The sequence below is a fragment of the Caballeronia sp. NCF2 genome (assembly GCF_023631205.1).
GTDB classification, from domain to species: Bacteria; Pseudomonadota; Gammaproteobacteria; order Burkholderiales; family Burkholderiaceae; genus Caballeronia; species Caballeronia zhejiangensis.
Genome location: NZ_JALQDN010000028.1, coordinates 112,158 through 168,894 on the forward strand (window position 1 = coordinate 112,158; position 56,737 = coordinate 168,894).

The window sequence follows — 56,737 nt, forward strand, 5'->3', positions numbered from 1 at the left end:
TCGAAGCAGACGCAAAAGACGCTGGAAACCGATGGAGTCCAGGCGCGGCGGATAGAGGAAGAATCCGGTTTCGCGGAACGGACAGCCACCAGCAACGCAGCGACGGCGTGCGGATCTCAGCTGCCCAGGCGAACGGCAAAACGACGCTCCGCGCTTCCTGGTGGGTCGCTCCACCTTGAATCCGAAGATTCTATCGCCAGTCACGCGGGGTTTGAGCGTTGTAGTGTAATGGCCGGCCATGCTTTAGGCAACCGGCTTACAGGGCAATCGGACGGGCGCGCAGCCACGCTTAAAGCACGATCGTTCGCGCCCACGGTTGCTTGCCGCGCCGCATCAATGGAAGTACGCTTTGCGCCGTTGCCGGACGCGTCGCCCTGCGCGCGTCGGCTTTGCTCGTCTCAGTCCATTCGGAGTCCGCTCATGATCGTTTTTGTCACCGGCGCGTCGGCCGGATTCGGCGCCGCCATCGCCCGCACGTTCGTCAAAGGCGGCCATCGTGTGATCGCCGCCGCGCGTCGCAAGGAGCGCCTGGTCGCGCTGTCGAACGAACTCGGCGACGCGCTTCTGCCAGTCGAACTCGACGTACGGGACGAAAACGCCGTCCGCGACGCCGTCGCGGCCCTGCCCGACGCGTTCGCGCAGATCGACGTGCTGGTGAACAACGCCGGACTCGCGCTCGGCCTCGAACCCGCGCAACGCGCGAATCTCGACGACTGGAAGAACATGATCGACACGAACTGCACGGGTCTCGTGACGGTCACGCACGCGATCTTGCCGGGCATGATCGAGCGCAATCGCGGACATGTGTTCAACATGGGATCGGTGGCGGGCACGTATCCGTACGCCGGAGGCAACGTGTACGGCGCGACGAAGGCGTTCGTGCGGCAGTTCAGCCTGAACCTGCGCGCGGACGTTGCCGGCACCGCCCTTCGCGTGACGGACATCGAGCCGGGGCTCGTCGGCGGCACCGAGTTTTCGAACGTGCGCTTCAAGGGCGACGACAGCAAAGCCGCGACTGTATATAAGGATGTGCAGGCGCTCACGCCCGAGGACATCGCCGACGCGATCTACTGGATCGCCACGCGCCCGGCACACGTGAACATCAACGCGATCGAGATGATGCCGGTCGCCCAGACGTTCGCACCGTTGCAAATTCACCGCGGCTGATTCCGATATCTGCCTAAGGATTTGGCGGGGGTGCTTCCGGTTCCGGTAAAATGCCGCCGATGAATATTTGTCAAAATGCGAGCCAGATCGTGTTTATGAGCCTCTGCGCGAGCGGAGCGGCGCAAAGGTGAGTGATCCGTTGACTTTCGAGTGGCCGATTCGGGTGTATTACGAGGACACCGACGCCGGCGGCATCGTCTTCTACGCGAACTACCTGAAGTTCTTCGAACGGGCGCGCACCGAATGGCTGCGCGCGTGCGGAATCGATCAGCAGCGTCTCGCCGATTCGAGCGACATCCTGTTCGTCGTGAGACGCACGGCCGTCGAATATTCGTCGCCGGCGCGCCTGGATGACGTCATTCGCGTTGTAAGTCGCATCGAGCGCCTCGGCCGTGCATCGGTGGATTTTCATCAGGAAGCGTGGCGCGACGGCATGCTGCTCGCGAGCGGCGACATTCGCGTTGCCTCGGTGGATCGCGCGTCGATTCGTCCGGCCGCCATTCCGGATGCGGTGATCGAAGGATTGAAGCGCGGCCCGCACGCGACGCTCGCCGCGGCATCGCGCGGCGCAGATCAAGACCGAGCCTGAACGATGAACTCATCGCACACCGAAGCGAAACAGGGCATCGGGAACAGAGGAAGCATTAACGAGCATGAGCCGGCCACGGCACGGCTTTCGTTTGATTCACATCCATTTCACGAAAGCATGACGCTTTGACCGGACGCCCCTTTCGGGACGTAACAGCAGACCTTTATGAACAATACACAAGACCTGTCGATCATTTCCCTCGTCGTTCACGCGAGCCTGCTCGCGCAGGCCGTGATGGCGCTGCTGTTGCTGCTGTCGCTCCTGTCGTGGACCTTCATTTTCCGCAAGTGGTTTGCCATTCGCCGCGCGCGCGCGCAGACCGAGCGCTTCGAGCGCGATTTCTGGTCGGGCGGCGACCTGCAGGCGCTGTATCAAAGCGCGGCGAACAACCGTCACACGATCGGCGCGCTCGAGCGTATCTTCGAATCCGGCATGCGTGAATTCCTGAAGGGCAAGGAGCGCCGGATCACCGATCCGGGCGCGATTCTCGACGGTTCCCGCCGCGCGATGCGCGCCGCCTTCCAGCGCGAAATGGACGTGCTCGAAGCGAACCTCGCGTTCCTCGCGTCGGTCGGTTCCGTGAGTCCTTATATCGGTCTCTTCGGCACGGTGTGGGGGATCATGAATTCGTTCCGCGGTCTCGCCAATGTGCAGCAGGCGACGCTCGCGAACGTGGCGCCCGGCATCGCCGAAGCGCTCGTCGCGACCGCGATCGGCCTCTTCGCCGCGATTCCCGCAGTGGTCGCGTACAACCGCTACGCGCACGACATCGACCGTCTGGCGATCCGCTTCGAGACCTTCATCGAAGAGTTCTCGAACATCCTGCAGCGTCAGGCGCACTAACAGAAGGAGTCCGCGATGGCAGGCCCCATTCGTTCCAGCATGCGCGGCGGCTCGCGCCGCGCGATGGCCGACATCAACGTCGTGCCATACATCGACGTGATGCTCGTGCTGCTCGTCATCTTCATGGTGACGGCGCCGCTCGTTTCGCCCTCGATCATCAATCTGCCGACCGTCGGCAATGCGCAGCCGCAGGAGCAGCAGCCGCCGCTCGTCATCAACATCAAGGCGGACGGCAGCATGAACGTGCGCTACAAGGAAGAAGGCGGCGCGACGCAAGAGCAGAAGATGACGATGAACGATCTCAACAGCTTCGTGCTCAACCGTCAGGAATCACATCCGGATCAGCCCGTCGTGATCGCGGCGGACAAGACCGTGAAGTACGAAGTCGTGATGAACGTGATGTCCGATATGAAGGCGCGCGGCGTGAAGCGCGTCGGATTGCTCGTCAAATCGCAATGACCCTTTCGCACAGGCCGACACGCGCATCGTCCGCGCGACCGAATCGCCCGCCGCGTGAACGCGGCACGGGTAAGGCGTTCGCGCTCGCGGCGTTGATGCATCTGCTGCTCGGCTGGTTCCTGTATCACGGCATCAACTGGCAGAACAACACGCCGGCGGGCGCGGAAGCGGAAATCTGGACCGAGATTCCGGACACGCCCGCGCCGACGCCGCGCCCTGCCCCGCCGCCGCCCGCGCCGGTGAAGCTGCAGCCCGCGCCGCCGCCGGCGAAGGACGAAGACGCGGACATCGCGTTGCAGGAGAAGAAGCGCAAGCAGCAGGAAGCCGCCGCGCGCGAAGCGCAACTCGCCGAGCAGCGCCGTCAGCAGGAAGAGGCGAAGCAGGAAGCGGAAGCGAAGCGTCAGCAGCAGCTTGCCGCGCAAGCCGCCCAGCAGAAGGCGATGCAGGACAAGCAGAAGCAGATCGAGCAGCAGCGTCAGGCCGACCTGCAGAAGCAGCAACAGAAGGCGCAGCAGGACAAGCAGCGTCAGCAGCAGCAAGCCGAAGCGCAGAAGCAGGAACAGCTCAAGGAGCAGAAGGAGAAGGAACAGCAGGAAGCCAAGGCGAAGGCCGACGCGCAAGCCAAGGCCAAGGCTGAGTCCGACGCGAAAGCGAAGGCCGCGGCGCAAGCGAAAGCCAAGGCCGACGCGGAAGCGAAAGCCAAGCTCGATGCCGAGCGCAAGGCGCGTCTCTCGCAACTGCAAGGGCAGTTGGGCGGCGGCACGGCGGGCAGCGGCGAAGGCCTGGCCAAGAGCGGCACCGGCAAGGGCGCGGGCGGCAATGCGACCTCGCCTGGCTACGCCGAGAAGGTGCAGCGTCGCGTGCGGCCGAACATCGTGTGGGCCGGCGAAACGGCCGGGCTCGAGACGGTCGTGTCGGTACGCTGCTCGCCGTCGGGCACGCTGCTGTCGGCGAATATCACGCGCTCGAGCGGCAACGAGCAGTGGGATCAGGCGGCACTGCGCGCGGTACAGCGCTCGGATCCGATGCCGGTGGATATCGACGGCAAGGCGCCTTCGAGCTTCACGATCACGCTGCGTCCGGCGGGCGGTTAACGCGCTAGTGAGCAGTGAAGCGCGCTTGAAAGCTCGCATTAAGCAGCGGGAACGAAATGTGCGACCGCGGGTCTGTTCTGCAGTCCGCGGACACTTGAAAACGCTTTTATCTGGAACCTATACAGCATGAGTTTGATGACGAAGCTTGGCCTGAAAACGCTGGTCGCGTCCTGCCTGATCGCAGCCGGCACCGCTGCACACGCCCAGTTGAACGTACTCGTGACCGGCGTCGGTTCGACCCAGTTTCCGATCGCGACGGCCAATTTCGCCAATGAAGCGAGTTCGCCGCAGCAAGTCAGCGCGATCATTCGCCAGGATCTGCAGCGCAGCGGCAAGTTCACGAATATCGACGCCGGCAGCGCGCCGGTCGCGGAATCCGATACGGTCGATCTCGGCGCGTGGAAGGCAAAAGGCGCGGACGCGTTCGTGTCGGGTAGCGTGAACAAGCTGCCGAACGGCCAATACGAAGTGCGCTTCCGGCTCTACGACACCGTCAAGCAGCAGAACCTGGGCGGCCTGTCGCTCGTCAGCGCCGAAAGCGGCCTGCGCATGAGCGCGCACAAGATCGCCGACTACATCTACGCGAAGCTGCTCGGCGGCCGCGGCGTGTTCGCAACGCGTCTGTCCTACGTCATTCAGACGGGCGGCCGTTATCAATTGCAGATTTCGGATTCGGACGGTCAGGACGCGAAGATCGCCCTCTCCAGCCCGGAACCGATCATTTCGCCGGCGTGGTCGCCGGACGGCACGAAGGTCGCATACGTGTCGTTCGAGAAAAAGAAGCCGGTGGTGTACATCCACGACCTGCCGACGGGACGTCGCGTAGTCGTGTCGAATCAGAAGGGCAACAACAGTGCCCCGTCGTGGTCGCCTGATGGCCGCAAGCTCGCGGTCGCGCTCTCGCGCACGGGCAACACGCAGATTTTCGAAGTCAACGCAGACGGCTCCGGCCTGCGCCGTCTGACACAAGGCAGTTCCATCGACACCGAGCCGTTCTACTCTCCTGATGGCAACTGGATTTATTTCACGAGCGATCGCGGCGGCCAACCGCAGATCTACAAGATGCCGGCGGCGGGTGAAAGCGCCGGCGCGGCCCAGCGGGTCACGTTTGCGGGTGCGTACAACACCAGCCCGCGCGTGAGTCCGGACGGCAAGCAACTCGCGTACATTTCGCGCACTGGCGGCGGCTTCAAGCTGTATCTGCAGGACCTCGCGTCCGGCACGGCGACGGGGCTGACCGACACGACGCATGACGAATCGCCGAGCTTCGCGGCGAATGGTCAGTACATCCTCTACGCCACCCAAGTGAACGGACGTGGCGTGTTGGCAGCCGTTTCGACCGACGGTCGCACGCGGCAAGTCTTGTCAGTTCAGGGCGGTGTGGTGCGCGAGCCGTCCTGGGGTCCGTTCATGCAATAAGTCCAGCAATAACGTTTCACATACAACGTTCAGCTACAACACAAGGAGAGGTACCATGATGTCGAAACTTCGTATCGGCCTGGCAGTTGCGATGGTCGGCGCATTGGCGGCGTGTCACTCGGGCGTGAAGCTCGACGAAGGCCAGAACAAGGGTGCAGTCGGCACGCAGCCGAACCCGACGGACGTGAAGCAGGTCAACATCGACCCGCTGAACGATCCGAACAGCCCGCTCGCCAAGCGCAGCATCTATTTCGACTTCGACAGCTATGCCGTGAAGGACGACTATCAGCCGCTGCTGCAACAACACTCGTCGTACCTGAAGAGCCATCCGGAGCGTCACGTCCTGATTCAAGGCAACACCGACGAACGCGGCACGAGCGAGTACAACCTCGCGCTCGGCCAGAAGCGTGCGGAAGCCGTGCGTCGTGCAATGTCGCTGATGGGCGTCGCCGATTCGCAGATGGAAGCCGTGTCGCTCGGCAAGGAAAAGCCGACGGCAACGGGTCACGACGAATCGTCGTGGGCACAGAACCGCCGTGCGGACCTCGTGTACCAGCAGTAATTTACTTAACGTAACCAGTCACGGGTGAGTCGCCCTATGTTGTATCGCTTTCCCTTGCTGCGCGCGGCCGCAGCCGCGTGTGTAGTCGGTTCGACGATGTTGAGTGCGCCCGCGCACGCCGGCGTCTTCGACGACAACGAAGCGCGTAAAGCCGTGCTCGATCTGCGCACGAAGACTGACAGCCTGTCCAGTCAGTTGCAGGCCGCGCAGCGCACGATCCTCGATCAGCAGAATCGTATCGACCAGCTCAATCAGCAGGTCGCGACGGTTCGTGGCCAGAACGAGGATCTGGCCAACCAGGTCGCCACGCTGCAGAAGCAGCAGAAGGACTATTACGCCGATCTCGATTCGCGCTTGAAGAAATTCGAGCCGCAGCAAGAGACGATCGATGGCGTGACGGGTTCGGTGCAGCCGGGCGAGACGGAAGCGTTCAACGCAGCGTCGACTCAGTTTCGTAACGGTGACTACAAGAATGCCGCGGCGTCGTTCAAGGCGTTCGTGGCGAAGTATCCGCAGAGCCCGTATCAGCCGACGGCGCGGTATTGGCTCGGCAATGCGCTCTATGCGCAGCGCGACTACAAGGGATCGACTGCGATCTGGCAGGACCTGGTGAAGAGTTATCCGACGCATCCGCGAGCGCCCGAGGCGTTGCTCGCAATCGCGAACAACCAGATCGAGCAAGGTCAGAAAGCGGCTGCCAAGCAGACGCTTCAGCAGATCATCTCGCAGTACGCCGGCACGGAAGTCGCGCAGACCGCACAGAGCAAGATGTCGCAAGTGAAGTAAGCGAAGCTGGAGTTTGGGGTTTCGCGCCTCTCGAGGAGAATGCCCGCGGGCAATGAAGCCGCGGGCGTTTTTCTTTCGATGATTTGATGATTCTTCAACCGAGCGGGTTGACAGATTCGCGAATCGAAGTTTATAATTTTGCCTCTTTCGGGTCGTTAGCTCAGCTGGTAGAGCAGCGGACTTTTAATCCGTTGGTCACAGGTTCGAATCCCGTACGGCCTACCAAGTATCAGGTAAGAAGCCCAGTCATTGCGACTGGGCTTTTTGCTTTGGGCGTTCGGTCCTTCGCATCACTGTTCCAGCAGCCTTAGCCGCGGCGTGAGCTCGAGCGCGGCGACGGCCTCGAACATATCGTTCGCTTCACTCAACGCACGGTCCGCTTCGGCCTTGCGCTTCTTGTAGCTCGAATGTCTGTTGAACCCGGCGCCCAGCAGCATCACGCCGACCAACGCGCTCGGCCAGACGAAGTACGCCGCGAGCAGGCACAACACGCCCCAGAACGTGTAGGGCCAGAGCTTCGGCTCGGCGGGTATCGAATTGCGCGCCAGCTCGATTCTGGCGAGCGCCCGTTCCAGTCCTTCGACGCAACCGCCGCGCTCCCGCAACCGCCCTTCTATTTCATAGACCGCGCGCATCGTCTTCTCCTTCGACGGAAGCGACAAGGAACCGATGTCCGTCAGCAAGCTGATCGATTCGTTGACATGCGCGAAGAATGGCGCCAACGACGCGAAGGTCTGTTCATGCTCGGGAAGCGCCATCGCTTTGCGGACGTCCGAACGCCCCACGCAGACCCCGTGCGAAAAGAAATATTGCTGGATCGCGCGCGATGTCCGGCTCTTGAGTCCCGCGAAAAATTCCTCGTTGGCCTGTTCCCTTCTACTCATTGTTTTCGCTCCTCGACATGCTGGGGCCTTATCCCCCGGCGCCGCTATTCTTTCCGCTTATGTCGAAGACCGTCACCCGAAAAATCCGAAAGCCTGATGGCCGCCCCGTCCGATCAAGACACGATTTGTCTCGATAGTTTCTATAATCAGGAGCAACCTTTCCTCGCCTGCGCATCATGACCTCCAGCCTCGACGAAGCCATCCTCCGCGTGCTCCCTACCGAGCGCGACGCGACCGCGTGGCTATCGACGCCCGAAGTCCGCAGACGTCTCGAAGAGCGCGGTCATCGCGTCGGCTATACGAAGAAGGTGCAGCGTCATCTGACGGCGCTCGAAGCCGACGCGCGCGTCGTATCCATGCTCAACGGCCGCGAGCTGCTCTGGCAGCGCAAGCCGTGGCTGCACGGCTTGCAGGAAGGCATGAGCGGTTTGATGAGCGCATCGGAGGCGGTGGCGTTTCACATCCTCCAGCGCTTTGCGGGCAACAAGCTGCCGAATGCCGTCACGCGCGACATCGATCCGCTGTTCAAGGCCGCCGAATCGCGGCTGTCGCAGGAAACGGCGGACAGCCGCATCTATCGCGCGTGGGCCGACAAGATCGATTCCGTCGATGGCGCTTTCACGCTGATTCGGCCGAAGCTGCGTCCGGAAATCTTTCAGACGGTCGCGACCGCTACGTTCTTCGAGCGCGAACTGCTCGTGCAGTATCGCGCGGCATATCGGGGCGAACGCAGCGACGAACCCCGCACGAAAAAGCTGTGGCCGCTCGCGCTGGTCGAATCCGCGGGCGTGATGTATATGGTCGCGCAAGATCCGAGTCGCGCGCCGCGTCCGGAGAAAGGCGAAACGGAATGGACGCGCGCGCTGTATCGGCTGGACCGGATTCGCTCGGTTTCCGAGTCGGGCGAATCTTTCACGTATCCGGACGATTTCAAGCTGCGCAAATACATCGAAACGCAGCAGGTCTTCGACTTTCTGCCCGAGCCGCCGGTGCTGCTCGAACTTGCGTTCGAAGGCAACGCGGGCAATCAGTTGCGCGAATCGCCGATGTCGAAGGATCAGAAAATCGACACGTTGCCCGACGGCCGCATGAAAGTCACCGGCACCGTCACGCCAAGTCTCAAGCTGCGCTGGTGGCTGCGCGCGCTCGGCGCGGGGGTCGAGATTCTCGCGCCGCAAGCGTTGCGTGACGAGTTCGCCGAGGATTTCGCCAAGCTGGCGAAGCGCTATCGGACGAGCTGACGCATCAACCCATATAACGCACGTTCACCTGCGGCCCGAAGATCTCGCGCACGATATCGACGAGATGATCGTGGTGGCTCAGAAAGATCACCTGCGTGCGTTTCGCGATCTGCGCGAGCACGCGCAAGCCGGCGCGCGCGCGGCTATCGTCGAAGTTGATGAAGAGATCGTCGGCGACGAACGGCAACGCCGACGCCTTCTCGCCATGCTCTTCCAGCGCCGCGAGCCGCAGCGCGAGATACAGCTGATCGCGCGTGCCCTCGCTCATGCCGGCGATATCCACATGCTCGCCGCTCGCGCGAATCGCGGACAGCGCCATCGGCTGACGATCGTAATCGACGACGAGCCGCGAGAACGTGTCGAGCGTGAGCGCCGAAAAAATCGTGCTTGCGCGCGACAGCATCGGTCCCTGACGGCGCTCGCGATAACGGTCGATCGCCCACTTGAGCAGCGTCGACGCCGTTTCGACCTTGACGAAGCGCTCGGCGGCATCGGACATCGTGGCGAGCGCTTCCTGGCGCTTCGCTTCGGCGCGCGCGGCGTTCGCTTCGCCTGAAATGGCATTGAGTTCGCGGCGCGCGGCGTCGAGTGCCGTCGCCGTTTCGCTCGCGATTCTCACCGATTCCGACAGCGCCGCGCCGATGCGCGACAACTCCGCCTGCACGTTCGACATGTCCGCGCCCTCCACTTCCGCGATGAGTTCGTCGAGCGTCAGGCCATCGCCGCCCTTGATGAGCGCGGCGCGCGCGTCGTCGACGGCGGCGGCCAGTTCGCGCTTCTTCTGCGATTGCGCGATGCGTGCCTGAAGCACGTCCGGCGTATCGACACCCGCCAGATCGTAGAGCGGACGCAGCGTCGCCTTCGCTTCCTCGACATCGGCGTGAGCGTGACGCACGTGCTCGCCCGCCGACGCGTGCTCCTTCTTCAAACGCTCACGCTCGCCATGCGCGGCGCAAGCGAGATCGAGACGCGCCGACAACGCCGTCGCAGTCGCGTTCGCGCCGAGCGCCGCGAGCGATTCGTCGAGTTCGCGCGCAAGGTGCGATGCCTCGGCGTCGAGCGCTGTTAGCGCCGCGCGCATCGCGTCGATCTGGCCGTTGCGTACGGTTTCGATGTGCGTCAGTTGCGCGCCGATCTTCTTCACCATGTCGATGGCCGCTTCCGCCGCCGCCTGCGAATCCGCTGCGTTCGCGAGTCCCGCTTTCGCGATCGCCGCCGACCACTCGCATTGCCAGCGTTCGAACGCTTCGCGCGCCGCTTTCGCCGCGCCTTGCCGCGCGATGCGCTCGGCTTGCGCTTCGTCGAGTTGCGCGGATACGTTGCGGCGCGTGACCGCGGCTTCGTCGATGGCCGCGATCTTCGCCTCGGCCAGATCGCAGAGCGCGTCGAGATCGGCGCGTGCGTGCGCGTCGTCCAGATGCCGCGCGAGTTCGTCGCGGCGCGCGCGGGAATCGGCGGCTTCGCGCGCGAGTTCTTCGGCGCGCGCATCGAGCGTCTGCGACGCGGCCAGCGCCTTGTCACGCGATGCGATCCACGACGGCGCATCGTCGAGCGACATGTCCGCGATCTGCGACTGCGCGGCGAGCGCGCGCCACGATTCGTCGAACGATGTCAGCGCCGATTCTGCTTCGCGCACGCTTTGCTCGCGTCGCGCGAGCGTCGATTCTTCGTTCGCGACGCGCCGCTTCAAGGCCGCGAGTTGCGTCGCGTGATTCACGGAACCCAACTGACGATCGGCGAGACCATCCGCCGCGTGCATCGCCGTTTCGAAACCGGAAGCGCCTCGATCGAGCGCGACGTCGCCGGACCGGATCGCGCGCCACGCTGCATCGCGCGACGTACGCGCGTCCCGAACCTGATCGCCCGTCACGACATCGTGCGTCTCGACCAGACTGTCGAGTTCCGATCGCACGGCGTGCAGCGCGTCCTGCGCTTCCTTCGCGCGATCGGCCGCGAGCGTCAGCCGCGACGACAGATCCTGCCGCTGCGCGCGCAATGCGGCGATGCGCTCCGCCGCCGGCAGCGTCATCGACTTGAGTTCGCCGATCGGACGCGACCATCGCCCGAGCGACGCCATGCCCGCTTCGAGCAACTGTTGCGCGTCGCGCTTCGCATCTTCGAGGCGCTGCTGCGTCGCGCTCGCATCGCGATACTTCTGCGCGGCACGCAATGCAGCGCGCAGACCCGGCGACGCATCGCCGTTCGCGATCGCCGCGAGCTTCGTTTGCAGCGTGACGATCTGCGCGGCGCATGCGTCGGCGGCTTGCTCCGCATTGCGCGCGGCGAGTTCGAGTTCGCCGCGTTCGAGCATCAGGCTCGTGACGGTCTGAAGCGCGAGCGCGCCGGGCATCGCGCCGCGCACGCCCGCTTCGTCGAGCGGCCAGCCGAGCTGCGCGCCGTCCTGCGCAATCTGGCGCAGCCGCAGCGCGACTTCCTGTTCGAGCCGCGCGATTTCGTTCGCGTGATCGGCACAGCGCTGTCGCGTGGCGTCGAGCGCACGAATGCGCGCTTGCGCGGCGAGGACCGCGTCGTCGATCACGATCGCGTCGAGATCGGCTTGCAACTGCGCGGCGGCTCTTGTGTGGACGTCCAGCGCGCTTTGCGCCGCCGCGAGCCGCTTCAGCGCGTTTTGCAGCGTCGCCTCGGCGTTCGCGGGCAGATCGACGGCATCGCCCAGTTCGCGCAATTCCGCGGCCTTCTCACGCCACACGTTCAAGTACGGCGCCACGCGCCTCACGCGCTCCAGCTTGGCGCGCTGCGTTTCGAGCTCCGTGCGGCGCGCGTCTTCATCGCGACGCTTCTCCTCCGCCTCTTCCACGGCGCCGTGCGCGCGACGCCACTGCGCCGTTCTCACGCTCGCCGTCTTCAGCTCGGCGGTGGCTTCGTCGTATTGCTTCAGGCCGATGTAATACGCGCGATCGCCCGACTTGCGCTTCGCCCACAGTCGATCGGCCTCGTCAGCGAGACGTTGGCGCACGTCGCCGAGACTCGCGATGCCCGCCGCCGATTGAAACAGCACCTGCCCGACATCGCTCGATGCATCGAGAATGGCTTCGCCGCCGCGCCGCAGCGCCTCGTGATTCAGGCAGTACATCTGCTCGAAGAAGCCTTTATCGGATGCGCCCAGAAACGTCGCCAGCGCGTCGGCGGGCAGCGCATCGCCGTTCGGCGTGCAGAGCGACGACTTGCGGCTCTTCGTACGATGGAACGCGAACGCGTCGCCGCCCGTTTCGATCGACGCCCCGAGCCGCAGATCGCTTTGCGGATGCACGAACGCAAGCGGCGAGCTATGCGGCATGCCGAAGAGCAACTCGGAAATCGCGTTCTTGATGGTGGATTTGCCCGCCTCGTTCGGACCGACGACAAAGTGAAAATCGTGTTCCGCCGCCGGAAACTCCACCGTGTGATCGGTGAATTTGCCGTAGCGGATGAGTTCGAGCTTGCCGATACGCATGCCTTACTCCGCGTCCGATAACTGCGCGATCAGCCCCGAGCGCACTTCGGCGACGAGCTTAGCGAGTTCGCCATTGCGCACGTGCTCGAGCTCCGGCACGGACTTCTGCAACTCGCTCGGCGCCTGCGACGCCAGTGCGATCAGCCTTTCCTTCAACATGCTCAGAAACTCCGGGTCGGATTCCGCTTCGATGAGAAGACCGTGAAGATCGGCGAGCGCATCGGTGCGGCCGGTGGCCGGCTCGCTGTGCGCGAGCGGCTCGGTCGCGATCCTCACTTTTTCGAGCCAGAGCCGGTCGTGGCTGATCGCGGCGATCTGCGCGAGGACTTCCGCGCGCAGTTGCGCTTCCAGCCCGAAGAGTTCGCCGTGCGCCGCGGTCGCGCCGGCGATCGTCACGCGCACGGCGTGCGGCACGGGCGCCGCGGACGATTCGACGAGCGCTTCGAGCGCACGTCCGACCGCGAGCGCGACTTCATCGAGCGTACCCGCCTGCGATGCGTCGACCGTCACGGCTTCCCAACGCAGCACGTCGATGAAAAGCCGCTCGACGCTCACCTCTTCCGCGTCCGAAACATTGACGATGACCGCGCCGCGCCGTCCCGTCTCGCGGATATTGCGTCCTTGCAGATTGCCCGGAAACACGATGGTCGACGCGTCCTGCCAGATCGCGTAATCGTGCACATGGCCGAGCGCCCAGTAGTGATATTCCTTCGCGTGCAGTTCGGCGACGGAGCACGGCGCGTAGCTCGCGTGCATCGATCCGCCTTCGAGCGCGGTATGCAGCACGCCGATATTGAAATATCCCGCGACCGGCGCCGGATACGCGGTGACGAGATTCGTCGTGACCGCTTTTTCCTTGAAGCTGTGGCCGTGAAGCGCGACCTTCAGATCCTCGATGAGAAAGGTCTGCGGCTTTCGCGTCGAGAAGGTGTGGACGTTGTCGGGCAACTGAAGCTGGCTCGTCATTTCGCTTTCGGCGTCGTGATTGCCGAAGAGCACGTACACCGGAATGCCCGCGCGACGCAGCCGCCCCATTTCACGGCAAAAGAAGATGCCCGTGTTGTGATCGCGCCAGGTGCCGTCGTAGAGATCGCCGGCGATCACCATGAAGTCGACTTGCTCGTCGACCGCCACCGACACGAGCTTCGAGAAGGCCTCGCGCGTGGCGTTGCGCAGCATGTCCGCGGGCGCGTCCGCGTAGGCGGAGAGGCCGTGCAACGGGCTGTCGAGATGGATGTCCGCCGCGTGTATGAAGCGCATGGCGCTCGCTCCTTTCAATGGGACCGACGATCATAGCAGCCGGTCAAGACACATCGTGTCCCGATCGACGATGCGTCTTCGGGACGCGATATGTCCCGCCCCGCTCGCAGAATCACTCGTCCGGATTCAACGCGAAACAAGGACCAGACGATGAACGCAACACTCGAACGAGACGCCACGATCACGAGCCCTTACACGCCGGGAAACGTCGATGCCGCAATCGGGCATCTGGAACGCGTGCTGTCGGCGGAAGGCGCGAATTCGCTGTTCGGCCAGACCTATTGGCGTACTCGCGTGCAGCAGGTGAGCGCGACGCGTGGCCTGCTTCACGAGCAGCGCGTGCGGCTGGAACGGCTGATGAAACTGCTGTCGGATGCGGGCCGCGTTCAGCCCTTCGAGCGCTGAACGGCTTGTGCCAGCGCGACGAATTCCGCGACCGGCACTTCCTCGGCGCGGCGCGTGAGATCGAAGCCGAGCACGTCGAAATCGATCGCGTCGCGGTACGCGCTCAGGTTGTTGCGCAATACCTTGCGGCGCTGCGCGAACGCGGCTTTGACGACGTCGCTCAGCACGGTTTCGTCGACTTCGGGCAACTCGTGCGGCGCGAGCGGAATCATCCGCACGATCGCGGAATTCACCTTCGGCGGCGGATTGAACGATTCGGGCGGCACGTCGATCAGCTTGTCCATCACGTAGCGGTATTGCAGCATCACCGAAAGACGCCCGTAGTCCTTGCTCGCGGGTTCGGCGATCATGCGCTCGACCACTTCGTCCTGCAGCATGAAATGCTGGTCGATGACCTTGTGCGCGAACGTCGTCAAATGGAACAGCAGCGGACTCGAAATGTTGTACGGCAGATTGCCGACGATGCGCAGCGTCGGCTTCTCACTTTCGAGCGCGAGCGAAGCGAAATCGAAGTCGAGTGCATCGGCGGAATGCACGACGAGCCTGTCGCCGAAACGCTTTTCCAGACGGCCGATCAGATCGCGATCCAGTTCGACGGCGTGCAGCGGCGACTCGGGCGTGGCAAGCCGCTCGATCAGGGGCTCGGTGAGCGCCGCGAGGCCCGGCCCTATTTCGACCATGCGCTCGCCGCGCTTCGGCGCGATCACATCGACGATGGAATCGATCACGCCCTGATCGACGAGAAAGTTTTGCCCGAAGCGCTTGCGCGCGAAATGGCCTTGGTGTTTGGTCGACATACTGATTCGAATTGATTGCGCGCGAGTTCAGGCGCTGCGCTTGTGGCGCGCCATCGTAACGGCGGCATCGATGGCGGCGATCATGCTGCCCGGATCGGCGCGGCCCGTGCCGGCGAGGTCGAGCGCGGTGCCGTGATCCACCGACGTGCGGATGATCGGCAAGCCGAGCGTCACGTTGATGCCTTCGCCGAAGGTCGCGTACTTCAGCACCGGCAAGCCCTGGTCGTGGAACATCGCGAGCACGCAATCGGCGTCTTTCAGATAGCGCGGCTGGAACAGCGTATCGGCGGGATACGGACCGGGCGCATCGATGCCGAGCGCACGGGCGCGTTCGAGCGCAGGCGTGATGACGTCGATTTCCTCGCGGCCCAGATAGCCGTTTTCGCCCGCGTGCGGATTGAGCCCGGTGACGAGAATGCGCGGCGCGGGCAAGCCGAAATGCGCGCGCAGATCGTGATCGATGATGGTGAGCGTTTCGACGAGACCGTCGATGCTGAGCGCCGCCGACACGTCCTTCAGCGGCAGATGCGTGGTCGCGAGCGCGACGCGCAACGGACGTTCGCTGGAACCCGCGAGCATCATCACGACGCGCGGCGTATGCGTGCGCTCGGCGAGGTATTCGGTGTGGCCGGTGAAGGGCACGCCGGCATCGTTGATGGTGCTCTTTTGCAGCGGCGCGGTGACGATGGCGTCGAAGCGGCCGGAGACCGCGCCGTCGATGGCGGCATCGAGCAGACCGAGCACGTAGCGCCCGTTCGCCGCATTCAGTTTGCCCGCTTCGGCGGGAACGGCGAGCGCGTGGTGTTCGATGTCGACCGAGTCGGGCCATGCGCCGCCCGCGCGGGACGTGAGCAGATCGCGATCGCCGAGCACCGTGAAGCGCGCCGATGGCCAGCGCTCGCGCGCCTCTCTTAGCGCCGCCGCCGTCAGTTCCGGGCCGACGCCGGCTGGCTCGCCGGTCGTAATGGCGATGGCGAGCGGTCGGGCATCGGCATTCATGCTGTTACTGCGCTTGGGCAGCGACGCCCTTGTACTGCACGTACGCGGTGTCGCGCAGTTCGCGCAGCCAGTCGGAATACGCCTGCTCGGCCTTGCGCTGGCCGATCGCCTGACGCGCGATGTCGAGTTGCTGCGACGCCGATCCTTCCGCATCGCGGCGAGCGAGCACCTGAATCAGGTGATAGCCGTACTCGCTGCGCACCGGATCGCTGACCGCGCCGTCCTGCAGGTTGTTCATCGCGCGCTCGAATTCCGGCACGGTCTCGCCCGGGCTGATCCAGCCAAGATCGCCGCCTTGCGACGCCGAACCGTCCTGCGAATACGTACGCGCGAAGTTGGCGAAATCGCCGCCGTTCGCGACCTGCTGCTTGATGTCAAGCAGCCGCTGGCGCGCGGCCTGTTCCGACATACCGTCCGACACGCGCAGCAGGATGTGGCGCACGTGCGTCTGCACGAGTTTCGGCGCATCGCCGGCGGTGCCCTGGCTCGCGCGGCGATCCACCAGCTTGATGATTTCGAAGCCGCCGTCGGTGCGCAGCAGCGTCGGCACGACCTGGCCCGGACGCAGCGTCGACACTGCGGTCACGATGCCCGCCGGCAGCGAGCCGGGCGCGCGAAAACCGAGATCCCCGCCCTTGCCGGCGTCCGTGTCCTGCGAATTCTGCTTTGCGAGCTTCGTGAAATCGTCGCCGGCTTGCGCCTGCTTGAGCACGGCTTCGGCCTGCGCCTGAACCTTCGCGACTTCGCTTTCCGGCGCGTCCGACGGCAGCTTGAACATGATGTGCTGCAAACGCAGATCGCTCGCGTTGCGCGCGCCCGGACCGCGCTGGCTGGCGATGTAGTTCGCCACTTCGCCGTCGGACACGGTGATCTTGCTATCCACTTCCTTTTCGCGCAGCTTCGAGAGCGTGAGCTCCGTGCGCGCGTCGCGCATGAACGTGGACCAAGGCACGCCCTGCGCCTCGATGCGCGAGCGGTAGACGTCGAGCGTCATCTGGTTTTGCTGCGCGAGACGCGCGAGCGTGCGGTTCACGGTGGCGTCGTCGATGACAATGCCGTCTTCCTTCGCCTTCTGGAGCTGAATGCGCTCGATCACCATCTGATCGAGCACTTGCCGCTGCATCTGATCGGCAGGCGGCACCGGCGCGTTTTGCTGCTGGAGACGCTTGACGATGAGGGCGGTGCGCTCTTCCAGCTCGCGCTGCGTAATGACGCCGTCGTTCACCACCGCGACGACGGAATCCGCGACCTGCACATTGCGATTCGACAACGCCTGCGCACCGGCCGGCGAACTCAGGATCAGCGCGCCGACGAGCACGCCCGCTGCGATTGCCGTCGATCGAAACATATTCACGTTTGCCACAGATACTCCATCAAATACGGACTTCACCGTTCGTGTCCTGCTTGTGTGTCCTGCCCTGCGCGGCCGCCGACGCGCTCTTCGCTGCACGTCCGTGGACGCCGCGAGCCCGATCCGGCCTCACTCGTAATCGCTGTACCGGGAGAGCGGCGGCGCCGCCGCCGGCGGAGGCTGATAACCCTGAACGCTCGCGCGGAACGCGCTGACGAGCCCGTTGTCGACGTTCGACAAGCCCTTGAACGTCAACTGCGCGAGCACGCGCGTGCCCGAGGACGGCTGGCCCAGCGTGTTCACGCCGTTGGCGTACCGCTGCATGCCGAAGCCGAACGCCCAGCAGTCGGCATCGTACTGGAAGCCCAGAAGCCCGTCGACGAGACGATGGCTCGCGAGATCATAGTTCACGCGGCCGACGGCATAGAGACGGTTCGTGAGCGGCCATTCGCCCGAGACCAGGATCTGGTTGATCGGCTCGTTCACCAACGTTGTCTGGTTCGAACGCGTGTAGCGATAGCCGACGTTGATCACCTTGCGCGCGCCGGGACTGAACGCAAAACCGATGCTCGAGCGCACGAGCTGGTTGTTGTCCACATTATATTGGAACGCAGTTTCCGAAGCGAAACCAGCGCCCAGCTTGATGGCCGCGCCGGCGATCAGGTCGGAGTGCTTTGCCTGCCCCGGCGGCTGATCCGGCGAGATCGTGACGCGCTGGCTCTGGAAATAATACTGCTGCGCGATGACGAAACGCGCACGCTCGTCGCCCGTCGCCGGGTTGATGAAGCGCGTGGTCAGGCCGGCCGTCAGCCGATTTGCGTCCGCGATCCGGTCGTTGCCGACGAACGTGTTCGGCGTGTAGATCTCCGCGAGACCGAAGTCGGCTTCGGCGGTATCGAAAATCGGCGCAAAGTCCTGGTTGTGATACGGTGTGTAGACGTAGTAGAGCCGTGGCTCCAGTGTCTGGATGTAGTCCTGCCCGAAAAGCCGCACAGAGCGATCGAACACGAGGCCTGTGTCGAAGCTGAGCGTCGGGATTGACTCGGTAAAACTCTTGGGCTGTCCCGCGACCGGTGGCGACGAACCCGCGACCTGCGTGGTCGCGATATGGCTCAGATCGTACGACGCGAAGTGCCATTGCACTTTCGGCGTGACGAAATAGCCGGGCGCATTGATCCCGTAGCTCAGGTACGGATTGAAGTACAGCCGGTTGCCGTCGGTGGCGCCCTCGGTCGTGATCGTGAAGCGCGTGGTGTCCAGTTCCGCGCCGTAATCGAAGCCCCCGACGTTGTACTTGTTGTACTGAACGTTGACCTGCGGCTCGCGGGCGTACGGCGGCGTCGAGGGTTGCAGCGTCTGCCAGCGCTGTTCGCGCGCGAGCACCGACCACGGGCCGTTGTTGTACGTGAGCCCCGCTTCCTGCTGATACAGCAGTTGCGTGCCGTTCAGGAACTGATTCGAAGCGTTGCCCAGGTCTTCCGGATATTGGTCGTCCGAAACCTTGTTGTAATTGATATAACCGCCGAAGCCGCTACCGAAGTTCTGACGGTGCTGCCAGAAGATCGCATAGCGGTTCGAGTGCGTCACGCGATCGTCGGGCAGGTAGTTGACGTCGAGCGAGCCTGAGTACGTGGGCGACAGGTAGCGATACGTCGCCTCGCCCAACACGCCGCGCTTCGTCATGATGCGCGGCGTGACGGTCAGATCGCGATTGGGCGCGATATTGAAATAGTACGGGACCGTCAGTTCGAAGCCGGTCGTCGAACTGAGCGTGAAGGTCGGCGGCAGAAGGCCGCTGCGACGGTCGCCGGTCAGCGGAAACGACAGCCACGGGCTGCCGAAAACCGGCACGCCCTGGAAGAACAGCACGCCATTGTGCGCGATGCCCTCTTCAGCGCCGGTGTCGAAATCGAACGACGTGCCCTTGATGTACCACGCCGGATCGGACTCGCACTGGCAGGCCGTATACGTGCCGTGGTCGATGCGCGCCCGCTCGTTGTCGATCATGTCGGCGCGGGCGGCGCTGCCGGAGCCACCCGTGAGGTTGAAACGGTACTTCGGGTTCGTCATGAACCCTTCATTCGCTTCCACCTTCAGATGCGCTTCGGGACCGACGAACGACACGCCGTTGTTGATCAGCCTGACATTGCCGAAAGCATCGGCCATGTCGGTGTCCTGGTCGTAGTGGAGCGCGTCGCCCTTGATGACCGTGACCGTGCGCCGGATCTCCGCCGAGCCCTTCGCCGCCATGTCTTCGTCGGTCGTGCCCGTCGCCTTGTCACTGAGGAGGAAGGTCGAGGGCTGCTGGCCGTTTTGCAGCGGGCGTTCCTGGAGCTCCGGCGCGAGGCGCAGGCTGCCCGGGCCGTCGAGCGGCTGCGGATAGGCGGCGTCGCCCACGAGCTGCGCGTGGGCAAGAGCGGGCATCAAGCCTGGAACGGATAGAAGCGCAGCGACGAGCCGCCGCCTGCGTGGCTTGTCGTCGCCTTTGATTTTCGATACGGGAAACTGTCGTGGCGGCATGTATGGGTGGCGGTTCGATCCCGTTCGCGTCCCACGCGCCCGATGCCGCCGGGCAGGCGGCCGCGCCTTTCCGCAGTCACGAACTTGACGGTCCGTTGCTAAGCGGGGACGACACTCGATCGAACGGTGACGCTCACAGTCGTCGGGAGCCTGGTGCCAGGCGTGAAACGGATCGCTTAAAAAAGTCGTGGGGTATTATATGGCAAGATGTTTGGCCCCTCGAATTTATGACGCACATTCCTTCCGACGCCCGCCTGAACCAGCTTCGCTCGTGGCTCGAAAACGTCGCCGGACGCTACCGGCTGAACGTCGCGAGCCTCGCTCCCGCCTCCGCCGATGCCAGCTTTCGCCGCTATTTCAGGCTCGAGAGCGATTCGGCGTTCGGCAAAACGCTCATCGCCGTCGATGCGCCGCCGCCGGAAAAATGCCGCGAATTCGTGCAGGTCGCCGGGCTTCTCGAGGCCGCGAACGTGCATGTGCCGAAAGTTTTGGAAACGGATTTCGACGCCGGTTTCATGCTGCTCACCGATCTCGGCACGACGACTTACATGTCGGTGCTCGACGAAAAGAACGCGCGGCCGATGATGCGCGCCGCGATCGACACGCTGATCCGCTTTCAGCAAACCGCGCGCGAAGGCGTGCTGCCGCCGTTCGACGAGGCGTTCCTGCGCCGCGAGATGGAGCTGATGCCCGAGTGGTTCATCGGACGCCATCGGGGCCGTGAAGTCACCGCCGACGAACGCAAGACGCTCAACGCCACGTTCACGCTGCTGGTGCAAAGCGCGCTCGCGCAGCCGCAGACTTTCATGCTGCGTGACTTCATGCCGCGCAATCTGATGGTGTGCGAGCCGAATCCGGGCGTGCTGGACTTTCAGGACGCGGTGTACGGCCCGATCACGTACGACATGGCCTCGCTCATGCGCGACGCGTTCATCAGCTGGGAAGAAGAGTTTCAGCTCGACTGCGTCGCGTATTACTGGGGGCGCGCAAAAAAGGCCGGACTTCCCGTCGATGAGGATTTCGGCGAGTTCTATCGCCAGCTCGAATGGATGGGCCTGCAGCGCCACATCAAGGTGCTCGGCCTCTTCGCGCGGATTCACTATCGCGACGGCAAGCCGCGCTATCTCGCCGATCTGCCGCGCTTCATCGGTTATGCGCGCAAGGTCGCGGAACGCTACGCGCCGCTGTGGCCGTTCGCGCGTCTGCTCGATTCGCTGGAAGGGCGCGCGGTCGATGTCGGCTACACCTTTTAATTCACGATGACGCACGCTTTGAAAACGGCGATGATCTTCGCCGCCGGACGCGGCGAACGCATGCGCCCGCTCACCGACCTCTGTCCGAAGCCGTTGCTGCCGGTCGGCGGAAAGCCTTTGATCATGTGGCAGATCGAGCGTCTCGCGGCGGCGGGCGTCGAAACGATCGTCATCAATCATGCGTGGCTCGGCGATCAGATCGAAAGCGCGCTCGGCGACGGTTCTCATAGGGGCGTCGAGCTGCGCTATTCGGCCGAGACCGAAGCGCTGGAGACGGCGGGCGGCATCGCACGGGCGCGTCATCTGATCGGCGATGACGTGTTCATCGCGGTAAGCGGCGACGTCTTTTGCGACTTCGATTACGCGACCTTGCGCGAGCGCGCCTCGACGCTCGCTTCGATGCCCTCGCCCGGCATGCATCTCGTGATGGTGCCGAATCCGCCGTTCCATCCGAAGGGCGACTTCGCGCTGAACGACGGCACGCTCGCGCTGGAAGGCGAGCCGCGCTATACGTTCGGCAACATCGGTCTGTACGACACGCGCATGTTCGACGATCTCGCACCCGGCACGCGCCGCGCACTCACGCCGTACTATCGCGAAACCATCGCGGCCGGGCGCGCGAGCGGCGAGCTCTACGAAGGCCGATGGGAAAACGTTGGCACGCCCGCGCAGCTCCGCGCACTCGACGAGGAACTGCGGGCGGGGTGAGCTTCGGAGATTGGGACGCATCCGATGGTAAAATGCGCGGTTCTCGCGTCTTTTCCTTCCATTGCGACAAGCAATCATGTCCGATACCCGTCCCGATACCCTCTTTGCGCTCACCGCGCTCTCGCCGCTCGACGGCCGCTATGCCGCCAAGACCGAAGCCCTGCGCGACTGGCTTTCCGAAGCCGCGTTCATGCGCCATCGCGTGACGGTTGAGATTCACTGGCTGATCGCGTTGTCGCGCGCGGGTTTGGCCGAAGTGCCGCGCTTCTCCGACGCTTCCGAACAGTTCCTGCTGGGCCTCGCCGAGCGCTTCACCGCGCACGATGCGGCGCGCATCAAGGACATCGAACGCGTGACGAATCACGACGTGAAGGCCGTCGAATACTGGCTCAAGGAGTCGGTCAAGGGTCAGCCGGAACTGGAGCGCGCAAGCGAATTCATCCACTTCGCGTGCACGTCGGAAGACATCAACAACACATCGCACGGTCTGATGCTGGCCGGCGCGCGCGAACGCGTGATTTTGCCCGCGCTGCGCTCGGTGCATGAACGTCTCGTGAAGCTCGCGCACATGCACGCAGAGCAGCCCATGCTTTCGCGCACGCACGGTCAGCCCGCCAGCCCGACGACGCTCGGCAAGGAAATCGCCAATGTCGCGGCGCGTCTTGCGCGCGCGATCACGCGTATCGAGAAGGTCGAACTGCTCGGCAAGATGAACGGCGCGGTCGGCAACTTCAACGCGCATCTGTCGGCGTATCCGGACTTCGACTGGGAAGCGTTCTCGAAAGATGTCGTCGAAAATCGGCTGAAGCTCACGTTCAATCCGTACACGATCCAGATCGAGCCGCACGATTACATGGCCGAACTGTTCGACGCCGTCGCGCGCGCGAACACGATTCTGCTCGACCTCGATCGCGATGTGTGGGGCTACATTTCGCTCGGCTATTTCAAGCAGAAGACGAAGGCCGGTGAAATCGGCTCGTCGACGATGCCGCACAAGGTCAATCCGATCGACTTCGAGAACTCAGAAGGCAATCTCGGCCTCGCGAACGCGACGCTGCGCCATCTCGCGGACAAGCTGCCGGTCTCGCGCTGGCAGCGCGATCTGACCGATTCGACGGTGCTGCGCAATATCGGCGTCGCCTTCGGGTACTCGCTACTCGCTTACGACGCGCTGATCCGTGGCCTCGACAAGCTCGAAGTGAACGCGGCGCGTCTGAACGAAGATCTCGACAATACGTGGGAAGTGCTGGCCGAGCCGGTGCAGACGGTGATGCGCCGCTACGGCATCGAGAACCCGTATGAGCAATTGAAGGAACTGACGCGCGGCAAGGGCATCACGCGCGAGGCGCTGCAGACGTTCATCGGCGGGCTGGCGATTCCGGCCGACGCGAAGAAGCTGCTCCTTGAGATGACACCCGGCTCGTATATCGGCAAGGCGGTGGAGCTGGCGAAGCGGATCAGCTAAGCAAAAAGACAAAAGCCCCGGAATTCCGGGGCTTTTTTCATTGGAGCGTCATTTGCGCGTCTTCAACTTCTCGAGCACGTTGTCGACGATCTGCTCGGGCGTGAGCTCGATGCTTTCCGTAATCGCCTCGTCCTCGCCGGGTTCTTCCAGTGTGTCCAGTTGGCTCTGCAACAGCGACGGATCGAAGAAGTGTCCGGTGCGCGAACCGAGACGCTCGCGAAGCACATCCATCGTGCCGTGCAGATAGATGAAGCACACGTCGCGATCGCCGTCGCGCAGGATGTCGCGATACGAGCGTTTCAGCGACGAGCACGTGAATACCGCCGTCTCGCCCGCACGCTGCTTTTCCTCGATCGCGGCACGAATGGTCTTGAGCCACGGCCAGCGATCCTCGTCGGTCAGCGGGATGCCCTTGTGCATCTTCTCCTTGTTCGCGGCGCTGTGGAACGCGTCGCCGTCGGTGAAAGTGCAGTGCAGCCGCTCCGCCAGCATCTCGCCGATGAGGGACTTGCCGGCACCCGACACGCCCATTGCGATCAAAATCATCGAAGTCTCCTTACACGAACATCGCGAGCACGAAGGTCAAGCCCAGGCCCATCAGAGAGATGATCGTTTCGAGCAACGACCACGTCTTGAACGTCTGACCGACCGTCATCCCGAAATACTCTTTGATCAACCAGAAGCCGCCGTCGTTCACATGCGAGAAGATCAGCGAGCCGGAGCCGGTGGCGAGCACCAGCAGTTCCGGGCTCGTGTGACCGCCCGCCGCGGCGGCGATCGGCGCAACGATGCCGCAGGCGGTGGTCATCGCGACCGTGGCCGAGCCTGTCGCAAGACGGATCAGCGCGGCGACGAACCAGCCAAGCAACAGCGGCGACAGGCTCGCCGACGACGCGGTCGCGACGATCTGCTGCGAAATGCCGCTATCGCGCAGAACCTGGCCGAAGCCGCCGCCAGCGCCGACGATCAGCGTAATGCCCGCGATCGGCGCTAGGCACTCGCCGCAGAACTTCTGAATCTGCTCACGGTTGAAGCCCTGCTTCGCGCCGAACGTCCAGAAGCTGACCAGCACGGCGATCAACAGCGCCATATCCGACTGGCCGATGAAACGCAGCAAATCGTTCGGCAGCGTTTTCGGCGTGAAAACCAGATCGGCCCAGCTCCCGATCAACATCAGAATGACTGGCAGCAGAATGGTGAACAACGTGATGCCGAAGCTCGGCAAATCGCGCTTCTTCTCGGTATCGCCGTGCTTCTGGGTGAACTGGTCGGCGAGCGCGTTGGCGTCGGGCAGCTTGATGTATTTGTGGATCAACAGCGCGAACAGCGGGCCGGCGACGATTGCAGTCGGCACGCCGACGATCAGACCGTAGGCGATTGTCTTTCCGATATCGGCGTGGTACGCCTGCACCGCGAGCAACGCAGCCGGGTGCGGCGGAATCAGACCGTGCACGACCGAGAGACCCGCCACCATCGGCAGACCGATCAACAGCAGCGACTTGCCGGTGCGCTTCGCGACGTTGAACGCAATGGGAATCAGCAGCACGAAGCCCACTTCGAAGAACACCGGCAAGCCGACGATGATCGCGACGACCATCATCGCCCAGTGAATGTTCTTCTCACCGAAGAGATTGATCAGCGTATTGGCGATGCGCTCGGCTCCGCCCGATTCGGCCATCATCTTGCCGAGCATCGTGCCAAGGCCGACGACGACAGCAATGTGACCGAGCGTATTTCCGTTGCCGGTTTCGAACGACTTCACGATTTTGTCCATCGGCATGCCGACCGCGAGGGCAAGCAATACGGACACGATCATGAGAACGAGGAACGGGTAAACCTTATAGCGGGCGATCATCAGGATCAGAACCGCGATCGCGATCACCGCGTAGAGCAGTAGCATGCTCCCGTGGACGGCTGGCATAACGCCTCCTTGATTTTGTTGAGGTTTTCTGCGCTATGTATGCGTTTGCCGTCGTTGCACTGCACACGCGGCAACATCCGGCAAGCGCAAACACGGCGCTGGGCAACGGAATTTTACTTGTAAGCGAGGAAGTCGGCCGAGAAATGGCAGCGAGAAGCGCGCGCGCGCGAAACGCGGCCCCGCTCCCCACCGGACGTCCAATTGGCGCGCGCGGCTTCCGCTTGGCCTTGAGCTGCGGATTGTCGGCGCGGAACCACGATTACTTGGCGATCCTTGCAATCCGGGCGGCGTCCCGCCACACGGAACATGTCGTCCGGATCGCTAGCTTCTTGCCGGTAAGCCGCTAATGTGGCGCCCTGACCGTCTGCCAGGTTGCATACCGCGCCGCCAGAACTCTTCTTGCCTCGCGCCATGGCATCTCGGCGACTCAGCACCCCCCCGGTTAAAAGTAATTCAGCGGATTTTCCCAATGCTGCGACACGACGATATCGGTATGCTTGGCAAGATACGTCGAGGTGTCGAAGCGTCCGAGAAACACCGCCTTGTGATTCCGCACGATGTCCAACTGGTTCTTCAGCGCAATGAATTCGCGGCACTGCGTGGCCAGATGCTGCGCGTTGGTCACCTGAAGCAATTGAATGTCGTCAGGCCGTTCGCGATAAGCCAATTCCGCGATCATCGCCGGATAAAGACAGAATTTCACGATAATGATATTCGGCTCCATCACGCTCAGGCGACGCGGCCCGCGTGCGGCTGATGCTCGCCCGAATGCGGCGACGAAGCGGTACGCGCCTTCAGGAAAATGGGGCTCCAGATGAATTGCACCATCCGCGCGGTTTGACGACGCATGACTTCAAAGTACGGCGCGCTGATGTTCGCAACTTGCGGAATTCAGATGTCGTCGTAGCGTTGATTGACGAACAGGTTGTCGCCGAAAGTCGGTCTTTTGAACAGAATCGACTCCATCGCTTGGACGTATTCGAAACCGCAACAATAAGAGATGAGGCGCGCGCACCGCTCCTTCAGATAAGCCGTCGCGTTCGCGTCGATCTGGCCACCAAGCTCGATCAACACATCGACCTTGTCCTTCGCATCATCGAATGTGACGGTGAGCCAGCGCTCGAGATCCCAGGGCAATTGGTTCGTGTTCGCCACATGCGTCGTGTTGAGGAGCACGACGCTCTCGACGTTCGGACAGTTCTTGAGTGCTTGCGCGAGAAACACCGCGTTCTGCTTGATACCGTTGTTCCACAACGTTTCGGCCTCGTGGAACAGGCCGATCGTATGCCAGTTCGCAACTTCTTCATTCCCGTTAACGCCGTTGCCTCGCGGCAGATGCTTGAATCCCGAACTCACGCCTTCGCGTACACGGCCTCGATCGCCCGCGTGTAGATCCGCACGTTGTCTTCGTTTTCCGGGTCGAGCGTGTGAAGGAACTTCTTCGCGGTCGCGCGATAGCTTTCGAGATTGGCATCGTGCTCGGCGAAGGCGCGAAGCAACGCGCGGCCACCCTCTTCGCAATCAAATTCGTGATAGCGATAGCCGCACTCGCCGATAAGATGCGAGTTGTGAATCAGCGGATAGCCGCCGTAGAGCGCTTCGTAATAAACGTAGTTCTGCGGGTTTTCCCACTGATGGCTCACGACCGCATCGACGGAGGCCGGCACGATATGCGCGAAGGGGAAGCGTCCCTCGAAGTTGCCAAGCCCGTGTCTCACGTAATCGAGGCTATGCGCAAAGCCGACGAACGCCGCGTGATCCTTCAGCTTGAACGTGTTGTAGGCCCACACGCGTTCGAGCATGTCCGGATTCTCGCGATGCGCCGCGTCGCAGGCGAGCATTGGGATATAGCTCGTTTTCACCATGCAGACGTTCGGCTCGAAAATGCCCACGCGCCAACGGCGGCGCCCCGGCTGATAACCGAACTTCTGACCGTTGGGCAGCTTTGCCGCTTCACGTTCGAGTACGACCGGGCTCCACAGGTGTGGCATCAGCTTTACCGGCGCGCGGAAGAGCGTTTCGAAATACGGTTTGCAACTGACTTCGTATTCGGGCGGCGTCCAGACTTCGTCGTAAGGCGCGCCCGAAATCAGCAGCGCGTGCTGGAGATTGAAGACCATGCGTTCGATATCGATGACATAGTCGTTACCGACACGCATCGTGATGACCTTGCCGCCCTTCTCGCGGAACTTGATCGCCCATTCCTTGCTGAGCTGCGCGCTCATTTCGATCATGACGTCGAGTTTCGACATGGCCGTTTCCATGTCGATGAGCGGCACGGGTGAATCAGACAGGAAGCGCTTTGCGTCTTCGGGGCCGCCGTCGCCGCCGCCCGTCACGAGATAAGTCGATTTCACGCGCGGCGAGCGCATGAGCAACATCACGAGATAAAGGCAGTTCTGGAAGATGCCGTTTTCCCACAGCGACTGCTCGCCTTTGCGGATAAAAATGGAAACGCCGACGGTGATCCGCTCCGGCATGCGGGATTTGCTTTGCATGTTCATACGCCTACCTCGAGCTTGCTTCCCGCACAAAGGATGATCAACCGTTCTGCGAACGCATCCAGGTTGGCTTGATTGAAAGGACTGACCGCGTCGATGACGCGCTGTGCATCTGCGCGATATGCATTGAGATTGTCGTCATGCTCACGGAACGCGCGCAGCAACTGACGTCCGCCCTCTTGCGCGTCGAAACCCGGATAGTAGTAACCGGCGTCCTTCAGCCACGGCGAATTGTGGACGAGGGGATAGCCGCCATAAAGCACATCCAGGTACAGGTAATTCTGATCGTTGCCCCACTGATGCGACACGACTGCATCGGCGTATTGCGCCATGAAACCAGCGATATCGTTACGGCCATGGAACGTCGCCTTCGAGGCTTTCACAATGTCGAGCGAGTTGGCCATGTACATGAGCGTCGGGTGATCTTTCATGTGCATGGAATTGAGCACATGCATGGCGGACACGCTCGAACGATCCGCGCGATACGCCTCTTCGCAGACGAGCATTGGAATGCTCGACGTTTTCACCACCGAAATATTCGGCTCGAAGATTGCGACCCGGAAACCTTGCGGCTGGATGGCCGGTTGGGCCGACTTGTCCGCGCGGCGCTCGTAGCCGAAGCGCAGACCGTGCTCCTCGACTTCGACGATACGGCTCTCGATGAACTGCGGATGCCAGATGAACGGAATGATATGAACGGGACAGCGATGCAGCATACGCATCATCGGGACGAAAGCACGATCCTTCAACATCAGCCAGACCTGGTCGTAACGGTCCGCGCGCATGACGTGCACGGGTTTGTCGAACACCGGCGCTTCGACGAGCCCGACGTACGGCTGGCCGCAGCAGTAGTACGCGACTTTCTTGCCACGCGCGCGCATGAGATCGAGCCATTCGGTGTCGAGCGCGCCGCCCATTTCGAAGATGACGTCGACGGCGTCGGTCGCATCATGCGTCCGCATGATGCGCAGGCCTTTCGACGCGGCGTCCACCTGCGGCGGCAATGCGTTCTGGTCGCCCACGTCGATGAGCGAAACACTCTCGATGAACGTAAGCTTTTGAAGCGCTTCCGACAAGAAGATCACGTTCTGGCCCAGGCCGTTTTGCCAGATGCTTTGGCCTTGATGTGTGACGACTGATATTCCGACTCGGATGGTCATCGGATTGGCATCGTTTCGGCCGGCACACTGTTGAACGCTGATGCGGCGGGATCGGCGTTGGTGCGAGCAGCATCGCGCGGAAGTACGGAGGCATGGTGCAGCATGCGCCGAACCGTCCTGATTCGCTCCCGCGATTAAATATATCGGGAACTTCTGAAAGCTAAATATATAGAAAAATCTCTAGAATTCCCAGTGAACCAGGGATTAATGAGACAAGTCCTATGCGAGTCTTAAAATGCGCAAAACGTCTTAAACACAATGCGTTTCGAAATTTGGATTTATACGATTGAAATATTGATCGAATCGCTTGACGAAAAAACTTGATGTTCGCGTGCTCGACTGCCGGCGCACGCGAAAGCATGTCTGAAGAGAAGCATCGTCGGGCGCGAATTGCCCTGACCGAAAGGCGAAAAAACAAAATGCGCCCGGCCGCTCGCACGGCCGTGACGCGTTTTCGATTAGTGCAGCAATTTACTTATGCGGCGCCAATTCGCTCGCCGCCCGCGCGAGGCGCGTGACTTCCTCCCAATTCTGCGCGGCGAGCGCGGCCTTCGGCGTGAGCCACGACCCACCGACGCACACCACATTCGGCTGCGCCAGGAAGCTCGACGCGGTTTCTGCCGTGATGCCGCCCGTCGGACAGAATTTCAGGTTCGGGAACGGTCCGTAGAACGCCTGAAGCATCGGAATGCCGCCCGCCTGTTGCGCCGGAAAGAACTTGACGATTTCATAGCCGAGTTCCATCGCCGTGATGATATCGCTTGGCGTCATCACGCCCGGCAGGAGCGGCAATCCGGCGTCCTGCGCCGCCTTGTGCATGTCCTTGGTGAGACCGGGCGATACGCCGAATTGCGCGCCCGCCTTCTTCGCCTGCGCGCAATGCTCCGGCTTCGTGATGGTGCCCACGCCGACGACGATATCGTCCGCCAGTTGGCTCGCGCGCTCGATCGCACCGATGCCCGCCGGCGTGCGCAGCGTGATTTCCAGCACCTTCACGCCGCCTGCATGCAGCGCACGCGACACGTGCTCGCCTTGCTCGATCGTTTCGAAAGCCAGAACCGGGATCACCGGTCCCAGACGCACGATTTCGCTTACCGTTTTCATTTGATACGACTCCTGGTTTTTGAGCGGCGCCCTTGGGGTCTGTCCGCGGGTTTCTCTCAGGTCCCGGGCGATGCGCCCTTCGTTGTTCCGTTCAGTGATTCGTGGCGTGCGCCTTGTTCAGCGCCGACGCCGCCGCCCGCGCATTGTCGCGAAGCGCGTTTCGTTCGGGCGCGGCGGCCGTCGCATGAGCGTGTCCGTCGTGGCTTGCTGCCGCGCCGATCAACGCGCCGAAGACCGACGCGCCCTGCTCCGCCGGCAACGCCGCGCTGCGAAACACGCCGAACAACTCGCGGCCGAAGCCCGCTTCGTTGTCCGCCTGATGCAGCGGAGCCTCGACTTCGCGTGATGCCCACTCGTTCGCATCGATTTCGATGTCGAGCACGCCCGCGGGTGCGTCGATCACGAGCATATCTCCGGTGCGGACCTTGCCGAGCGGGCCTTGCAGCAGCGCTTCCGGCGATACGTGAATGACCGCCGGGACCTTGCCCGATGCGCCCGACATGCGTCCATCGGTCACTAACGCGACGTGAAAGCCCTGATCCTGCAATACGCCCAGAAGCGGCGTCAATCGATGCAACTCCGGCATGCCATTCGCGCGCGCGCCCTGGAAACGCACGACGGCGACGAAATCGCGCTTCAGTTCGCCCTTGTCGAACGCTTCCTGCACTTCTTCCTGCGAATTGAAGACGATGGCCGGCGCCTTCACCACACGATGCTCCGGCGCCACCGCCGAAATCTTGATGACGCCGCGCCCGAGCTTGCCCTGCATCAGCCGCAGTCCGCCGTCCGGCTGGAACGGCTCGCCGATCGCGCGCAGCACCTTCGTGTCGTGGCTCTCTGCCGCGCCGTCGACCCATTGCAGTTTGCCGTCGATGAGCTTCGGCTCCTTGGTGTAATGCGACAGCCCTTTGCCGACGACCGTCTGCACGTCCTCATGCAGCAGCCCGCCTTCGAGCAGATTGCGCACGAGGAACGCGACGCCGCCTGCTGCGTGGAAGTGATTCACGTCGGCCTTGCCATTCGGGTAGATCTTCGCGAGCAGCGGTACGACCTGCGACAGCTCGTCGAAATCGTTCCAGTCGATCACGATGCCCGCCGCCCGCGCGATCGCCACGAGATGCAGCGTGTGATTGGTCGAACCGCCCGTCGCGAGCAGCGCAACGATGCCGTTCACGATCGCCTTTTCATCGACGACATGACCGATCGGCGTGTAGTTGCCGCGTTCGAGCGTGATATCGAGCACGCGGCGCGCGGCCTCGGCGGTGAGCGCGTCGCGCAGTTCCGTATGCGGATGCACGAACGCCGCGCTCGGCAGATGCAGGCCCATCACTTCCATCAGCATCTGATTGCTGTTGGCGGTGCCGTAGAACGTGCAGGTGCCGTGACCGTGATACGCCGCCGCTTCGGCTTCGAGCAGCGCGCCGCGATCGCACTTGCCGGTCGCGAATTCCTGGCGCACCTTGGCTTTTTCGTCGTTGGTGAGGCCGCTCGTCATCGGGCCGGCTGGGACGAAAATGGTCGGCAGATGGCCGAACTGCAGCGCGCCGATCGCGAGTCCGGGCACGATCTTGTCGCACACGCCAAGGCACAGCGCCGCGTCGAACATGTTGTGCGTCAGCGCGACGGCCGTGCTCATCGCGATGACTTCCCGCGAGAACAGCGACAGCTCCATGCCCGCGTTGCCTTGCGTGATGCCGTCGCACATAGCCGGCACGCCGCCCGCGAATTGCGCGATGCCGCCATGCGCGCGCGCCGCCTGCTTGATGATGTCCGGAAAGCTCTTGTACGGCGCGTGCGCGGAGAGCATCTCGTTATAAGACGACACGATACCGATGTTCGGCTCGCGCACCGCCTTGATCGCGAACTTTTCTTGGCCCTCGAGGCCGGCGAAGCCGTGCGCGAGATTGGCGCAGGACAGCGCACCGCGCGCCGGGAACAGGCCGTGCGCCGCGTCGATGCGCGCGAGATAGGCTGCGCGCGTCGGTTTGCTGCGTTCGATGATGCGATCGGTGACGTTCTTGAGTTGCGGATGCGGGGAAACCATCGAAGCTCCTTCGTCTCACTCCCGGCTGCCTGCCGTTGAGATTGGGTTGAACATTGCGAGGGACGGCGTTTGGATCGTTGTCTTGTGATGGTGCCGTGTCTTGCGAGTTTAGGAGAAAAACTACACGATGACAATCGAAAACCTGGCCAGAACGACAAGCAGCCAAATGGATTAGACACTTATCCCACGGACGTTTACGGGATTTCCCTAAGATTCTGTATGCGGCTTATGTAGTATTTGTACAAAACCGATCATCCGTTATAGTCCGTAGCAATTTTCAGAATAGGCGAGAATTCCGATGTTGCTGTCCCAAGTCGAAGCGATGCGCGCGCAACTGCGTCCGTCCGAGCGCAAGCTGGCTGAGTACGTGCTGGAAGCGCCGCGCGAGGTGCTCGACCTTTCGATGACCGAATTCGCCGCGCGCGCGGGCGTCAGCCAGCCGACGATTGCGCGTTTCTGTCAGGCGCTCGGCTTTTCGGGATTTCGCGAGTTCAAGATTCGCTTGGCGCAAGGGGTAGCAGCGGATGTTCCTACCGTGTATCGCGATGTCCGCACAGATGAACCGGCCGCCGGCGTCGCGGCGAAGGTGCTCGACCGGACCATCGGCGCATTGATCGCGGTGCGCAACAGCCTGTCGTCGGACAGTGTCGCGGCCGCGATCGCGATGCTCGCGGAAGCACGGCGCATCGAGTTCTACGGCGCGGGCGGCTCGGGCATCGCCGCGCTCGACATGCAGCACAAATTTTTTCGGTTGGGCGTGCCATCTGTCGCATACTCGGACCCGCACACGTACACCACTTCGGCGGCGCTTCTTGGTGCGGGCGATGTAGTCGTCGCGATATCGAATACGGGACGCACTCGGGACATTCTCGACGCGTGCAGATCGGCGCTGAATGGCGGAGCGAAGGTCATTGCGATCACGCACGGCAATTCGCCGCTCGCGCGTCTCGCCACAGTCGGATTGTTCGCAAACGTCGATGAAGATACCGACATATTTTCGCCGATGACATCGCGCGTTTCACATCTCGCGATCGGCGACATTTTGGCAGTCGGTCTTGCCCTGGCGCGCGGACCCGCGCTGGCGGAAAAGCTCGCGGAAGCGAAGGACGTGCTCGAAGGGCGGCGTGTGGGTGCGTAGACGGCGAAGTTCGCTTCGACGTCGAATGAAGGGCGATGGATCGCCTATTCTCCCCACCAACCCGATGTCTTGCAGGACCATGCAACGTGGACTGTTCCTTCACTGTCGAGCGCTTTGAAATCTGTGTTTATGGCGGAAAGCCGGACGAAGCGCTCGCGCCGCTGTGCGCATGCAATCATTACCTGCGGTCTTCCACGCTGACATGATCGATACACCCCGACGTCTCCACATGCGGAGCGTGGGCATGTCGTTGCTGGCGATCAACGTGTCGAACATGCGGCTCCCGCCGATTACGTCGGCGATCTGGCATGTTTCAGCGAAAAGCTATTGAAACTTCCGAAAGATGGCCAGCCCCATCGGCCGTCGCCCGCGATGGAGCCAGTCGACTATCCGGCGAAGAAGCCAACCGCAGAGATTAATATCGGTATCAGGAAGGGAAGTGTTCGAGCGCATCGACGGCGCCATGTTCATGCGCGCGTACATGCCCGGCTGGCTGGTCGCGGACACGGTCGAGGAATATATCGAAGCGGCGGTCAGGCTCGCGAACAATCACGAAGAACGCGAATCGCTGCGCCGCTACATGCTCGAGAAGAATGTGGTCCAGCGTTTCTTCGAGGGCCGTCCCGAAGTGTTCGGGGAAATGGTCCTCGATCTGGTGAAGCAGGAACGCGTCAGAACGGCTTGATCACGACGAGCAGCGTCGCGCCGAGCAGCCCGAGCACCGGCAGCTCGTTATACATCCGATACCACTTGTCCGAACGCTTGTTTTCGCCGCGCTGAAATGTGTGCAGCAAGCGCCCGCAATATGCGTGATAGGCAATCAGCAGGACGACGATCGTCAGCTTAGCGTGCAGCCAGCCCTGCCCCGCGCCGATGCCCACGACGAGCCACAGCCACAGCCCGCACGCGAGCGCGGGCACGGCGATGAACGTCATGAAGCGAAAGAGCTTGCGCGCCATGAGCAGCAGGCGCGCGGTGGCCGCGGGGTCTTTCTCCATCGCAAGGTTCACGAAGATGCGCGGCAGATAGAACAGCCCCGCGAACCATGAAGCGACGAGCACGATATGCAGCGATTTGATCCAGAGCATCGGTTCTGATTTTTATTGACGGACTTCGCCGCGCCCCAGCACGACATATTTGAGCGACGTGAGCCCTTCGAGACCGACCGGTCCGCGCGCATGCAGCTTGTCGTTCGAGATGCCGATTTCCGCGCCCAGACCGAATTCGAAGCCGTCCGCGAAACGCGTCGATGCGTTGACCATCACGCTCGCCGAATCGACTTCGCGCAGGAAGCGCATCGCGCGGTCGTGGTCTTCGGTGACGATGGCGTCCGTGTGGTGCGAGCCGTACGTGTTGATGTGCTCGATCGCCTCGTCGAGATCGCCGACGACCTTGATCGCTAGCACCGGCGCCAGATATTCCGTGCTCCAGTCTTCTTCGGTCGCGTCGACGAGCGAGCCGACCTGCGCCGCTTCGAGCACGGCGCGCGCTTGCCCATCGACGCGCAACTCGACGTCCTTCGCCTGGAACGCGCGCGCGAGTTGCGGCAGCGCCTCGTTCGCGATGCCGCGCGCGACGAGCAGCGTTTCCATCGTGTTGCAGGTGCCGTAACGATGCGTCTTCGCGTTGTCGCAAATGGCCGCTGCTTTCGCGAGATCGGCGCGATCGTCGACGTAGACGTGGCAGATGCCGTCGAGATGCTTGATCATCGGCACGCGCGCTTCTTCCATCAGGCGCGCGATCAGGCTCTTGCCGCCGCGCGGCACGATAACGTCGACGAATTCGGTCATCGTGATGAGCTTGCCGACCGCCGCGCGATCCGCCGTCTCGATGACCTGCACCGCGTCCTGCGGCAAGCCCGCCGCTTCGAGCCCGACGCCGATCAGCTTCGCGAGCGCCATGTTGCATTCGAGCGCCTCGGAGCCACCGCGCAGAATGGTCGCGTTGCCGGATTTGAGACAGAGCGCGGCGGCGTCGATGGTCACGTTGGGCCGCGATTCATAGATGATGCCGATCACGCCGAGCGGCACGCGCATCTGCCCGACCTGAATGCCGCTCGGACGGAACTTGAGCCCGCTGATCTCGCCGATCGGATCGGCCAGCCCGGCGACCTGACGCAAGCCTTCGACCATCGTGTTCAGCGCCTTGTCCGAAAGCGTCAGGCGGTCGATGAACGCCGCGTCGTGACCCTTTTCGCGCGCGCGGGCGAGATCGCGCGCATTCGCTTCCTTGAGCGCTTCGCGCTCGCGCTCGATGGCGTCGGCCACCTTGATGAGCGCCGCGTTCTTCGCCGCCGTCGACGCCCGCGCCATCGCGCGCGACGCCTTGCGGGCGCGGCGGCCGAGGTCGGTCATGTATTGATCGATGTTCATCGTGGGTCTCGTTGCGTCGGCGCTGCGCGCGTCGAAAAGTTCATTCTAAGCTGTTGCACAGATTGCAACAGCGCGTGACGGAAGCGTTCTAGCGACGCGGTCGTGGCGCTGGCGCGGGCTGCGCCGTCTTGCCGCCGTGCGCGACGGCCATCGCCAGTTCGAACATGCCGGCCCACGGATCCGGCGGCGGCTCGCTGCCGCGCTTGCCGGTGCTGCCCGACAGTCCCTTCACCTGCCGATCCAGCCGCGCCGCCAGCGACAGCGCCTTTTCCAGCGCCTCGTCCGTCACGCGCGAGAGCGCCGGGCCGATCAGCCGTTCGCGCGGGCCCCAGACGCGGTTCTCGCGCATGAGTGTCGCGAGCGGCTTGCCCGATGCGACGCCGCGCTTGATGCGCAGCAGCGTGCGAACTTCCTCGACGAGCGCCCACAGCACGAGCACTGCCGTCTCGCCTTCGCCTTTGAGGCCGTCGAGCATGCGCGCGAGACGGCCGACATCGCCCGTCAGCATCGCTTCGTTGAGTTTGAACACGTCGTAGCGCGCGACGTTCAGCACCGCGTCGTGAATCTGCTCGAACGTGAGCACGCCCTCGGGATACAGCAGCCCGAGCTTCTGGATTTCCTGATGCGCGGCGAGCAAATTGCCTTCCACGCGTTCCGCGATGAACGACAGCGCGCGCCGCCCTTCCTCGCCCGGGGCGACACGCTGGCCTTGCTGCGCAAGCCGCTGGCCGACCCACATCGGCAACTGCGCGCGCTCGATCGGATCGACCTTCAACGCGACGCCCGCGCCCAGCAACGCCGTGAACCAGCCGGATTTCTGCGTCGCGCCGTCGAGACGCGGCAGCGTGACGAGTGTCACGACGTCCGGGTTATCGGCGTCGGCGAGCGTCTTCAGCGCTTCCGCGCCTTCCTTGCCGGGCTTGCCGGTCGGAATGCGCAGTTCGATCAGTTGACGGTCGCCGAACAGCGACATCGACTGCGTTGCGCCGATGAGCGCGCTCCAGTCGAATCCACGCTCGACCGTGAACACCGTGCGATCGGTGAAGCCCGCCGCGCGCGCCGTTGCCCGAATGCGGTCGCACGCTTCCTGCGCGAGCAGATGCTCGTCGCCGTAGACGACGTACAGCCCTTTCAGGCCTTTCGCGAGATGCGCTTCGAGCGCGTCGAGCTTCAGTTGCATGATGCCAAGCGAACCCGGCCGATCAAAGCGGCGGCACCGGCAGCGGCGCGCGCGGCGAGACGCCCGGTGTCTGCTCGCCCGGCGCCGGATGCAGCGAACGCACGGTCGCGAGACGGCGCGTCAGCTGATCGACGGCGTCGTTGCGCATGTCGTTGTAGAGCAGCGTCGCTTCCTGCGATTTCGCGAGCGTGTATTGATCGCTGTATGTCATCGAGCGATTCAGCGCGATGGTGCTCGGCGGAATCAGTAACGTGCCGTCGGCGCCGAGCAGTGTGTAGTTCAGCGAGAAGACGAGCTCGTATTCCTGAATCACGCCCTGCGCGTTCAGGCTCAACGTGCGCATGCCCTGGCCTTCGTTCAGATTGAGCGTCGCGTCCGGCTTCTCGAACGGTTTGACGATCACGGTGTCGCTGCCGCCCTGAACCATGCGCTCGAGGCGCGCGACCATCTGCGGCGTGCCGCCGGTGATCGCGAGCCGCTTGAACGCGTAGTCCTGCTGGCCGCGAAGCTGGAAGCCGCACGCGGACAGCATCGCCGCGCCGCCGAGGAGCGGGACGAACGAGAGAAACGAGCGCCTGCTCGCGCTGACTTTGCCGGTCACATCCACTCCCTTGGTTGTGCGCATCAGACGACCACGTTGACGAGACGCCCCGGCACCACGATCACCTTCTTCGGTGTGCGGCCTTCGGCGAACTTCTCGAACATTTCGTGCGCGATCGCGGCCTTTTCGATGTCTTCGCGCGATGCTTCCTTCGCGACCGTCAGCGCGCCGCGTACCTTGCCGTTGACCTGCAGCACCAGCTCGATTTCCGACTGCTCGAGCGCGGCTTCGTCGACCTTCGGCCAGGGCGCGTCGAGGAGCGGGCCGAATTCCTTCTCGTAGCCGAGTTCCGACCACAACTGGAACGTGATGTGCGGCACGACCGGATACAGCACGCGCAACAGCACGCCGAAGGTTTCGTTTAGCACGCCGGCGCCGACGTTCTTCGCGCCTTCGACCGCGTTGAGCATCTTCATGGCGGCGGACACGACCGTGTTGTACTGCAGACGGCCGTAGTCGAAATCGGCCTGCTTCAGCACGGTATAGATTTCGCGGCGCAAGGTCTTCTCGGCGTCGCCGAGTTTCGATGCGTCGAGCTTCGCGTGCTGACGCAGCGCATCGGCGTTGTCATGCGCGAAGTGCCACACGCGGCGCAGGAAGCGGCTCGCGCCTTCGACGCCCGCGCCCGACCATTCGAGCGACTGCTCGGGCGGTGCGGCGAACATCACGAAAAGACGGGCCGTGTCGGCGCCGTACTGATCGATCAGCGTTTGCGGATCGACGCCGTTGTTCTTCGACTTCGACATCTTCTCGACGCCGCCGAGCACGACCGGCTTGCCGTCCGCGTTCAGCGTCGCGCCCGTCGGGCGGCCCTTTTCATCGTGCGTGACCGTGACTTCGAGCGGGTTGTACCAAGTCTTCTTGCCGCTCGCGTCCTCGCGATAGAACGTTTCATTCAGCACCATGCCCTGCGTGAGCAGATTCTTCGCGGGCTCGCTGAACTTGATGAGGCCCATGTCGCGCATGACCTTGGTCCAGAAGCGCGAGTACAAGAGGTGCAGAATCGCGTGCTCGATGCCGCCGATGTACTGATCCATCGGCATCCAGTAATCGGTGCGCTCGTCGACCATCGTCGGCGCGTCCGGCGCGGTGTAGCGCGAGAAGTACCAGGACGAATCGACGAAGGTGTCCATCGTGTCGGTTTCGCGCTTCGCCGCCGCGCCGCACTTCGGGCACGTGCAGTTCACGAACGCTTCCGACTTCGCGAGCGGGTTGCCCGAGCCGTCCGGCACGAGGTCTTCCGGCAGCACGACCGGCAGATCTTTCTCCGGCACCGGCACGTCGCCGCACGACGGGCAATGGATGATCGGAATCGGCGTGCCCCAGTAGCGCTGGCGCGAGATGCCCCAGTCGCGCAAACGCCAGGTGACCTGCTTGTCGCCGAGGTTCTTCGCCTTGAGATCGGCGGCGATCGCGTCGATGGCTTCTTCCGTCGTCAGGCCGTCGTACTTGCCGCTGTTGATGAGCCTGCCCGCGGTCTTGTCGCCGTACCATTCTTGCCAGGCGTCGGTCGAGTACGTCTTGCCCTCGACATCGATCACCTGCTTGATCGGCAGCTTGTACTTCTTCGCGAACGCGAAATCGCGCTCGTCGTGCGCCGGCACGCCCATCACCGCGCCTTCGCCGTAGGACATCAGCACGTAATTGCCGATCCACACTTCGACTTGTGCGCCCGTCAGCGGATGCGTGACGAAAAAGCCGGTCGGCACGCCCTTCTTTTCCATCGTCGCGACATCGGCTTCGGCCACGCCACCGCGCTTGCATTCGTCGATGAACGCCTGGAGATCGGCGTTGTCGCGCGCGAGGCGCGTGGCGAGCGGATGCTCCGCCGCGACCGCCGCGAACGTGACGCCCATGATCGTGTCGGCGCGCGTGGTGAATACGCGCAACAGTTTCGCTTCGCCGTCGATTTCATACGGGAAGCCGAAGTTCACGCCGAAGCTCTTGCCGATCCAGTTCTGCTGCATGATCTTGACGCGCTCGGGCCAGCCGAGGCCGTCGAGATCGTCGAGCAGTTGATCCGCGTAATCGGTGATGCGCAGGTAGTACATCGGGATTTCGCGCTTTTCGACGAGCGCGCCCGAGCGCCAGCCGCGCCCGTCGATGACCTGCTCGTTGGCGAGCACGGTCTGATCGACCGGATCCCAGTTGACCGTGCCCGTCTTCTTGTACGCGATGCCCTTTTCCAGCATCTTCAAGAACAGCCACTGGTTCCACTTGTAGTAATCCGGCGAGCAGGTGGCGACTTCGCGCGACCAGTCGATGGCGAGGCCCATCGACTGCATCTGCTTCTTCATGTACGCGATGTTCTCGTACGTCCACTTCGCCGGCGGCACGTTGTTCGCCATCGCCGCGTTTTCGGCGGGCATGCCGAACGCGTCCCAGCCCATCGGCATCAGCGTGTTGTGGCCGTTCATGCGCAAGTAACGGTACATCACGTCGTTGATGGTGTAGTTGCGCACGTGACCCATGTGCAGCTTGCCCGACGGATACGGCAGCATCGAGACGCAATAGAACTTGGGCTTGGCCGACGTCTCGGTCGTCCGGTAGACGTCGTTCGCGCGCCAGTTGCTCTGCGCGGCGGATTCGACGTCGGCGGGTGCGTATTTATCGTGCATGGTGTGGTTTGGCTTTCGGCAAATGCTGGGAACGGACTTTGGGACTCGCCGCTATCGATTCGGGCAACGAGTCCGGGCGCTGCGGCATTGCTGACACGGCGCGGCGTCGGAATTCGGGCCTGCTGGCTCGGGCCAAGGCCCGCCGAACGGGGAAATCGCGATTATACCGTTCGATGCGCGCCGGTTCGCGCGCTTATTGCGCGGGCGCTGGCTGCTGCGGTTTCGCGGGCTGCGTGACGAAGCCGATGCGCTCCAGACCGGCCTGCTGCGCCGCGCCCATTACCTGCGCGATGACGTCGTAGCGCGTCGCGCTCGACGCCCGCAGATGCAGTTCCGGCTTCTGCGCGCGCTTGCCCGCGTCGGCGAAACGCGCGCGCATCTGATCGAAAGTGACGGGCGTGTCGTTCCAGAAGAGCTTGCCGGCGTCGTCGATGGACAGCGTGACGGTTTGCCACGTCTCGCGCGCGGGCTGCGACGACACTTTCGGCAAATCGAGCCGGATCGCGTGCGTGAAAAGCGGCGCGGTGATGATGAAGATGACGAGCAGCACGAGCATAACGTCGATGAGCGGCGTCATGTTGATGTCCGCCATCGGCGCGCCATTTGTCTTCTTGTCGAGTCCGCCGAAGGCCATCGCCGCGCTCCTATTCGGCCGGACCGCACACGAACGCATGCAGATCGTGCGCGAATCCGTCGAGTTCCTCGGAAATCTGCCGCACGTAGCGCCCAAGAATGTTGTACGCGAGCACGGCGGGAATCGCGACGACGAGACCGAATGCCGTCATGATGAGCGCCTCGCCGACCGGCCCGGCGACGTTTTCGATCATCGCCTGACCGCTCGACGCGATGTTCGACAGCGCGTGATAAATGCCCCAGACGGTGCCGAGCAAGCCGACGAAAGGCGCCGTGCTCCCCACCGATGCGAGCAGAACCTGACCGAATTCGAGCCTTCGTTGCGAACGCTGCAACGCATGACGCAGCGCGCGCAACACGCGCTCGCTGCGCTCGACGCGGGCGAGCATCGCGCCGGGCATTTCAGCTTCCGAAGCGCGCCACGCGGCTTCAGCGAGTGGCAGAAACACACGCTCGCGATCCGCGCGCTGCAATGCGCCGATGCCATCCTTCAAACTCGGCGCCTGCCAGAAACGCTGCAATGCGCGCGGACCTTGCCACTTGGCGCGCGCCAGAATCCACGCCTTCACAAGCAGGAAACACCAGCTCGCGAGCGACATGGCGAGCAGCAGACCCGCGACCGCGTGCGTCACGGCATCGCCGGATTGAAGGTAATGAATGACGCCCGTTGCTGCCATAAAAAATCAGCGCAGGCCGAGTACGTCCTGCATGTCGAAGAAGCCCTTGTCGTGCCCTTCGAGGAAACGCGCGGCGCGCAGCGCGCCCTGCGCGTACGACAGACGGCTCGCCGACTTGTGCGTGATTTCGATGCGCTCGCCGATGCCCGCGAAGAGCACCGTGTGATCGCCGACGATATCGCCGCCGCGAATCGCGGAAAAGCCGATCGTCGACGGATCGCGCTCGCCGGTCACGCCTTCGCGCGCGTACACGGCGCAGTCCTTCAGATCGCGGCCGAGCGCCTTGGCGATCACTTCGCCCATGCCGAGCGCGGTGCCCGACGGCGCATCCACCTTATGACGATGGTGCGCCTCGATGATCTCGATGTCGTAGCCGGTCGCGAAATGCTTCGCGGCGAATTCGAGCAGCTTCAACGTGACGTTCACGCCGACGCTCATGTTCGGCGCGAACACGACGCCGATCTTCTCGCCCGCCTGCTTCAGTTGCGCCTTTTGCTCGTCCGAAAAGCCGGTCGTGCCGACGATCATCTTCACGTTGTGCCGCAGCGCCGCTTCCAGATGCGCCATCGTGCCTTCGGGACGCGTGAAGTCGATGAGGACGTCGGCGTCGGCGAACACGCGCTCGATGTCGTCCGTCAGCAATACGCCCGTGGTCTTGCCGAGGAACGCGCCCGCGTCCTGTCCGAGCTGCGGCGCGCCGGGGCGGTCGAGGGCGCCGGCGAGTTGCGCTTCGGGCTCGTTGAGGACGGTTTCGATCAGCATCCGGCCCATGCGGCCCGACGCGCCGGCAATGGCGATCTTCATGGCAGTCTCGTGTTGAATCGCGCGCGGCACGCGCGACGGATGATGCGAATGGGCTGTGCGGATGAAGCGGCGCCGCGTCGACGCATGGCGCGGCTTCGTCCTCGAGCGGCTGAACTGCTTACTGGCTTTGCTGCGGCAGATAGAACTGCGCCTGGCCGCTTGCGTTGGCCGGAGCCGGCGACGAACCCGCCGGACCGACCGCGCTGCTGTCCGGAATGTTGATCGTCTGCGGGCGGCGCTGCAGCTGAATCTGCGAGTTGCTGCCGGAACTGTTGGTGGAACCCGGCGCGCCGCCCGAGCTCGTCGGCGCGCTGCTGAACGCCGAGGAGCGCTGACGCCCCGTCGGCATTTCGACTTGCGCCGTTGCGCGGTTCGCGGCCTGCGCGGCTTCCTGGTTCGCATCGCCGGCAAATGCCGCTGCCGTATTCGGTTGCGTCGACGGCTCGCCGACCGGCGCGGTCACCGCCGCGGTCGACGCCACCGGCGCGGATGCCGCCGCCGGCGTCGCAGGCTTCGCGACCTTGACGCCCTTGTCGCCGTCGATTTCGGCGAGCAGCTCGAGGTTCGACGGCAGATTCTCGCCGCCCGACCAGCTCACGACGCGATCGCTCGCGAAGTTGACGACGAAGTCACGCTGCTGAACGACGGATGTCGACCCACGCTTGAAATAGAACACGTAGTCCCAGCGATCGGCGTGGAACATGTCCGTCAGAAGCGGCGTGCCGAGGAGTTGCTTCACCTGATCACGCGACATGCCGACCTGCATCTGCGCCGCGGCTTCCGCCGAAACGAAATTGCCTTGCACAACCGTGATCCGGTACGGCGTGATGCTTTGCGCGATTTTCTGCGTGACGCTGTCGTACGTCGAGCAGCCGGCGAGCAATGCGGCCAAGGTTGCTGCTATTACGGTTCCCCGCATGCGACGGCTCTCCCTGCAATTCGATAAATATTTGGAAAACATTTCACCTTTCACGCGAGGCGCTTCATGGCCGCACTCATTTCGGCCCTCATTCAGCTAATTCACCTTGACGCCTTGACGCCGCTTGGGATGTCAGGATTTGGCAAAACGCATTACTATGAGAACCTTGAATTGTACTCTAGGGATGCCTAGCCATGACCAATCCCGCCGATCTCAAGAATATCGGGCTCAAGGCGACCCTGCCCCGCCTCAAGATTCTCGAAATTTTCCAGCACAGTCCGGTGCGCCATCTGACCGCTGAAGATGTGTATCGAAGCCTGCTCAACGAAGAGCTCGATATCGGTCTTGCGACGGTTTATCGCGTGCTCACGCAGTTCGAGCAAGCCGGCCTGCTGTCGCGAAGCAATTTCGAATCGGGCAAGGCCGTCTTCGAGCTCAACGAGGGATCGCACCACGATCACCTCGTGTGCATCGACTGCGGCCGCGTCGAAGAGTTCTTCGATGCGGAGATCGAACGCCGTCAGCAATCGATCGCGAAGGAACGCGGTTTCAAGCTCCACGAGCATGCGCTCGCGCTGTACGGCGCATGCACGAAGGAAAACTGCCCGCACCGCAAGCATTGAGGTTCGCGCGCCGCTCTTGGGCGCGCGGATGAAAAAACCGCCGTTCATCTCGCGATGGACGGCGGTTTCGTTTCGCCCGTACGTTTCATGTTATGCGCATGCTATCGATTCGCAATTGCATTTCGATTACGGCATGTTGTATCAAGCTGCGCGCGCGGCCGCTTCGATCAGCGCATAACGTTCGGGGAGGTCAATTTCGTCGCAATTCGGCAAGTCGCCGCCGCGATCGACGACGATGAAATCGCCCGGCTCGTCGAGCACGATCAGCGGGTGATGCCACACGCCGCGCGCATAGTTCACGCCCTGCCAGCCGCGCGCGTAAAAGGCCCGCAGACCAGCCGCATCGAACTCGCCCGCAGGCGCGACAACCACGAGATAGCGCACGTCCGCGAGCGGCACGAAAGCCTGACTGCCGAGCGGATGGCGCTCCATCATCGAAACCACGACCGGCTGCGGGCGCGGCTGGCCGCGAAACACGTTGATAAGCGGCCGCCCTCCGCTTTCGAAGCCGACTTCCACGTTCGCGAGATCGTGAAAGCGCTCCGTGGTGCCCGCGTTGATCGGGAAATGACGCGCGCCTTCGAGTTCGATGACATCGCCGAACGGGGCGAAGGCTTCGCGCGTGAGGGGTTCGAGCGTCAATGTTTTCATTCGATTCCTCCGAAGATGCGCGATTCCGCGAGGTGCGTGTCGCGACAGTCGGTCATTTCAATGCCCGGGTTGCGTCGAATCAGATCGCGTGTGCGTGTTCGTTGCCGTGCGCGCCTTGCTCCGATTGCGGCGCGGCGGGCACGAAGCGATACTCGGCGTCCTGATCTAGCACGCGTTTGGCGCGCGCCCGGTCGATGTCGTTCTCCCAGACGCCGACGACCACCGTCGCCACGCAGTTGCCGATCAGATTCGTCACCGCGCGCGCGATGCCGACGAACCAGTCGACCGGCAGGATCAGCACGAGGCCGAGCACGGGAATGGCGGGAATGGCGGAGAGCGTCGCGGCGAGAATCACGATCGCGGAGCCGGGAATGCCGTGCGCGCCCTTCGACGTCACCAGCGACACGAGCACGACGACGATCAGGTCATGCATCGACAGCGGCGTGTTGGTCGCCTGCGCGATGAAGATCACCGCGAGCGTGAGATAGATCGAGAAGCCGTCAAGGTTGAACGAGTAGCCGGTCGGAATCACGAGACCGACGGTCGAATCCTTCACCCCCATCCATTCGAGCTTGCGCATGATCTGCGGCAGCACGGCATCCGACGACGCGGTGCCGAGCACGATCGACAATTCCTCGCGCAGATAGCGCACGAGCTTGAAGATCGAGAAGCCCGCGAGGCGCATCACGATACCCAGCACGACGAACACGAACAGGAAGCAGCTCGCGTAGAACACAACCACGAGCAGGCCGAGCTGCTTGAGCGACGCGACGCCGTACTGGCCGGTCGTGAAGGCGATCGCGCCGAGCACGCCGAGCGGCGCGAGCTTGATGATGAACGCCATGATGCGGAAAAACACATGCGACAGCTCGTCGATGAAAATCGTCACGCGCTGTGCCTTTTCGCCGAGCATCGAGAGCGCCGAGCCGAACAAGATCGCGAACACGAGCACTTGCAGGATGTCGCCTTTGGCGAAAGCGTCGATCGCGGTGTCGGGGATGATCTTCAACAGGAAGCCCGCGGTGTCCTTCAGGCTTTTTGCGTGCTCCGTGTAGGTCGCGAGCGACGCGGCATTGAGCGAGTGCAGATCGATGTTCATGCCGACGCCCGGCCGCGTGAACCATGCGAGCAGCGCGCCGATGACAAGTGCGAGCGTCGTCATGATCTCGAAGTAGACGACCGCCTTCAGTCCGACGCGTCCCACTTTCTTCAGATCGCCCGCGCTCGCCATGCCGCTCACGACGACGCAGAACACGATCGGTCCGATCACCATCTTGATGAGCTTCAGGAAACCGTCGCCCAAAGGCCGCAACGACTGGCCGAAATGCGGAAACAGCGCGCCGACCACCACGCCGATGACCAGCGCGATCATCACCCTGCCGAACAGCGAATTCAGAAATCTCGACACGACCGTCTCCTCGTGTAATGTCTCGGGACCAAAGCAACTGTTCCGACTGGTCGGACCAGTGCTGTGATGGGGAATATTAGGAAGCCGATATAGAGCCGTCAAGGAAGCATTGGTAGCGGTTTACCCTGTTCCGGCCGGGTACGGAAATGGCCGCGACACGGTCGTTCACACGTGCGCACGGCACGCGCCTACAATGGCGGTCAGACCGGCCAATTCGGGTTTCTTCCTATGAAAAACGTCCCGCATACCGTGACCGACGCCGCCATCGCGACCATTCGCGAGCGCATCGAATCGAGCATGTATCCGGTCGGGAGTCTGCTTCCGGCGCAGCGGCAGCTATCGGAAGAATTGGCGATTAGCCGGGCGTCGCTACGCGAGGCGCTCTCGACGCTCGAAGCGCTCGGCATGCTGCATATCCGGCCCGGCAAAGGCGTGTATGTCAGCAGTGCGCAGGCAAGCAACGCACATCCGTGGCGCTTCGCGGATCAGGCGTCGCTGCCCGACACCTATCAGATGCGCTTCGCGCTGGAGGGATTCGTCGCGCGGCTCGCGGCGCATTCGATCGGCGACGCGGACATCGACTGGCTCGACGACAATCTTGACTCGCTGCACGCCGCGTTGACGGAATCGGCGCTGGAAGAAGCCGCGCAACTCGACTTCGCGTTTCACATGCGTATCGTCAGTCTCGCGGGCAATGCGGCGATCGAATCGATCCTGCGCGGCAGCGCCGACATCATGAAGGAGAGCCAGCGGCTGCCGTTCTATCGGCGCGAACTGGTTTTATCGACGTATCACGAACACGCGGTCATCATCGAGGCTCTGAAGGCGCGCGACGGCGAGAAGGCCGGCCGCGCGATCGAAGGTCACATCGTCAACGCGGCGCAGCGCGCGGGCGTGCATTTTCCCGTTCCGAGCAAAGCTTGAGGCGAAAAAAAGCCGCTCCGAAGAGCGGCTTTGTCGTTTCAGCAGGCTGAAACTTACTTCGCGTTCGCGAGGGCGACCGCCGTATCCAGCATGCGGTTCGAGAAGCCCCATTCGTTGTCGTACCAGCTCGACACCTTCACGAGACGGCCCGACACCTTCGTGAGCGTCGAATCGAACGTCGACGAAGCCGGGTTGTGGTTGTAGTCGATCGAGACCAGCGGCGCATCGTTGTAGCCGAGCACGCCCTTCAGTTCGCCTTCCGACGCTTCCTTCATGATCTTGTTGATCTCTTCGACCGTCGTATCGCGCGCGGCGATGAACGACAGATCGACGACCGACACGTTGATCGTCGGGACGCGGATCGCGTAGCCATCCAGCTTGCCGTTCAGCTCGGGCAGCACGAGGCCGACGGCCGAAGCAGCGCCCGTCTTCGTCGGGATCTGGCTGTGCGTGGCCGAGCGCGCGCGGCGCAGGTCTTCGTGGTACACGTCCGTCAGAACCTGGTCGTTCGTGTACGCGTGGATCGTGGTCATCAGACCGTTCACCAGGCCGATCTTGTCGTTCAACGGCTTAACGAGCGGCGCGAGGCAGTTCGTCGTGCACGATGCGTTCGAGATGACCGTGTCCGACGCCTTCAGCACGTTGTGATTCACGCCGTACACGATGGTCGCGTCGACGTCCTTGCCGCCCGGCGCCGAGATGATGACCTTCTTCGCGCCGCCCTTGATGTGCGCGCTCGCCTTTTCCTTCGTCGTGAAGAAGCCGGTGCACTCCATCACCACGTCGACCTTCAGCTCGCCCCACGGCAGTTCGGCCGGGTTGCGGTTCGCCAGAACGCGGATCTTGTCGCCGTTGACGACGAGGTAATCGCCGTCGACCGACACTTCGCCCGGGAACTTGCCGTGCGCCGTGTCGTACTGCGTCAGGTGCGCGTTGGTCTTGGCATCGCCGAGGTCGTTGATGGCGACGATCTCGATGTCGTGCTTCTTGCCGTTTTCATAGAGGGCGCGCAGCGTGTTGCGGCCGATACGGCCATAGCCGTTGATTGCAACGCGAATCGTCATGGTCTATCTCCTTGGCTTAAAAAAACCTGCTTCGCTGACCGCGAATTTTACTGCGCGGCGAGGACGGCCTTCGCCGTCGCGACAACATGCTCCACCGTGAAGCCGAAATGCTTGAACAGCGCGCCCGCCGGAGCCGACTCGCCGAACGTGTCGATGCCGACCACGCCGCCTTCGAGGCCCACATACTTGCGCCAGAAATCCGTCACGCCCGCTTCGATCGCCACGCGCGCCACGCCCTTCGGCAGCACGCGCTCACGATACTCGGCGTCCTGCTTGTCGAAGACGTTCGTGCACGGCATCGACACGACGCGCGCGCCGATGCCTTCCTTCGCCAGCGCCTCGACGGCTTGCATCGCGAGCTGCACTTCCGAGCCGGTCGCGATGAGGATGATCTTGCGCGCGGGGATATCGTCGTTCCAGTCGCGCAGTACGTAGCCGCCCTTCGCGATGTTGGCGATCTGAATGTCGTTGCGCGGAGAGAATTGCAGGTTCTGGCGGCTGAAAATCAGCGTCGACGGGCCGTTGTGCGCGATCGAATGCGTCCACGCGACCGCCGTTTCCACCGTATCGGCCGGACGCCACGTCTGCAGATTCGGGATCAGGCGCAGGCTCGACACATGTTCGATCGACTGGTGCGTCGGACCGTCTTCGCCGAGACCGATGGAATCGTGCGTGAACACAAAGATCGAGCGCGACTTCATCAGCGCGGCGACGCGCAGCGCGTTGCGGCTGTAGTCCGAGAACGTCAGGAACGTGCCGCCGAACGGACGATAGCCGCCATGCAGCGCGATGCCGTTGATCGCAGCCGACATGCCGAACTCGCGCACGCCGTAGTTGATGTGATTGCCCCACTGGATGCCCGCGTGTTCCGGATTCGCGTTTTCAGCGTCGCCTGCGGCGCGAACGGCTTTGGAAGCCTTCCAGTTGGTGAGGTTCGAGCCGGTCAGGTCGGCCGAGCCGCCGAGCAGTTCCGGCAGTGCCGCGGCCAGCCCTTCGATGGCGTTCTGCGAGGCCTTGCGCGTCGCGATAGTTTCGGCCTTCTGATTCGCGTCCTCGATGATCTTCGCGGCAGCTTCGGCCCAGTTCGCCGGCAGCTCGCCGCTCATGCGGCGCGTGAATTCGCTCGCTTCCGACGCGTACTTCGCGCGATAGGCGTCGAACGCCTTGTTCCATTCCGCTTCGGCGTGCGTGCCTTGTTCCTTCGCGTCCCACGCCGCATACACTTCCTGCGGAATTTCGAACGGACCGTAGTTCCAGCCGATCGCCGCGCGCGTCGCCGCGATTTCCTTGTCGCCGAGCGGCGCGCCGTGCGCGTCGTGACCGCCCGCCTTCGTCGGCGCGCCCTTGCCGATGACCGTGCGGCAGCAGATCAGCGTCGGCTTGTCCGACTTCTTCGCGGCGGCGATAGCGGCATCGACTGCATCGACGTTGTGGCCGTCCACGGCGCGGATCACGTTCCAGCCATACGCTTCGAAGCGCTTCGGCGTGTCGTCGTGGAACCAGTGCTCGACGTGGCCGTCGATGGAAATGCCGTTGTCGTCGTACAGCGCGATCAGCTTGTTGAGCTTGAGCGTGCCCGCGAGCGAGCAGGCTTCGTGCGAAATGCCTTCCATCAGGCAGCCGTCGCCAAGGAACACGTACGTGTAGTGATCGACGATCTTCGCGTCAGCCTTGTTGAATTCGGCGGCGAGCAGCGCCTCGGCGAGCGCCATGCCGACCGCATTGCCGACGCCCTGGCCGAGCGGGCCCGTGGTCGTCTCGACGCCGGCCGTGATGCCGTATTCCGGATGGCCCGGCGTCTTCGAATGCAGTTGACGGAAGTTCTTGAGCTCGCTCATCGGCAGGTCGTAGCCGGTGAGGTGCAGCAGCGAATACAGCAACATCGAGCCGTGACCGTTCGACAACACGAAACGGTCGCGATCGAACCAGTGCGGATTCGCGGGATTGTGCTTCAGATGGCGCGACCACAGCGCGACGCCGATTTCCGCCATGCCCATCGGCATGCCGGGATGGCCGGAGTTGGCTTGTTGAACGGCGTCCATGGCGAGCGCGCGGATTGCGTTGGCCATGAGGGCGGTCTGGCTGGAGGTCGGGATCGTCATGTCGAGTCTGGGCAGGTGCTGAAATGATCCGCGGTGCTTCTCTTGCAGTACTTCTCACTCGGGCCGGACCCGCACACACCACGTTTTCAGGACCGGAACGACTTGGAAACGACGAGAAACGACGAGGATCGGAAGCCCATCATTCTAACAGACCGGTCCGATTGACACGCGTCTGTAAGGGCGCAAATCCGGTGCGTCCGGACGTCCCGGGCGCGGGCATGTTCCGTGCACTTCACGCGTCGCCGCACTGTCACGGCAGCATGACAATCCGTGACCTTACACGGTAACGCGCGCGGTCAACGGACGTTCATCTGGCGAAATCCGTCCGGCGCGCGGCGTATCGCGCAGGTTCCTTGCCGGTCCATTGATCGTACGGCTTCATGGCAAAATGCTTCCCAATGTGCAGCAGCAAGGCTTCAAGGAGTGCTTTCGATGACCGACCCTCGCCCCGCCGACGTGCCCTGGCTGACTCCGTATCTCACCGTGCGCGACGCACGCGTGAGCATTGCGTTTTATGAAAAAGCGCTAGGCTTCGCGGTGCGCGACAGCGTCAACGACGACGGCACGGTCATCCATGTCGAGATGACGTATCGCGGGCAGTTGATCGTGATGTTCGCGCCCGAAGGCGCGTACGGTTCGCAGGCGCGCACGCCGAAGAGCGCGGGGCAAATGGCGCCGCAGTCCTTCTATTTATACGTCGATGACGTCGACGCCACGTTCCATCAGGCGCTCGCAGTCGGCGCGAAGGCGCTCATCGAGCCGCAGGACCAGTTCTGGGGCGACCGCTTCGCGCAGATCGAAGATCCGGACGGCTATCGCTGGGCGATCGCGCGGCATCTGCGCTGAGCGCGCAGGCATTCTCACTATCCGCGGACGGCCGAGTCCGCGATCAATCACTCATGCCACGTTTTCATGTCGACGGCCCGCTCTGCGCAGGCCAAACCTTCGCCCTTCCGGATGACGTCGTGCGTCATGTGCACGTCCTGCGTCTGCAAACGGGCGATGCAATCACACTCTTCGATGGCCGCGGCGGCGAATATCGCGGCGAGCTCGTCGATATCGCCAAACGCGCGGCGACCGCGCGCATCGACGAACACAGCGATCGCGAAGCCGAGCCGCCGTATCGCGTGACGCTCGCACAAGGCGTCGCGGGCGGCGACAAGATGGACTGGCTCATCGAGAAGGCGGTGGAACTCGGCGTCTCGGGCATTGCGCCGATCACGGCCGAGCGCGGCGTCGTGCGTCTCGCCGGCGAGCGCGCATTGCGTCGTCAGGCGCACTGGCAGGCGCTCACGCGCGCGGCGTGCGAGCAATGCGGGCGCAATCGCGTGCCCGAGGTTGCGCCGCCGCGCGATCTCGGCGCCTGGCTCGCCGACCTGCCCGCCGCCATCGACGGCGAACTGCGCCTCCTTCTCTCGCCGCGCGCCGAAGTCAGCTTCGCATCGTTGCCCGTCGATCCGCCGGCGAGTCCCGTCACTTTGCTGATCGGGCCGGAAGCGGGTTTTTCGCCCGCGGAAGAAACCGCGATCGTCGATGCGGGTTTTTCCACGCTCGGGCTCGGCCCGCGCGTGCTGCGCACGGAGACGGCGGGCATTGCGGTGTTGGCGGCGCTGGCCGCGCGCTGGGGCGGCTGGTAAAAAAATAGCCCGATGGAAACCCATCGGGCTATTTTCCTGCTTTGCGCCGGCCTTGGTTCGAATGCTCAGACGAACGAATAGAACACGCGGAAAGCCACTTTCCTTTCCGCCCAGAATTCCGCCGCGTCGCGGAATACGTCCAGCAGCACTTCGCGGCCTTCCTTGTCGAACTTCTGCGCGATCGGCAGTTGTTCCAGCACGATCACGAAACCCGGTTGCGAGCCCGCCTTGTGAACGAGATCGGTGAGCGAATCGTAAAGCGCGTCGTAGTTCTTGCCGAAGTGTTTGGGAAAGAGAAACGAAAGAGCGATAGTCTCGAGCACTTCCTGTTTGCTCTGCGCATGGCCGAGATACGCGTACAGGAAATGCTGGCCGAGGCGGTTCGCTTCGTCCGCGAGATCCTGCACCCGGAACGCGCGAATCGACTGCACGATGTTCGGCCGCACGGTTGCGAACAGCGATTCCGAATCCTCTTGCGGATGGAGCTCCTCGGGCCTGGTCTCGTCGTCGGGTCTGTTGTCGTGTTCTGTCATGCGTAGCCGCAATACTCGCTGGAACAGGTTGCCATCGCCGGTGGCGAAAAGATCACCCGCGACGCTGTGGTCGTGCGCGTAGATGTTGTCGCTCATGCCGTTAATCCCGTAGTTGATCCGCAATGCGTTTGAAACTGGCGTAGTGGTCGTCCGTGTAGTAGCAATCGTCGAGCTTCTTCTTCGGACCGCCACACACGATCCGGCGCGCGCCGCGATCCCGCGCGCGAGGCGTGGGAACGGTGTATTCGTGGTAGTAGCCGCGTGGATGCCGCGGAAGCAAACGCTCGCGATTGCCGAACACGACGCCGTCCTTCTCGAAAGGGAAAGGGCCGCCCGCTTCGATCAGCCGCAAGGTTGCGACCGCCTGCTTGGGCAACTGCGCAATGTAGACGGTGGCCAGCCCGTCGCGCTCCTGCTCGCCGGTCGCTTGCGGTTGCCGCACCTGCGCTTCACGGACCGGTTCGGCCGGCGAGACGGGCGCCGGACTCGCCGAAGCAACCATCTCCTGAACGCCGCTTCGAGGTTCATCCTTGCCGCACGCGCCCAACAAGACGCTCAAGGCGGCGAAAAACGAAAGAGCCCTCGCGCGTGTCACCAAACGGTTGTCCTCGCGTTACACCAGAATTCACGACCATGAAAGATGTAAGGGTATCGCTAATGACAGGGCGAAGCAACGTTCGCCCGAAAATCGGAAATTTTTTCGCAGTTTGGAGCGATCCCGCAAATTCTGATGACGTAATCATCCGAAGAATTAGCCGAAATCTGAGAGATTTTTATCCCAGTCAGGATAATAATTTGCTCGGTGGATCTGAAGCGTTGGACGAGCCGCCTCACTCGTCGCCAGTTTCGCGGCATCGCGCTTGCCGTTCGATCCCGCTTTTTGCGTGTAAAGCAAACACTCCTTTGCTTTTTTCGCGGCGTGCCGTGTGTCCACGGCACGCTTTTTTTTGCGCAAAAAAAGCGGCGGGAAAGCCCGCCGCGTTCTTGGTCAAAGCAAGCCGCGATCAGCGCGCCGCCGATGCATCCGCCACCAGCAATGCCGTCATGTTGACGATTCGCCGCACCGTCGCCGATGAAGTGAGCACGTGAACCGGCTTCGCCGCGCCGAGCAGGATCGGCCCGATCGCGATGCCGCTTCCCGCCGCCGTCTTCAGCAGGTTGTACGAGATGTTCGCCGCGTCGATGTTCGGCAGAATCAGCAGGTTCGCGTCGCCTTCGAGCGTCGATTCGGGCAGCACTTCCTTGCGCAGACGCGCATCGAGCGCCACGTCGCCGTGCATTTCGCCATCCACGTCGAGATCGGGCGCGCGTTCCTTAAGGATCGCGAGCACGTCGCGCATCTTCTGCGCGGTCGGCGCGTTGCTCGTACCGAAGTTCGAATGCGACAAGAGCGCGATCTTCGGCACGATGCCGAAACGCTTCACTTCTTCCGCCGCGAGCATCGTGATTTCGGCGAGCTGCTCGGGCGTCGGATCGACGTTCACGTGTGTATCGACGATGAAAATCTGACGCCCCGGCAGCACGAGCGCGTTCATTGCCGCGTATACGTTCGCGCCTTCCTTCTTGCCGATCACTTGATCGATGAAGTGCAGATGACGATGCGTCGTGCTCACCGTGCCGCAGATCATGCCGTCGGCTTCGCCCTTCTGCACGAGCATCGCGCCGATCAGCGTCGTGCGGCGGCGCATTTCGAGCTTCGCCATCTGCTGGCTGATGCCTTTGCGCGCCATCATCTTCGCGTACGTCTGCCAGAAATCGCGATAACGCTCGTCGTGGTCCGTATCGACCACGGAGAAATCGACGCCCGGCGCGAGACGCAGGCCGAATTTCTGGATGCGTTGCTGGATGACCGCCGGACGGCCGATGAGAATCGGCTTCGCGATCTTTTCATCGACGGCGATCTGCACCGCGCGCAGCACGCGCTCTTCCTCGCCCTCCGCGAACACGATGCGCTTCTTCTCCGGCTCGACGCTGCGCGCGAGCTGGAACACGGGCTTCATCGTCGTGCCGCTGTGATAGACGAACTGCTGCAGATGCTGCTCGTACGCTTCCATGTCCTCGATCGGACGCGTCGCCACGCCGCTGTCCATCGCCGCCTTCGCGACGGCCGGCGCGATCTTCACGATGAGACGCGGATCGAAAGGCTTCGGAATCAGATATTCCGGGCCGAACGACAAATCCTGAATGCCATAAGCCGTCGCGACGATATCGCTCTGCTCCTGGCGCGCCAGCTCCGCGATCGCGTTCACCGCCGCGATTTCCATTTCCTTCGTGATGACGGTCGCGCCGACATCGAGCGCGCCGCGGAAGATGAACGGGAAGCACAGAACGTTGTTGACCTGATTCGGATAATCCGTGCGGCCGGTGGCGAGCACGGCGTCCGGGCGCACTTCCAGCGCGAGTTCCGGCAGGATTTCCGGCGTCGGATTCGCGAGCGCCAGAATCAGCGGCTTCGCGGCCATCTGCTTGACCATGTCCTGCTTGAGCACGCCGCCGGCGGAAAGCCCGAGGAACACGTCCGCGCCTTCGATCACTTCGGCGAGCGTGCGCGCACTGGTTTCGCGCGCGAACAGTTCCTTGTCCGGATCCATCAGTTCCGTGCGGCCCTTGTAGACGACGCCGGCCAGATCGGTCACGAAGATGTTCTCGCGCTTCATGCCGAGATCGACGAGCAGATTCAGGCAGGCCAGCGCTGCCGCGCCCGCACCCGACGCGACGAGCTTCACTTCGCCGATGTTCTTGCCGACCACCTTCAGCCCGTTCGTGATCGCCGCCGCGACGACGATGGCCGTGCCGTGCTGATCGTCGTGGAAGACGGGAATTTTCATGCGCTTGCGGCATTCGCGTTCGACGATGAAGCAGTCCGGCGCCTTGATGTCTTCCAGATTGATGCCGCCGAAAGTCGGCTCGAGCGCGGCGATCACGTCGACGAGCTTGTGCGGATCGCTTTCGTTCAGCTCGATATCGAACACGTCGATGCCGGCGAACTTCTTGAAGAGCACGGCCTTGCCTTCCATCACCGGCTTCGATGCGAGCGGCCCGATGTTGCCGAGGCCCAGCACGGCCGTGCCATTGCTGACGACGCCGACGAGATTGCTGCGCGCGGTGAAGCGCGCGGCGTTCAGCGGATCTTCGACGATCGCTTCACACGCGAACGCGACGCCCGGCGAGTAAGCCAGCGCGAGGTCGCGCTGGTTGATCATCTGCTTGGTGGGGGCGATCGCGATCTTCCCGGGAACCGGAAATTCGTGATAGTCGAGCGCAGCTTCGCGCAACTTGGTATTGGCGTCAGTCGTCATAAGGCGGGCTAGCAGTGCGGGAATTAGAATGGAAGTTCGAACGCATTGTAGCGCCAATCAGTCGCGGTTTCGGACCGCGCTCCATGCATTTCGGCTACAAGTGCCATGACTGGAAAACGTCTGGTCGGTCCGTCCGGCAAGCCTTCGCGGGCATCGGCCGAGTGTTTTCCAGATGCGGCGCCGGTTTCGGCGCGCTGTGTTTTTCATCGTGCATTGCAACAATCAACCTCAAGCGCCGACGCATGCTCTCCGAGTTTTCACTGATCGACCGTTTCTTTGCACGCCGCGCGACGGCGCCTTCCCCGCGTCATGACGAGGAGGCCGCGAAGCCGCTCGGCATCGGCGACGACTGCGCGCTTATCGCGCCGCCGGTTGGCCATCAGCTCGCCATTTCGACGGACATGCTGGTCGAAGGACGCCACTTCTTTCCCGATGTCGATCCGTACGCGCTCGGTCACAAGGCGCTCGCGGTGAACCTGTCCGATCTCGCCGCGATGGGCGCGAAGCCGCACGCGTTCACGCTCGCGCTCGCGTTGCCGCGCGCCGACGAAGCCTGGCTCGAAGCGTTCAGCAACGGTCTCTTCGCGCTCGCGGAACGTCACGATTGCGCGCTCGTCGGCGGCGATACGACGAGCGGGCCGCTCAACATCTGCATCACGGTGTTCGGCGACGTGCCGCAGGGTGCGGCATTGCGTCGCGATGCGGCGCGTCCCGGCGACGACATCTACGTATCCGGCACCTTGGGCGACGCGCGCGCGGGCCTCGGCGCGATTCGCGGCGAGTGGTCCGCGCCGGAAGCTTCCGCCTGGCGGCGCGCGCTGGAGCGCCCGGAACCGCGCGTCGCGTTGGGCATGGCGTTGCGCGGCGTGGCGCACGCGGCGCTCGATATCTCCGATGGCCTCGCGGGCGATCTCATGCACATCCTGAAGCGTTCGGGCGTGCGCGCGGTCGTCGATGCCGATGCCGTGCCGTGCTCCGATGCCGTGCGCGCGCTGCCCGAAACCGCGCGCCGACAATGCACGCTCGCGGGCGGCGACGACTACGAGCTCTGCTTCACCGCGCCCATCGATGCCCGCGACGCGCTCGCCAAGATCGCGACGGACGTGAAAGTGCCGCTGACGCGCATCGGTACAATCGAGTCATCCGGTGCGCCCGCAATCGCCTGGCGCGATGCGTCGGGCGCCCCGCTCTCCCTGACGTTGCAAGGCTTCGATCATTTCCATGCAGACTGACCCCACGCTAGCGGGCGACCCGGCCGCGCCGCGCAGCAAGCCGCGCCGGGCGAGCGCGCGCTTCATGCTCGACCATCCGCTTCATATTCTTTCGCTCGGCTTCGGCAGCGGACTGTCTCCCATCGTGCCGGGCACGGTCGGCACGTTATTCGCATGGGTGTCGTTCGTCGTGTTCAATCCGCATCTGACGGTCGCGGAATGGGGCGCGCTGATCGTCGCCGGCTTCATTGCGGGATGCTGGTTCACCGGCTTCACGGCCAAGAAAATGGGCACCAACGATCCGTCGCCGGTCGTGTGGGACGAGATCGTCGCGTTCTGGCTCGTGCTGCTGCTCGT

The 56,737-nt window shown here is 63.1% G+C and carries 50 protein-coding genes, 1 tRNA gene, 1 pseudogene and 1 riboswitch (1 of these 53 running past the window's edge); of the genes and pseudogenes, 22 read left to right on the plus strand and 30 right to left on the minus strand.

Going from position 1 to position 56,737, the window contains the following annotated elements; genetic code table 11:
- Positions 1 to 115 precede the first annotated feature (115 nt).
- Positions 116 to 214: riboswitch (ZMP/ZTP riboswitch) on the minus strand.
- A 206-nt stretch (positions 215 to 420) separates the two neighbouring features.
- From ydfG to NCS02_RS11680, 9 genes are all read left to right on the plus strand, one after another.
- The gene (ydfG, locus tag NCS02_RS11640; protein WP_239295118.1) at positions 421 to 1,167 is read left to right on the plus strand and encodes a bifunctional NADP-dependent 3-hydroxy acid dehydrogenase/3-hydroxypropionate dehydrogenase YdfG; all 747 of its coding nucleotides are present in this window, start codon (positions 421 to 423) and stop codon (positions 1,165 to 1,167) included.
- Between the two features lie 127 nt (positions 1,168 to 1,294).
- Complete coding sequence (gene ybgC / locus NCS02_RS11645) at positions 1,295 to 1,756, plus strand: tol-pal system-associated acyl-CoA thioesterase (RefSeq protein ID WP_250440166.1); 462 nt, start codon at positions 1,295 to 1,297, stop codon at positions 1,754 to 1,756.
- A 165-nt stretch (positions 1,757 to 1,921) separates the two neighbouring features.
- Entirely contained in the window at positions 1,922 to 2,599 is a 678-nt protein-coding gene (tolQ, locus tag NCS02_RS11650) for a protein TolQ (RefSeq protein WP_008342801.1), read from the plus strand.
- A 15-nt stretch (positions 2,600 to 2,614) separates the two neighbouring features.
- The gene (gene tolR / locus NCS02_RS11655) at positions 2,615 to 3,058 is read left to right on the plus strand and encodes a protein TolR (RefSeq protein ID WP_008342802.1); all 444 of its coding nucleotides are present in this window, start codon (positions 2,615 to 2,617) and stop codon (positions 3,056 to 3,058) included.
- Positions 3,055 to 4,152, plus strand: a complete 1,098-nt coding sequence (tolA, locus tag NCS02_RS11660) for a cell envelope integrity protein TolA (RefSeq protein ID WP_239295120.1) — start codon at positions 3,055 to 3,057, stop codon at positions 4,150 to 4,152. The genes tolR and tolA overlap by 4 nt, the downstream gene beginning before the upstream one ends.
- Before the next feature lie 126 nt (positions 4,153 to 4,278).
- Positions 4,279 to 5,571 carry a Tol-Pal system beta propeller repeat protein TolB gene (gene tolB / locus NCS02_RS11665; protein ID WP_008342805.1) on the plus strand — a complete coding sequence of 431 codons (1,293 nt, stop codon included), beginning with the start codon at positions 4,279 to 4,281 and terminating at the stop codon, positions 5,569 to 5,571.
- A gap of 55 nt (positions 5,572 to 5,626) precedes the next feature.
- Positions 5,627 to 6,133, plus strand: a complete 507-nt coding sequence (gene pal, locus NCS02_RS11670) for a peptidoglycan-associated lipoprotein Pal (protein WP_008342807.1) — start codon at positions 5,627 to 5,629, stop codon at positions 6,131 to 6,133.
- A 36-nt stretch (positions 6,134 to 6,169) separates the two neighbouring features.
- Positions 6,170 to 6,919, plus strand: coding sequence for a tol-pal system protein YbgF (ybgF, locus tag NCS02_RS11675; protein WP_008342809.1), 750 nt, complete (start codon positions 6,170 to 6,172; stop codon positions 6,917 to 6,919).
- A 149-nt stretch (positions 6,920 to 7,068) separates the two neighbouring features.
- Positions 7,069 to 7,144, plus strand: a tRNA-Lys gene (locus NCS02_RS11680).
- 65 nt (positions 7,145 to 7,209) lie between these two features.
- On the opposite strand, the gene NCS02_RS11685 is transcribed toward NCS02_RS11680, so the two are convergent.
- On the minus strand, positions 7,210 to 7,803 hold the full coding sequence (locus NCS02_RS11685) for a hypothetical protein (protein WP_250523141.1): 594 nt from the start codon (positions 7,801 to 7,803) through the stop codon (positions 7,210 to 7,212).
- 176 nt (positions 7,804 to 7,979) lie between these two features.
- Here NCS02_RS11685 and NCS02_RS11690 point away from each other — a divergent pair, with 176 nt between their 5' ends.
- On the plus strand, positions 7,980 to 9,044 hold the full coding sequence (locus NCS02_RS11690) for a helix-turn-helix transcriptional regulator (protein WP_008342813.1): 1,065 nt from the start codon (positions 7,980 to 7,982) through the stop codon (positions 9,042 to 9,044).
- A gap of 4 nt (positions 9,045 to 9,048) precedes the next feature.
- Here the strand turns inward: NCS02_RS11690 and NCS02_RS11695 are convergent, their stop codons facing one another.
- Both NCS02_RS11695 and NCS02_RS11700 read right to left on the minus strand, forming a co-directional pair.
- Positions 9,049 to 12,498 (minus strand): ATP-binding protein, encoded by a 3,450-nt coding sequence (locus NCS02_RS11695; RefSeq protein WP_250523142.1) that lies wholly within the window; start codon positions 12,496 to 12,498, stop codon positions 9,049 to 9,051.
- Between the two features lie 3 nt (positions 12,499 to 12,501).
- Entirely contained in the window at positions 12,502 to 13,758 is a 1,257-nt protein-coding gene (locus NCS02_RS11700) for a metallophosphoesterase family protein (RefSeq protein ID WP_250440169.1), read from the minus strand.
- A 150-nt stretch (positions 13,759 to 13,908) separates the two neighbouring features.
- On the opposite strand from NCS02_RS11700, the gene NCS02_RS11705 reads away from it, so the two are divergent.
- Entirely contained in the window at positions 13,909 to 14,163 is a 255-nt protein-coding gene (locus NCS02_RS11705; protein WP_175980481.1) for a hypothetical protein, read from the plus strand.
- Here the strand turns inward: NCS02_RS11705 and rsmA are convergent.
- The 4 genes from rsmA to NCS02_RS11725 form a co-directional block, all read right to left on the minus strand.
- On the minus strand, positions 14,145 to 14,960 hold the full coding sequence (gene rsmA / locus NCS02_RS11710; protein ID WP_250523143.1) for a 16S rRNA (adenine(1518)-N(6)/adenine(1519)-N(6))-dimethyltransferase RsmA: 816 nt from the start codon (positions 14,958 to 14,960) through the stop codon (positions 14,145 to 14,147). The two genes, NCS02_RS11705 and rsmA, sit on opposite strands and share 19 nt — an antisense overlap.
- A 27-nt stretch (positions 14,961 to 14,987) precedes the next feature.
- A complete protein-coding gene (pdxA, locus tag NCS02_RS11715) occupies positions 14,988 to 15,959 on the minus strand; it encodes a 4-hydroxythreonine-4-phosphate dehydrogenase PdxA (RefSeq protein WP_250482237.1) in 972 nt (323 codons plus the stop codon).
- A gap of 4 nt (positions 15,960 to 15,963) precedes the next feature.
- Positions 15,964 to 17,307, minus strand: a complete 1,344-nt coding sequence (locus NCS02_RS11720) for a peptidylprolyl isomerase (RefSeq protein WP_250523158.1) — start codon at positions 17,305 to 17,307, stop codon at positions 15,964 to 15,966.
- 132 nt (positions 17,308 to 17,439) lie between these two features.
- Complete coding sequence (locus NCS02_RS11725; protein WP_250523144.1) at positions 17,440 to 19,830, minus strand: LPS-assembly protein LptD; 2,391 nt, start codon at positions 19,828 to 19,830, stop codon at positions 17,440 to 17,442.
- A 227-nt stretch (positions 19,831 to 20,057) separates the two neighbouring features.
- On the opposite strand from NCS02_RS11725, the gene NCS02_RS11730 reads away from it, so the two are divergent.
- From NCS02_RS11730 to purB, 3 genes are all read left to right on the plus strand, one after another.
- Complete coding sequence (locus NCS02_RS11730) at positions 20,058 to 21,083, plus strand: aminoglycoside phosphotransferase family protein (RefSeq protein ID WP_250523145.1); 1,026 nt, start codon at positions 20,058 to 20,060, stop codon at positions 21,081 to 21,083.
- A 6-nt stretch (positions 21,084 to 21,089) separates the two neighbouring features.
- Complete coding sequence (gene murU, locus NCS02_RS11735) at positions 21,090 to 21,791, plus strand: N-acetylmuramate alpha-1-phosphate uridylyltransferase MurU (protein WP_250519753.1); 702 nt, start codon at positions 21,090 to 21,092, stop codon at positions 21,789 to 21,791.
- A gap of 76 nt (positions 21,792 to 21,867) precedes the next feature.
- Complete coding sequence (gene purB, locus NCS02_RS11740) at positions 21,868 to 23,256, plus strand: adenylosuccinate lyase (protein WP_008342833.1); 1,389 nt, start codon at positions 21,868 to 21,870, stop codon at positions 23,254 to 23,256.
- 48 nt (positions 23,257 to 23,304) lie between these two features.
- Here purB and NCS02_RS11745 read toward each other — a convergent pair whose 3' ends face one another.
- The 7 genes and pseudogenes from NCS02_RS11745 to edd form a co-directional block, all read right to left on the minus strand.
- Positions 23,305 to 23,802: a gluconokinase gene (locus NCS02_RS11745; protein WP_008342835.1), complete on the minus strand. Its 498-nt coding sequence runs from the start codon at positions 23,800 to 23,802 to the stop codon at positions 23,305 to 23,307.
- A gap of 10 nt (positions 23,803 to 23,812) precedes the next feature.
- On the minus strand, positions 23,813 to 25,177 hold the full coding sequence (locus NCS02_RS11750) for a GntP family permease (protein WP_008342836.1): 1,365 nt from the start codon (positions 25,175 to 25,177) through the stop codon (positions 23,813 to 23,815).
- A gap of 442 nt (positions 25,178 to 25,619) precedes the next feature.
- A pseudogene (locus NCS02_RS36460) lies at positions 25,620 to 26,533 on the minus strand (DUF2827 family protein).
- Positions 26,530 to 27,681, minus strand: a complete 1,152-nt coding sequence (locus tag NCS02_RS11770) for a DUF2827 domain-containing protein (RefSeq protein ID WP_250523147.1) — start codon at positions 27,679 to 27,681, stop codon at positions 26,530 to 26,532. The pseudogene NCS02_RS36460 and the gene NCS02_RS11770 overlap by 4 nt, the downstream one beginning before the upstream one ends.
- Positions 27,678 to 28,838 (minus strand): DUF2827 domain-containing protein, encoded by a 1,161-nt coding sequence (locus NCS02_RS11775; protein WP_284502671.1) that lies wholly within the window; start codon positions 28,836 to 28,838, stop codon positions 27,678 to 27,680. Before NCS02_RS11775 ends, NCS02_RS11770 begins: the two co-directional genes overlap by 4 nt.
- Before the next feature lie 471 nt (positions 28,839 to 29,309).
- Positions 29,310 to 29,942 (minus strand): bifunctional 4-hydroxy-2-oxoglutarate aldolase/2-dehydro-3-deoxy-phosphogluconate aldolase, encoded by a 633-nt coding sequence (gene eda, locus NCS02_RS11780; protein ID WP_008342842.1) that lies wholly within the window; start codon positions 29,940 to 29,942, stop codon positions 29,310 to 29,312.
- A gap of 91 nt (positions 29,943 to 30,033) precedes the next feature.
- Positions 30,034 to 31,986, minus strand: a complete 1,953-nt coding sequence (gene edd / locus NCS02_RS11785) for a phosphogluconate dehydratase (RefSeq protein WP_250523148.1) — start codon at positions 31,984 to 31,986, stop codon at positions 30,034 to 30,036.
- Between the two features lie 298 nt (positions 31,987 to 32,284).
- Between edd and NCS02_RS11790 the strand changes: the two genes are divergently transcribed.
- Together NCS02_RS11790 and NCS02_RS11795 are read left to right on the plus strand one after the other, a co-directional pair.
- Positions 32,285 to 33,124, plus strand: a complete 840-nt coding sequence (locus NCS02_RS11790) for a MurR/RpiR family transcriptional regulator (protein WP_034471506.1) — start codon at positions 32,285 to 32,287, stop codon at positions 33,122 to 33,124.
- A gap of 439 nt (positions 33,125 to 33,563) precedes the next feature.
- Positions 33,564 to 33,809: a hypothetical protein gene (locus tag NCS02_RS11795; RefSeq protein WP_034471504.1), complete on the plus strand. Its 246-nt coding sequence runs from the start codon at positions 33,564 to 33,566 to the stop codon at positions 33,807 to 33,809.
- Here NCS02_RS11795 and NCS02_RS11800 read toward each other — a convergent pair.
- From NCS02_RS11800 to NCS02_RS11840, 9 genes are all read right to left on the minus strand, one after another.
- Entirely contained in the window at positions 33,796 to 34,212 is a 417-nt protein-coding gene (locus NCS02_RS11800; protein ID WP_008342849.1) for a CopD family protein, read from the minus strand. The genes NCS02_RS11795 and NCS02_RS11800 overlap by 14 nt on opposite strands.
- Before the next feature lie 12 nt (positions 34,213 to 34,224).
- Complete coding sequence (locus NCS02_RS11805; protein ID WP_034471502.1) at positions 34,225 to 35,496, minus strand: glutamate-5-semialdehyde dehydrogenase; 1,272 nt, start codon at positions 35,494 to 35,496, stop codon at positions 34,225 to 34,227.
- 88 nt (positions 35,497 to 35,584) lie between these two features.
- A complete protein-coding gene (gene holA, locus NCS02_RS11810) occupies positions 35,585 to 36,676 on the minus strand; it encodes a DNA polymerase III subunit delta (protein WP_034471499.1) in 1,092 nt (363 codons plus the stop codon).
- Between the two features lie 22 nt (positions 36,677 to 36,698).
- Positions 36,699 to 37,208, minus strand: coding sequence for an LPS-assembly lipoprotein LptE (locus NCS02_RS11815; RefSeq protein ID WP_409014118.1), 510 nt, complete (start codon positions 37,206 to 37,208; stop codon positions 36,699 to 36,701).
- Between the two features lie 92 nt (positions 37,209 to 37,300).
- On the minus strand, positions 37,301 to 39,895 hold the full coding sequence (gene leuS / locus NCS02_RS11820; RefSeq protein WP_034471496.1) for a leucine--tRNA ligase: 2,595 nt from the start codon (positions 39,893 to 39,895) through the stop codon (positions 37,301 to 37,303).
- Positions 39,896 to 40,088: 193 nt separating this feature from the next.
- Entirely contained in the window at positions 40,089 to 40,529 is a 441-nt protein-coding gene (locus NCS02_RS11825) for an ExbD/TolR family protein (protein ID WP_250507511.1), read from the minus strand.
- A 10-nt stretch (positions 40,530 to 40,539) separates the two neighbouring features.
- A complete protein-coding gene (locus NCS02_RS11830) occupies positions 40,540 to 41,205 on the minus strand; it encodes a MotA/TolQ/ExbB proton channel family protein (protein WP_008342860.1) in 666 nt (221 codons plus the stop codon).
- 6 nt (positions 41,206 to 41,211) lie between these two features.
- Entirely contained in the window at positions 41,212 to 42,009 is a 798-nt protein-coding gene (gene dapB, locus NCS02_RS11835) for a 4-hydroxy-tetrahydrodipicolinate reductase (RefSeq protein WP_250478804.1), read from the minus strand.
- 118 nt (positions 42,010 to 42,127) lie between these two features.
- Positions 42,128 to 42,928, minus strand: a complete 801-nt coding sequence (locus NCS02_RS11840; protein WP_033537302.1) for an outer membrane protein assembly factor BamE — start codon at positions 42,926 to 42,928, stop codon at positions 42,128 to 42,130.
- 194 nt (positions 42,929 to 43,122) lie between these two features.
- On the opposite strand from NCS02_RS11840, the gene fur reads away from it, so the two are divergent.
- Positions 43,123 to 43,551, plus strand: coding sequence for a ferric iron uptake transcriptional regulator (fur, locus tag NCS02_RS11845; protein ID WP_008342866.1), 429 nt, complete (start codon positions 43,123 to 43,125; stop codon positions 43,549 to 43,551).
- 141 nt (positions 43,552 to 43,692) lie between these two features.
- Here fur and NCS02_RS11850 read toward each other — a convergent pair whose 3' ends face one another.
- Both NCS02_RS11850 and NCS02_RS11855 read right to left on the minus strand, forming a co-directional pair.
- Positions 43,693 to 44,202, minus strand: coding sequence for an ureidoglycolate lyase (locus tag NCS02_RS11850; protein WP_008342867.1), 510 nt, complete (start codon positions 44,200 to 44,202; stop codon positions 43,693 to 43,695).
- 79 nt (positions 44,203 to 44,281) lie between these two features.
- Positions 44,282 to 45,610: a C4-dicarboxylate transporter DctA gene (locus tag NCS02_RS11855; protein WP_034471492.1), complete on the minus strand. Its 1,329-nt coding sequence runs from the start codon at positions 45,608 to 45,610 to the stop codon at positions 44,282 to 44,284.
- Between the two features lie 228 nt (positions 45,611 to 45,838).
- On the opposite strand from NCS02_RS11855, the gene NCS02_RS11860 reads away from it, so the two are divergent.
- Positions 45,839 to 46,534 (plus strand): FadR/GntR family transcriptional regulator, encoded by a 696-nt coding sequence (locus tag NCS02_RS11860; RefSeq protein ID WP_034471690.1) that lies wholly within the window; start codon positions 45,839 to 45,841, stop codon positions 46,532 to 46,534.
- A gap of 53 nt (positions 46,535 to 46,587) precedes the next feature.
- On the opposite strand, the gene gap is transcribed toward NCS02_RS11860, so the two are convergent.
- The gene (gap, locus tag NCS02_RS11865; protein ID WP_008342872.1) at positions 46,588 to 47,598 is read right to left on the minus strand and encodes a type I glyceraldehyde-3-phosphate dehydrogenase; all 1,011 of its coding nucleotides are present in this window, start codon (positions 47,596 to 47,598) and stop codon (positions 46,588 to 46,590) included.
- A gap of 47 nt (positions 47,599 to 47,645) precedes the next feature.
- Complete coding sequence (gene tkt, locus NCS02_RS11870; RefSeq protein WP_239295147.1) at positions 47,646 to 49,700, minus strand: transketolase; 2,055 nt, start codon at positions 49,698 to 49,700, stop codon at positions 47,646 to 47,648.
- 432 nt (positions 49,701 to 50,132) lie between these two features.
- Here tkt and NCS02_RS11875 point away from each other — a divergent pair, with 432 nt between their 5' ends.
- Together NCS02_RS11875 and NCS02_RS11880 are read left to right on the plus strand one after the other, a co-directional pair.
- Complete coding sequence (locus NCS02_RS11875) at positions 50,133 to 50,546, plus strand: VOC family protein (RefSeq protein ID WP_008342874.1); 414 nt, start codon at positions 50,133 to 50,135, stop codon at positions 50,544 to 50,546.
- Between the two features lie 53 nt (positions 50,547 to 50,599).
- Positions 50,600 to 51,337 carry a 16S rRNA (uracil(1498)-N(3))-methyltransferase gene (locus NCS02_RS11880; protein ID WP_008342875.1) on the plus strand — a complete coding sequence of 246 codons (738 nt, stop codon included), beginning with the start codon at positions 50,600 to 50,602 and terminating at the stop codon, positions 51,335 to 51,337.
- A gap of 65 nt (positions 51,338 to 51,402) precedes the next feature.
- Here the strand turns inward: NCS02_RS11880 and NCS02_RS11885 are convergent, their stop codons facing one another.
- The 3 genes from NCS02_RS11885 to NCS02_RS11895 form a co-directional block, all read right to left on the minus strand.
- Complete coding sequence (locus NCS02_RS11885; RefSeq protein ID WP_008342876.1) at positions 51,403 to 51,966, minus strand: barstar family protein; 564 nt, start codon at positions 51,964 to 51,966, stop codon at positions 51,403 to 51,405.
- 4 nt (positions 51,967 to 51,970) lie between these two features.
- Entirely contained in the window at positions 51,971 to 52,465 is a 495-nt protein-coding gene (locus tag NCS02_RS11890) for a guanyl-specific ribonuclease (protein ID WP_502800876.1), read from the minus strand.
- Between the two features lie 409 nt (positions 52,466 to 52,874).
- Entirely contained in the window at positions 52,875 to 55,169 is a 2,295-nt protein-coding gene (locus tag NCS02_RS11895) for an NADP-dependent malic enzyme (RefSeq protein WP_008342878.1), read from the minus strand.
- Positions 55,170 to 55,411: 242 nt separating this feature from the next.
- On the opposite strand from NCS02_RS11895, the gene thiL reads away from it, so the two are divergent.
- Together thiL and NCS02_RS11905 are read left to right on the plus strand one after the other, a co-directional pair.
- Positions 55,412 to 56,401 carry a thiamine-phosphate kinase gene (thiL, locus tag NCS02_RS11900; protein ID WP_250482241.1) on the plus strand — a complete coding sequence of 330 codons (990 nt, stop codon included), beginning with the start codon at positions 55,412 to 55,414 and terminating at the stop codon, positions 56,399 to 56,401.
- Positions 56,391 to 56,737, plus strand: partial view of a phosphatidylglycerophosphatase A family protein gene (locus NCS02_RS11905; RefSeq protein ID WP_008342880.1) — the 5' portion only. 187 nt of this gene lie beyond the right edge of the window; only the first 347 of its 534 coding nucleotides appear in the window; its start codon is at positions 56,391 to 56,393; the stop codon falls past the right edge of the window. The genes thiL and NCS02_RS11905 overlap by 11 nt, the downstream gene beginning before the upstream one ends.

What these genes read in the sequence shown, in the direction of transcription:
- holA (WP_034471499.1), bottom strand. Translation starts at nt 36,676, where the DNA reads ATGCAACTGAAGCTCGACGCGCTCGAAGCGCATCTCGCGAAAGGCCTG.
- NCS02_RS11690 (WP_008342813.1), top strand. Translation starts at nt 7,980, where the DNA reads ATGACCTCCAGCCTCGACGAAGCCATCCTCCGCGTGCTCCCTACCGAG.
- NCS02_RS11840 (WP_033537302.1), bottom strand. Translation starts at nt 42,928, where the DNA reads ATGCGGGGAACCGTAATAGCAGCAACCTTGGCCGCATTGCTCGCCGGC.
- NCS02_RS11805 (WP_034471502.1), bottom strand. Translation starts at nt 35,496, where the DNA reads ATGAACATCGATCAATACATGACCGACCTCGGCCGCCGCGCCCGCAAG.
- thiL (WP_250482241.1), top strand. Translation starts at nt 55,412, where the DNA reads ATGCTCTCCGAGTTTTCACTGATCGACCGTTTCTTTGCACGCCGCGCG.
- NCS02_RS11800 (WP_008342849.1), bottom strand. Translation starts at nt 34,212, where the DNA reads ATGCTCTGGATCAAATCGCTGCATATCGTGCTCGTCGCTTCATGGTTC.
- NCS02_RS11695 (WP_250523142.1), bottom strand. Translation starts at nt 12,498, where the DNA reads ATGCGTATCGGCAAGCTCGAACTCATCCGCTACGGCAAATTCACCGAT.
- tolQ (WP_008342801.1), top strand. Translation starts at nt 1,922, where the DNA reads ATGAACAATACACAAGACCTGTCGATCATTTCCCTCGTCGTTCACGCG.
- NCS02_RS11685 (WP_250523141.1), bottom strand. Translation starts at nt 7,803, where the DNA reads ATGAGTAGAAGGGAACAGGCCAACGAGGAATTTTTCGCGGGACTCAAG.
- NCS02_RS11875 (WP_008342874.1), top strand. Translation starts at nt 50,133, where the DNA reads ATGACCGACCCTCGCCCCGCCGACGTGCCCTGGCTGACTCCGTATCTC.
- NCS02_RS11830 (WP_008342860.1), bottom strand. Translation starts at nt 41,205, where the DNA reads ATGGCAGCAACGGGCGTCATTCATTACCTTCAATCCGGCGATGCCGTG.
- tolA (WP_239295120.1), top strand. Translation starts at nt 3,055, where the DNA reads ATGACCCTTTCGCACAGGCCGACACGCGCATCGTCCGCGCGACCGAAT.
- tkt (WP_239295147.1), bottom strand. Translation starts at nt 49,700, where the DNA reads ATGACGATCCCGACCTCCAGCCAGACCGCCCTCATGGCCAACGCAATC.
- dapB (WP_250478804.1), bottom strand. Translation starts at nt 42,009, where the DNA reads ATGAAGATCGCCATTGCCGGCGCGTCGGGCCGCATGGGCCGGATGCTG.
- NCS02_RS11770 (WP_250523147.1), bottom strand. Translation starts at nt 27,681, where the DNA reads ATGAACATGCAAAGCAAATCCCGCATGCCGGAGCGGATCACCGTCGGC.
- NCS02_RS11815 (WP_409014118.1), bottom strand. Translation starts at nt 37,208, where the DNA reads ATGCTGTCCGCGTGCGGCTTCCAGCTTCGCGGCCAGCAGGACTACGCG.
- tolR (WP_008342802.1), top strand. Translation starts at nt 2,615, where the DNA reads ATGGCAGGCCCCATTCGTTCCAGCATGCGCGGCGGCTCGCGCCGCGCG.
- NCS02_RS11700 (WP_250440169.1), bottom strand. Translation starts at nt 13,758, where the DNA reads ATGCGCTTCATACACGCGGCGGACATCCATCTCGACAGCCCGTTGCAC.
- NCS02_RS11895 (WP_008342878.1), bottom strand. Translation starts at nt 55,169, where the DNA reads ATGACGACTGACGCCAATACCAAGTTGCGCGAAGCTGCGCTCGACTAT.
- NCS02_RS11790 (WP_034471506.1), top strand. Translation starts at nt 32,285, where the DNA reads ATGTTGCTGTCCCAAGTCGAAGCGATGCGCGCGCAACTGCGTCCGTCC.
- pal (WP_008342807.1), top strand. Translation starts at nt 5,627, where the DNA reads ATGATGTCGAAACTTCGTATCGGCCTGGCAGTTGCGATGGTCGGCGCA.
- NCS02_RS11705 (WP_175980481.1), top strand. Translation starts at nt 13,909, where the DNA reads ATGAACGCAACACTCGAACGAGACGCCACGATCACGAGCCCTTACACG.
- NCS02_RS11825 (WP_250507511.1), bottom strand. Translation starts at nt 40,529, where the DNA reads ATGGCCTTCGGCGGACTCGACAAGAAGACAAATGGCGCGCCGATGGCG.
- fur (WP_008342866.1), top strand. Translation starts at nt 43,123, where the DNA reads ATGACCAATCCCGCCGATCTCAAGAATATCGGGCTCAAGGCGACCCTG.
- eda (WP_008342842.1), bottom strand. Translation starts at nt 29,942, where the DNA reads ATGAAAACGGTAAGCGAAATCGTGCGTCTGGGACCGGTGATCCCGGTT.
- ydfG (WP_239295118.1), top strand. Translation starts at nt 421, where the DNA reads ATGATCGTTTTTGTCACCGGCGCGTCGGCCGGATTCGGCGCCGCCATC.
- NCS02_RS11775 (WP_284502671.1), bottom strand. Translation starts at nt 28,838, where the DNA reads ATGACCATCCGAGTCGGAATATCAGTCGTCACACATCAAGGCCAAAGC.
- tolB (WP_008342805.1), top strand. Translation starts at nt 4,279, where the DNA reads ATGAGTTTGATGACGAAGCTTGGCCTGAAAACGCTGGTCGCGTCCTGC.
- purB (WP_008342833.1), top strand. Translation starts at nt 21,868, where the DNA reads ATGTCCGATACCCGTCCCGATACCCTCTTTGCGCTCACCGCGCTCTCG.
- NCS02_RS11880 (WP_008342875.1), top strand. Translation starts at nt 50,600, where the DNA reads ATGCCACGTTTTCATGTCGACGGCCCGCTCTGCGCAGGCCAAACCTTC.
- NCS02_RS11720 (WP_250523158.1), bottom strand. Translation starts at nt 17,307, where the DNA reads ATGTTTCGATCGACGGCAATCGCAGCGGGCGTGCTCGTCGGCGCGCTG.
- rsmA (WP_250523143.1), bottom strand. Translation starts at nt 14,960, where the DNA reads ATGTCGACCAAACACCAAGGCCATTTCGCGCGCAAGCGCTTCGGGCAA.
- murU (WP_250519753.1), top strand. Translation starts at nt 21,090, where the DNA reads ATGACGCACGCTTTGAAAACGGCGATGATCTTCGCCGCCGGACGCGGC.
- NCS02_RS11750 (WP_008342836.1), bottom strand. Translation starts at nt 25,177, where the DNA reads ATGCCAGCCGTCCACGGGAGCATGCTACTGCTCTACGCGGTGATCGCG.
- NCS02_RS11885 (WP_008342876.1), bottom strand. Translation starts at nt 51,966, where the DNA reads ATGAGCGACAACATCTACGCGCACGACCACAGCGTCGCGGGTGATCTT.
- gap (WP_008342872.1), bottom strand. Translation starts at nt 47,598, where the DNA reads ATGACGATTCGCGTTGCAATCAACGGCTATGGCCGTATCGGCCGCAAC.
- NCS02_RS11725 (WP_250523144.1), bottom strand. Translation starts at nt 19,830, where the DNA reads ATGCCGCCACGACAGTTTCCCGTATCGAAAATCAAAGGCGACGACAAG.
- ybgF (WP_008342809.1), top strand. Translation starts at nt 6,170, where the DNA reads ATGTTGTATCGCTTTCCCTTGCTGCGCGCGGCCGCAGCCGCGTGTGTA.
- pdxA (WP_250482237.1), bottom strand. Translation starts at nt 15,959, where the DNA reads ATGAATGCCGATGCCCGACCGCTCGCCATCGCCATTACGACCGGCGAG.
- leuS (WP_034471496.1), bottom strand. Translation starts at nt 39,895, where the DNA reads ATGCACGATAAATACGCACCCGCCGACGTCGAATCCGCCGCGCAGAGC.
- NCS02_RS11745 (WP_008342835.1), bottom strand. Translation starts at nt 23,802, where the DNA reads ATGATTTTGATCGCAATGGGCGTGTCGGGTGCCGGCAAGTCCCTCATC.
- NCS02_RS11730 (WP_250523145.1), top strand. Translation starts at nt 20,058, where the DNA reads ATGACGCACATTCCTTCCGACGCCCGCCTGAACCAGCTTCGCTCGTGG.
- edd (WP_250523148.1), bottom strand. Translation starts at nt 31,986, where the DNA reads ATGGTTTCCCCGCATCCGCAACTCAAGAACGTCACCGATCGCATCATC.
- NCS02_RS11850 (WP_008342867.1), bottom strand. Translation starts at nt 44,202, where the DNA reads ATGAAAACATTGACGCTCGAACCCCTCACGCGCGAAGCCTTCGCCCCG.
- NCS02_RS11860 (WP_034471690.1), top strand. Translation starts at nt 45,839, where the DNA reads ATGAAAAACGTCCCGCATACCGTGACCGACGCCGCCATCGCGACCATT.